Source organism: Arthrobacter sp. GAS37 (assembly GCF_044908325.1).
Classification (GTDB): Bacteria; Actinomycetota; Actinomycetes; order Actinomycetales; family Micrococcaceae; genus Arthrobacter; species Arthrobacter ramosus.
Map to the genome: position 1 here is coordinate 1 of NZ_JBIYDB010000039.1, position 40,855 is coordinate 40,855.

The 40,855-nt window shown below is 64.1% G+C and carries 44 protein-coding genes; 29 read left to right on the forward strand and 15 right to left on the reverse strand.

The window, feature by feature from the left end; genetic code table 11:
- Positions 1-98 precede the first annotated feature (98 nt).
- From ABH924_RS20670 to ABH924_RS20695, 6 genes are all read left to right on the forward strand, one after another.
- Positions 99-1,130, forward strand: a complete 1,032-nt coding sequence (locus tag ABH924_RS20670; protein WP_404501901.1) for an amidohydrolase family protein — start codon at positions 99-101, stop codon at positions 1,128-1,130.
- Positions 1,131-1,196: 66 nt separating this feature from the next.
- Positions 1,197-1,814, forward strand: coding sequence for an alpha/beta hydrolase (locus ABH924_RS20675; RefSeq protein WP_404501841.1), 618 nt, complete (start codon positions 1,197-1,199; stop codon positions 1,812-1,814).
- A 154-nt stretch (positions 1,815-1,968) separates the two neighbouring features.
- On the forward strand, positions 1,969-2,979 hold the full coding sequence (locus tag ABH924_RS20680; RefSeq protein ID WP_234754036.1) for a LacI family DNA-binding transcriptional regulator: 1,011 nt from the start codon (positions 1,969-1,971) through the stop codon (positions 2,977-2,979).
- Between the two features lie 17 nt (positions 2,980-2,996).
- Positions 2,997-3,734: an HAD family phosphatase gene (locus ABH924_RS20685; RefSeq protein WP_234754035.1), complete on the forward strand. Its 738-nt coding sequence runs from the start codon at positions 2,997-2,999 to the stop codon at positions 3,732-3,734.
- A gap of 39 nt (positions 3,735-3,773) precedes the next feature.
- Positions 3,774-6,164, forward strand: a complete 2,391-nt coding sequence (locus ABH924_RS20690) for a glycoside hydrolase family 65 protein (protein WP_404501844.1) — start codon at positions 3,774-3,776, stop codon at positions 6,162-6,164.
- A gap of 184 nt (positions 6,165-6,348) precedes the next feature.
- Positions 6,349-7,122, forward strand: coding sequence for a hypothetical protein (locus tag ABH924_RS20695; protein WP_404501846.1), 774 nt, complete (start codon positions 6,349-6,351; stop codon positions 7,120-7,122).
- Between the two features lie 39 nt (positions 7,123-7,161).
- Here ABH924_RS20695 and ABH924_RS20700 read toward each other — a convergent pair whose 3' ends face one another.
- Positions 7,162-8,385, reverse strand: coding sequence for an FAD-dependent oxidoreductase (locus ABH924_RS20700; protein ID WP_404501848.1), 1,224 nt, complete (start codon positions 8,383-8,385; stop codon positions 7,162-7,164).
- A gap of 108 nt (positions 8,386-8,493) precedes the next feature.
- Here ABH924_RS20700 and ABH924_RS20705 point away from each other — a divergent pair, with 108 nt between their 5' ends.
- The gene (locus tag ABH924_RS20705) at positions 8,494-9,027 is read left to right on the forward strand and encodes a MarR family winged helix-turn-helix transcriptional regulator (protein ID WP_404501850.1); all 534 of its coding nucleotides are present in this window, start codon (positions 8,494-8,496) and stop codon (positions 9,025-9,027) included.
- A gap of 8 nt (positions 9,028-9,035) precedes the next feature.
- Here ABH924_RS20705 and ABH924_RS20710 read toward each other — a convergent pair whose 3' ends face one another.
- From ABH924_RS20710 to ABH924_RS20730, 5 genes are all read right to left on the reverse strand, one after another.
- Positions 9,036-9,446 carry a DUF6855 family protein gene (locus tag ABH924_RS20710; protein WP_404501852.1) on the reverse strand — a complete coding sequence of 137 codons (411 nt, stop codon included), beginning with the start codon at positions 9,444-9,446 and terminating at the stop codon, positions 9,036-9,038.
- An 88-nt stretch (positions 9,447-9,534) separates the two neighbouring features.
- Positions 9,535-10,173, reverse strand: coding sequence for a hypothetical protein (locus ABH924_RS20715; RefSeq protein WP_404501854.1), 639 nt, complete (start codon positions 10,171-10,173; stop codon positions 9,535-9,537).
- Between the two features lie 31 nt (positions 10,174-10,204).
- Positions 10,205-11,488, reverse strand: a complete 1,284-nt coding sequence (locus ABH924_RS20720) for a macrolide family glycosyltransferase (protein WP_404501856.1) — start codon at positions 11,486-11,488, stop codon at positions 10,205-10,207.
- A gap of 150 nt (positions 11,489-11,638) precedes the next feature.
- Positions 11,639-12,352 (reverse strand): DNA alkylation repair protein, encoded by a 714-nt coding sequence (locus ABH924_RS20725; RefSeq protein WP_234754027.1) that lies wholly within the window; start codon positions 12,350-12,352, stop codon positions 11,639-11,641.
- Positions 12,353-12,385: 33 nt separating this feature from the next.
- Positions 12,386-12,532 (reverse strand): hypothetical protein, encoded by a 147-nt coding sequence (locus ABH924_RS20730; RefSeq protein ID WP_234754026.1) that lies wholly within the window; start codon positions 12,530-12,532, stop codon positions 12,386-12,388.
- Between the two features lie 133 nt (positions 12,533-12,665).
- On the opposite strand from ABH924_RS20730, the gene ABH924_RS20735 reads away from it, so the two are divergent.
- From ABH924_RS20735 to ABH924_RS20750, 4 genes are read left to right on the forward strand one after another with little or no spacing between them, the layout of a single operon-like run.
- On the forward strand, positions 12,666-13,469 hold the full coding sequence (locus ABH924_RS20735; protein ID WP_404501858.1) for a hypothetical protein: 804 nt from the start codon (positions 12,666-12,668) through the stop codon (positions 13,467-13,469).
- Positions 13,453-14,202: a LamB/YcsF family protein gene (locus ABH924_RS20740; RefSeq protein WP_404501860.1), complete on the forward strand. Its 750-nt coding sequence runs from the start codon at positions 13,453-13,455 to the stop codon at positions 14,200-14,202. The genes ABH924_RS20735 and ABH924_RS20740 overlap by 17 nt, the downstream gene beginning before the upstream one ends.
- Positions 14,186-14,833 carry a 5-oxoprolinase subunit PxpB gene (gene pxpB, locus ABH924_RS20745; protein WP_404501862.1) on the forward strand — a complete coding sequence of 216 codons (648 nt, stop codon included), beginning with the start codon at positions 14,186-14,188 and terminating at the stop codon, positions 14,831-14,833. Before ABH924_RS20740 ends, pxpB begins: the two co-directional genes overlap by 17 nt.
- Positions 14,833-15,780 (forward strand): biotin-dependent carboxyltransferase family protein, encoded by a 948-nt coding sequence (locus ABH924_RS20750; protein ID WP_404501864.1) that lies wholly within the window; start codon positions 14,833-14,835, stop codon positions 15,778-15,780. Before pxpB ends, ABH924_RS20750 begins: the two co-directional genes overlap by 1 nt.
- 258 nt (positions 15,781-16,038) lie before the next feature.
- Here the strand turns inward: ABH924_RS20750 and ABH924_RS20755 are convergent, their stop codons facing one another.
- Positions 16,039-17,319, reverse strand: a complete 1,281-nt coding sequence (locus tag ABH924_RS20755; RefSeq protein WP_404501903.1) for a DUF445 domain-containing protein — start codon at positions 17,317-17,319, stop codon at positions 16,039-16,041.
- A gap of 131 nt (positions 17,320-17,450) precedes the next feature.
- Between ABH924_RS20755 and ABH924_RS20760 the strand changes: the two genes are divergently transcribed.
- The gene (locus tag ABH924_RS20760) at positions 17,451-18,350 is read left to right on the forward strand and encodes a glycerophosphodiester phosphodiesterase family protein (protein ID WP_404501866.1); all 900 of its coding nucleotides are present in this window, start codon (positions 17,451-17,453) and stop codon (positions 18,348-18,350) included.
- A 115-nt stretch (positions 18,351-18,465) separates the two neighbouring features.
- On the opposite strand, the gene ABH924_RS20765 is transcribed toward ABH924_RS20760, so the two are convergent.
- Positions 18,466-19,203, reverse strand: a complete 738-nt coding sequence (locus ABH924_RS20765; RefSeq protein ID WP_404501868.1) for a fumarylacetoacetate hydrolase family protein — start codon at positions 19,201-19,203, stop codon at positions 18,466-18,468.
- A 184-nt stretch (positions 19,204-19,387) separates the two neighbouring features.
- Here ABH924_RS20765 and ABH924_RS20770 point away from each other — a divergent pair, with 184 nt between their 5' ends.
- From ABH924_RS20770 to ABH924_RS20780, 3 genes are read left to right on the forward strand one after another with little or no spacing between them, the layout of a single operon-like run.
- On the forward strand, positions 19,388-19,882 hold the full coding sequence (locus tag ABH924_RS20770) for a hypothetical protein (RefSeq protein ID WP_234754018.1): 495 nt from the start codon (positions 19,388-19,390) through the stop codon (positions 19,880-19,882).
- Entirely contained in the window at positions 19,879-20,631 is a 753-nt protein-coding gene (locus tag ABH924_RS20775) for an AzlC family ABC transporter permease (protein ID WP_404501870.1), read from the forward strand. Before ABH924_RS20770 ends, ABH924_RS20775 begins: the two co-directional genes overlap by 4 nt.
- Positions 20,628-20,939, forward strand: coding sequence for an AzlD domain-containing protein (locus ABH924_RS20780; RefSeq protein WP_366178545.1), 312 nt, complete (start codon positions 20,628-20,630; stop codon positions 20,937-20,939). The genes ABH924_RS20775 and ABH924_RS20780 overlap by 4 nt, the downstream gene beginning before the upstream one ends.
- Positions 20,940-20,994: 55 nt before the next feature.
- On the opposite strand, the gene ABH924_RS20785 is transcribed toward ABH924_RS20780, so the two are convergent.
- Positions 20,995-21,615 (reverse strand): TetR/AcrR family transcriptional regulator, encoded by a 621-nt coding sequence (locus ABH924_RS20785; RefSeq protein WP_234754015.1) that lies wholly within the window; start codon positions 21,613-21,615, stop codon positions 20,995-20,997.
- A gap of 70 nt (positions 21,616-21,685) precedes the next feature.
- Here ABH924_RS20785 and ABH924_RS20790 point away from each other — a divergent pair, with 70 nt between their 5' ends.
- On the forward strand, positions 21,686-22,012 hold the full coding sequence (locus tag ABH924_RS20790) for a thiamine-binding protein (protein ID WP_234754014.1): 327 nt from the start codon (positions 21,686-21,688) through the stop codon (positions 22,010-22,012).
- 120 nt (positions 22,013-22,132) lie between these two features.
- On the opposite strand, the gene ABH924_RS20795 is transcribed toward ABH924_RS20790, so the two are convergent.
- Positions 22,133-23,119, reverse strand: a complete 987-nt coding sequence (locus tag ABH924_RS20795; RefSeq protein WP_404501873.1) for an Abi family protein — start codon at positions 23,117-23,119, stop codon at positions 22,133-22,135.
- Between the two features lie 217 nt (positions 23,120-23,336).
- Here ABH924_RS20795 and ABH924_RS20800 point away from each other — a divergent pair, with 217 nt between their 5' ends.
- Genes ABH924_RS20800 through ABH924_RS20810 form a run of 3 tightly spaced genes read left to right on the forward strand, consistent with a single transcriptional unit; the run spans position 23,337 to position 25,486 of the window.
- Positions 23,337-24,020 (forward strand): O-methyltransferase, encoded by a 684-nt coding sequence (locus tag ABH924_RS20800; RefSeq protein ID WP_404501875.1) that lies wholly within the window; start codon positions 23,337-23,339, stop codon positions 24,018-24,020.
- Positions 24,021-24,035: 15 nt separating this feature from the next.
- Positions 24,036-24,539, forward strand: a complete 504-nt coding sequence (locus tag ABH924_RS20805) for a GNAT family N-acetyltransferase (protein ID WP_404501877.1) — start codon at positions 24,036-24,038, stop codon at positions 24,537-24,539.
- Between the two features lie 56 nt (positions 24,540-24,595).
- Positions 24,596-25,486, forward strand: a complete 891-nt coding sequence (locus ABH924_RS20810; protein ID WP_404501879.1) for a spermidine synthase — start codon at positions 24,596-24,598, stop codon at positions 25,484-25,486.
- A gap of 3 nt (positions 25,487-25,489) precedes the next feature.
- Here the strand turns inward: ABH924_RS20810 and ABH924_RS20815 are convergent, their stop codons facing one another.
- Positions 25,490-26,386 (reverse strand): LysR family transcriptional regulator, encoded by an 897-nt coding sequence (locus ABH924_RS20815; protein WP_234754009.1) that lies wholly within the window; start codon positions 26,384-26,386, stop codon positions 25,490-25,492.
- A gap of 129 nt (positions 26,387-26,515) precedes the next feature.
- Here ABH924_RS20815 and ABH924_RS20820 point away from each other — a divergent pair, with 129 nt between their 5' ends.
- From ABH924_RS20820 to ABH924_RS20855, 8 genes are all read left to right on the forward strand, one after another.
- The gene (locus tag ABH924_RS20820) at positions 26,516-27,895 is read left to right on the forward strand and encodes an MFS transporter (RefSeq protein WP_404501881.1); all 1,380 of its coding nucleotides are present in this window, start codon (positions 26,516-26,518) and stop codon (positions 27,893-27,895) included.
- On the forward strand, positions 27,892-28,635 hold the full coding sequence (locus ABH924_RS20825) for a 3-hydroxybutyrate dehydrogenase (protein WP_404501883.1): 744 nt from the start codon (positions 27,892-27,894) through the stop codon (positions 28,633-28,635). The genes ABH924_RS20820 and ABH924_RS20825 overlap by 4 nt, the downstream gene beginning before the upstream one ends.
- Positions 28,636-29,286: 651 nt before the next feature.
- The gene (locus ABH924_RS20830) at positions 29,287-29,823 is read left to right on the forward strand and encodes a GGDEF domain-containing protein (RefSeq protein WP_376940517.1); all 537 of its coding nucleotides are present in this window, start codon (positions 29,287-29,289) and stop codon (positions 29,821-29,823) included.
- Positions 29,824-29,986: 163 nt separating this feature from the next.
- The gene (locus ABH924_RS20835) at positions 29,987-31,423 is read left to right on the forward strand and encodes a glycoside hydrolase (RefSeq protein WP_404501885.1); all 1,437 of its coding nucleotides are present in this window, start codon (positions 29,987-29,989) and stop codon (positions 31,421-31,423) included.
- A 46-nt stretch (positions 31,424-31,469) separates the two neighbouring features.
- Positions 31,470-32,804, forward strand: coding sequence for an ABC transporter substrate-binding protein (locus ABH924_RS20840; RefSeq protein WP_404501887.1), 1,335 nt, complete (start codon positions 31,470-31,472; stop codon positions 32,802-32,804).
- Positions 32,805-32,850: 46 nt separating this feature from the next.
- Positions 32,851-33,732, forward strand: coding sequence for a carbohydrate ABC transporter permease (locus ABH924_RS20845; protein WP_059388447.1), 882 nt, complete (start codon positions 32,851-32,853; stop codon positions 33,730-33,732).
- On the forward strand, positions 33,729-34,634 hold the full coding sequence (locus ABH924_RS20850; RefSeq protein ID WP_404501889.1) for a carbohydrate ABC transporter permease: 906 nt from the start codon (positions 33,729-33,731) through the stop codon (positions 34,632-34,634). The genes ABH924_RS20845 and ABH924_RS20850 overlap by 4 nt, the downstream gene beginning before the upstream one ends.
- 121 nt (positions 34,635-34,755) lie before the next feature.
- A complete protein-coding gene (locus tag ABH924_RS20855; RefSeq protein WP_404501891.1) occupies positions 34,756-35,766 on the forward strand; it encodes a LacI family DNA-binding transcriptional regulator in 1,011 nt (336 codons plus the stop codon).
- Here the strand turns inward: ABH924_RS20855 and ABH924_RS20860 are convergent.
- On the reverse strand, positions 35,744-35,974 hold the full coding sequence (locus ABH924_RS20860; protein WP_404501905.1) for a helix-turn-helix domain-containing protein: 231 nt from the start codon (positions 35,972-35,974) through the stop codon (positions 35,744-35,746). The two genes, ABH924_RS20855 and ABH924_RS20860, sit on opposite strands and share 23 nt — an antisense overlap.
- A gap of 2 nt (positions 35,975-35,976) precedes the next feature.
- Positions 35,977-36,228 (reverse strand): hypothetical protein, encoded by a 252-nt coding sequence (locus tag ABH924_RS20865; RefSeq protein ID WP_404501893.1) that lies wholly within the window; start codon positions 36,226-36,228, stop codon positions 35,977-35,979.
- Positions 36,229-36,516: 288 nt separating this feature from the next.
- Here ABH924_RS20865 and ABH924_RS20870 point away from each other — a divergent pair, with 288 nt between their 5' ends.
- Positions 36,517-37,146 (forward strand): hypothetical protein, encoded by a 630-nt coding sequence (locus ABH924_RS20870; protein ID WP_404501895.1) that lies wholly within the window; start codon positions 36,517-36,519, stop codon positions 37,144-37,146.
- Positions 37,147-37,174: 28 nt separating this feature from the next.
- On the opposite strand, the gene ABH924_RS20875 is transcribed toward ABH924_RS20870, so the two are convergent.
- On the reverse strand, positions 37,175-37,810 hold the full coding sequence (locus ABH924_RS20875) for a LysE family translocator (RefSeq protein WP_404501897.1): 636 nt from the start codon (positions 37,808-37,810) through the stop codon (positions 37,175-37,177).
- Positions 37,811-37,881: 71 nt separating this feature from the next.
- A complete protein-coding gene (locus tag ABH924_RS20880; protein WP_404501899.1) occupies positions 37,882-39,354 on the reverse strand; it encodes an amino acid permease in 1,473 nt (490 codons plus the stop codon).
- Positions 39,355-39,653: 299 nt separating this feature from the next.
- On the opposite strand from ABH924_RS20880, the gene ABH924_RS20885 reads away from it, so the two are divergent.
- Positions 39,654-40,457 carry an IclR family transcriptional regulator gene (locus ABH924_RS20885; protein ID WP_234753996.1) on the forward strand — a complete coding sequence of 268 codons (804 nt, stop codon included), beginning with the start codon at positions 39,654-39,656 and terminating at the stop codon, positions 40,455-40,457.
- Positions 40,458-40,855: the final 398 nt, after the last annotated feature.

Consider the following 40,855-nt stretch of genomic DNA (forward strand, 5'->3'; position numbering starts at 1 on the left):
CCTGCGACGGGTTGATGACATTCTGGTGATTCCTCATTCCGGTAATCCCCATCGTTTCATGGGGTACCGCTGTCCGAAATCTCCAGGGCAGCCCACTCATCGATGCGCATTTCCATGCCTACGCGCTCAGCTTGGCTGCCGCCAAGAACGAAACAGGGCCATTGAGCTACTCTGCGCTCGCAGGGGCCCGGCGACTTGAGGCGGCCTTGAACCGGGGCTTCACGAGCGTCCGTGACGTGGCCGGGGGAGACATAGGCCTTGCCAATGCCATCGACGAAGGCTTGTACGCAGGTCCGAGGTATTTCTTTACCGGACCGGCGCTGAGCCAGACAGGTGGCCACGGTGACATCCGGGCCGCGGACGACGGCGGTTGCTTCCATGGCGGGCACATGTGCGAAGTGGTGGACGGCGCGGATGAGCTGCTGCAGGCCGTGCGCCGCCGCTTCCGCACTGGGGCCACGGCCATCAAGCTCATGACATCCGGCGGGGTCATTTCGCCCGTCGACCCCATCAGGGTTCCGCAGTACAGCGCGGCTGAAATCCGCGCGGTAACGGAAGAGGCGTCCCGCCGGGGCAGCTATGCCACGGCCCACGCTTACTCGCCCGAGGCCATCCGTCATTCGGTACTCAACGGGGTTCGCTGTATTGAGCACGGCAATCTATTGGACGCCGAAACTGCCCGCTTGATGGCTGACAATGAGGTCTATCTGGTACCAACTTTGGCGACCTACGACGCGATGGCCCGGCGCGGCGAAGAAATCGGTCTCACGGAGGTAGGAGCGGCCAAGAACCGGGAAGTGCTGAATGCCGGCCGGAACGCCGTCGAGTTGGCCCGCGACGCGGGAGTCCGGATTGGATTTGGTACGGACCTCATGGGGGAGTTGGAGGATGAGCAACTGGCCGGGCTCCGCCTGCAATGCGAAGCGCTGGGTGTCTACGATGCCCTCCGCTCGGCAACATCGACCAACGCGGCTCTGTTGCGTCGCGATGACCTTGGGCGCATAGCCGAAGGAGCCTGTGGAGACCTGGTCATCCTGGACGGAAACCCCGTCGAAGAACCGTCGGTGCTCTGGGACGAAAGTCGCATGCGTACAGTCATCAAGGCTGGGCAGGTCATCGCCAATCAGTAGCCGCCCGCGCAGCGGGCTCGAGAGGCCGCCGCCCGCTGCCAAGCCGCCCCCACTAAGCTGTGGCCCATGGAAACAGTCGTCTGGTCCAAGCCGGAAAATGAGCGCGCTGGGACGCCGCTCCTCGTGATGATGCACGGGTACGGCACGGACGAGCAGCGAATGGTGAATCTCTTTCCCCAGATTCCCGGGGAATTCAGTTGCGCCGCGCTCCGCGGACCTATGCCGATCGGGGACCACTACGGTTGGTTCCTGCTTGACTACTTCCTCGCCAACGACTTTGCGGACGTTATCACCGCCACCAACAAGGTTTTCGCCTGGATTGACTCGGTCAAGCGCAACCACAGCAGCGTGAGCCTCCTGGGCTATTCCCAGGGCATGGCCATGGCCAGTACGCTTCTGCGGCTTCGTCCGGAAGGCTTCAAAGCCACCGTGGGCCTCTCCGGATTCGTGCTGGAAAACGACCTTCTGGCGCTCAGCGAATCCTTCGACTCACCGCCGCCGTTCTTCTGGGGGAGGGACAAGGCCGATCCCGTGATCTTCAGTGATGCCATTGAGCACACCGAGGAATGGCTCAACAAGAACATGGCTCTCACCGCGAGAACCTACCCGGGCATGGGCCACCGGATCGAGGCCCGGGAAATGATGGATGTCAACGCGTTTCTGCGGTTTTACGTCCTCCGCTGAGGTGAGGTCCGCGTCACATTCGAGGGTGCTGGAAAACAACTCTTGATTGCCAAAATTGTAAGCGCTTACACTCTTCTTCGGCGGTGCAAGGATGTGGCGCTAAATCCAGAAGATGAAAGGGTTGAGGCCGTGTTGAATGGTTAAGGCTCACCGCGTGACAATCCAGGACGTTGCCGTCCTCTCCGGCTTGTCCATCTGCACCGTTTCACGCGCTCTGCGGAACCTGCCGAACGTGTCCGAAAAAGCGCAAGCCAAAGTGGCCGACGCCGCCGCCAAGCTCGGTTACAAGGCATCCTCCGCGGCAGCCCGGCTGGCCGGCGGAAATACCGGTTCCATCGCCATCATTGCTCCCACCGCCACCGCCTGGTTCTTCGCCCAGGCCGTTGAAGCGGCCGAGGAAGTGTTCGGAGACAGCGGTTTCGACACCGTCCTGATAAGCCTGCGCGGCAAGTCGAGCGTCAAGCGGAAGATCTTCGGCGATCTCCTTGGACTCTCCCAACGCGTGGACGGCGTGCTGCTCCTCAACGTCGATTTGAGCGAATCCGAGGTTGCCCTCCTGGCCGCGTCCGGCCTTGCAGTTGCCAGCGTAGGGATGACTTCCGTACCGTGGGACAACGTAGGGATCGACGACGAACTCGCGGCTTGGCAGGCCACCTCACACCTGTTGGGGCTGGGTCATTGGGATCTGGCGGTGCTTTCCGGCCGCGAAACGCAAGAGAACTCGGTGCTGACGTCGAGCGACCGGCTCAAGGGATTCAGCCGGGCATTGAAAGACCATCACCTGACCGTTCATCCGGACTTGGTCATCAACTCGGATTCCACGATCGACGGCGGACGCAAAGCCATGAATGAACTCATTGCCCACCGAAGCCTTCCAACGGCAGTCTTTGCGGACTGCGACGAGGCGGCTTTCGGAGCCTTGATGGCCATGCGCGAGCATGGCTTGTCCGCGCCGAAGAGTGTCTCCGTCATTGGAATCGACGACCACCCCATGAGTTGGTTCCTTGGCCTGAGCACAGTGGCGCAGCCCGTGGCTGACCAGGGTGCCTTCGCCGCCAACCTGCTGGTGGACCGGCTCCAGAACACCGACGCCCCCAACGAACCCTCCAACCACTTCCTTGACACCAAGCTGATCGAACGCAAAACCACGCGCCGCCAGCGCTGAACGGACCACGCCACACCATGACTGATACCCGAGCCACCCAGAAGACTGCCTGGACGGGCGCTACCGCGCTCCTTTTCGACCTCGACGGCGTGCTCACGCCAACCGCCGTCGTGCATGAGCAGGCCTGGCAGGAGCTCTTCGACGGCTACCTGGCTGAAACAGGCCATCCGGACGGCTACCAGGAGAGCGACTACTTCGACCACATCGACGGCAAGCCGCGCTTCGATGGAGTGCGGGATTTCCTCACCTCCCGTGGAATCACGTTGCCGGAAGGACCCACCGACGACGATCCCGCCAACACCAGCGTGCAGGGCCTGGGCAACCGCAAGAACCGGATCTTCAACGAGATCGTGGATTCGCGTGGCGTCGAGCCGTACGCGGGCTCTGTCCGCTTCATCCACGCAGCCTTGGAGCTGGGACTCAAGCTCGCCGTCGTGTCCTCTTCGCGCAACGCGCCCGCCGTCCTGAAGGCGGCTGGACTGGAAGGCTACTTCCCGGTGGTGGTCGACGGCCAGGTGGCCGCCGCCGTCGGGCTTCCCGGCAAGCCGGATCCCGCCACCTTCCGCTACGCCGCCGAGCTGTTGGACGTTCCCGCCGAGGGCTGCGTCGTCGTCGAGGATGCAGTGTCCGGCGTGCAGGCCGGCAGCGCCGGGAACTTCCGCGCGGTGATCGGGGTGGACCGGGGCGCCGGCCACCAGACCCTGCTCGACGCCGGCGCAACGTTCGTGGTTGACGACCTCGATGATCTCCTCTAATCAAGCCGTTTCACCAGAAACAGAAGGAACCAACAGTCCATGGCACTCATCAGCTCCGACCGGCTGCGATTCCCCTGCGAACCGTGGAAGCTCGTGGAGAGCATCCACGTTCCCGGTGACGCCGGTCCGCTCGAAACCCTCTTCAGCCTCGGCAACGGCCACCTGGGCATCCGCGGCGCCCACTCGGCGGGGGCGGACGCCGAACTTCCCGGCACGTTCATCAACGGTTTCCACGAAACGTGGGACATCAAGCACGCCGAGAACGCCTACGGTTTTGCACGCATAGGACAAAGGATCGTTTACGTCCCGGATGCCAACAACTTCAACATTGTCATCGACGGCGAACAACTGGGCCTCGCCGAGTCAACGGTGCAGAACTACCGCCGCAGCATCGACTTTGCCACGGGCGTGTACGAGTGCGCTGTCACGTGGGAATGCCGTTCAGGCGCCACCGTCACCACGCTGGAGCGCCGCGCCGTGGGAATCGAATCCAGGGGTTCCCTCGGCATCGAGCTGAGCCTCACCGCAGACCGCCAGGTGACTGCGGACATCACGTCCTTGGTGATCAATCGGCAGGACCAGCCTGTGGAGGACCACTCGGCCCACGACCCCCGCCGCTCCGGCCGCCACGCCGGCCGGGTGCTGCTCCCGCTCCACCTCCAGGGTTCCGACGGATCCCTGCGCATGGCCTGGGAAACCGCCGAATCCAGGCAGCGCATCGGCATGGCCGTGGACCACTGGATTTCCGCGGAAGGCCAGCCCTTCGAAACCGTGGTGGGGGAGGACGAGTCCACGGTCCGCTACGTCATGGCCGTGAATGAGGGCGAGACGTTCCGCTTGGAGAAGAGCGTCAGCTACGTCGTGAACAGCGCCGACGGAAGCGCAGCAGAGGCCGGCGAGATCCTGGCGTCCGACGCCGAATTGGGACTCGTGCCGTTCGACGCGCTCCTGGCCGAAGGTGCGGCCCATTACCGCGATTATTGGTCCACAGCGGACATCACCATTGGCGGCCAGCCCGAACAGCAGCAGGCCGTGCGCTGGAGCCTGTTCCAGCTTGCCCAGGCCACCGCGCGTGCCGGAGTCGCGGGCATTCCGGCGAAGGGCGTCAGCGGCTCGGGCTATGAGGGCCACTACTTCTGGGACCAGGAGGTGTACCTGCTGCCGTACCTGACGTACACCAACCCGGCCGCCGCCCGCCAGGTGCTGGAATCGCGCCATGCCATGCTTCCCGACGCCCGGATCCGGGCCAAGGAACTGAGCGTGGATGGTGCCCTGTTCCCGTGGCGCACCATCAACGGGCACGAGGCCAGCGCGTACTACGCTGCCGGCACCGCGCAGTTCCACATTGCCGCCGCGATCTCCTTCGCCGCCAACCGCTACCAATGGGCAAGCGGCGACGCCAGCTTCCGCTCCGAAGTGGGCGCCGATCTGTTGATCGAGACGGCCCGCATGTGGGCTTCGCTGGGCTTCTTCGGCAAGGACGGCTTGTTCCACATCCACGGCGTCACCGGCCCGGATGAATACACGGCCGTGGTCAACGACAACCTCTACACGAACGTCATGGCCCGCTTTAACCTGCGAGCCGCTGCGGCACTGGAACACCCGGACGTCCCGGAAACCGAGCGGATGGTGTGGCAACAGGCCGCCGCGCGCATGTCCCTTCCCTACGATCCGGACATGGAGATCTACAGCCAGGACAACGACTTCATGACCCTGGAGCCGTGGGACTGGTCCACGCCGCGGTCCAAGTACCCGCTGTTGCTCAACTTCCACCCGCTGGTGATCTACCGGCACCAGGTCCTCAAGCAGGCGGACACGGTGCTCGCGATGTTCCTGCAGTGGCAGGACTTCACGGCCGAGGAAAAGCAGCGCGCGTTCGACTTCTACGATCCCATCACCACCGGCGACTCCACCTTGTCCGCGTGCGTCCAGGGCATCATGGCGGCCGAGGTGGGCTACTCCGACGTCGCGCTCAAGCATTTCACCGAGGCCTTGTTCATCGACCTGGACAACACGCACAACAACACGGTTGACGGCGTGCACATCGCGTCCACCGGCGGCATCTGGAGTTCCTTGGTGTGCGGCTTCGCGGGCATGCGGGATCAGGGCGAGGTCCCGCACTTCGATCCGCGGCTGCCGGCCGAGTGGGACAGCCTGTCCTTCCGGCTCAAGATCCGCGGGCGGCTGTTGTCCGTCGAGCTGCACCCGGGGTCCATCAGCCTTGCGCTGGTTCCGGATGCAGGTGCTCCCGGTTCAGCGCCCGACGCCGGTGTCGCACCTTTGGAGGTCAGCGTGCGCGGGCAGCGGGTCGTCGTCGGCATCGAGACGGTCAGTGTGCCCCTCGACGAAGTGCCGGTCCCGGCGCCGTCGGTCTTCCCGAGCCTCTTCCCGACGGCGGGACTTCCGGTGATCGGGAGCGCGCGGGTCTAGCCGGCCCATCGATTGCTGAGTAACTGTCGTTTTGAAACCCGAAAACGGCAGTTACTCAGCAGTGGATTCATCAGGGACGGCCGGTGGGGAGCTGCGGTTTCGGAGTTATTCGGGAACGGTTCATTCCTGATTCATGGGACGCCGATACGGTCTCCGGAGACCTCTCTGGAAAAGGACTCTACCCATGGATCGACGGACATTCGCCTCCGCTGCCTTGCTGACCGCGGCGGCACCGCTGCTCACCACTACTCCGGCCCTCGCGGACTCTTCCGAGCGGGGAAAGGATGCAAAGCTCACACGCACCATGTTGGACGCGTTGGAACGTGAACTTGACGACCATGCCACCGCCTCCGTCGTGGAACCCCACATTGAAGACATCGGATTCAACTGGCATCCGCCAACCAAGCCGGTCGAGAGCATTGATTTCATCATTGCCTATGGTTTCGGCAACCGACGACCGGCAGGAGGCGGAGATCCCAGCCGCGTGCTCTACGAGCCTGGCCCGGTCAACGAAGCCCTCGCCGACACGGTTGCGAAGCTGCGGGCGACGCGCAACGTTCCCGTCTACGCCCAGTGGGAAATCGCCAGGTTCCTCGAGTCCAAGTACCACATGAGCGGAGTGACCTCGATTGAACCGGTCATATCGGCGGACGGCACCATTGTGTATCTGAGCACGGACGGCGTTGCGGCCCAGGTCAAGGAGCTGCGCGGATCTCAGCCTTCGGGGATCGCCGGCATTGTTGGATTCCGGGACCACATCAAGCGCTGTGTCCAGACCACCCAAGACCGCGGGATGGACGCTTTCGCTCCCCAAGGTATCGACCTGCCCGGCACCTATGATCCGCAGTCGGGACAGCCGTGGACCCGGCGTCGTGATCTCTATTTGGTGCACGACATGTATGCCCAGATCGCCGTGCTCCGCGGGAAACTGATCGCACAGGCCTATCCCAACGGCTGATTCCCGGATGGCGCAGGGGACGCTTTACTTGAGCGAACTTCAGCGCGCCGGCACCGTCTCCGGCGCATCCCAGTCGATGTGGTGGCGATAGACCCAATCGAAGTTGTCGGCCGTCTTCCGGGCGAGTGAGCGGAAGACGGCCTTCACCACAAGGTCTTCGAAGACGCGCTTGAATTGGCCGCGGATCTTCGGGGCGGCGTTCCGGCGGCCCCATTCGACCACCGATTCCGCCCGGTTCCGGCGTTCCTTTTCGTAGCGGGACAGGGCGCCGGGGATGTCGGATGACGAGATGCCCCGGAGCGATCGGCCCAGCGTGATGGCGTCTTCGATGGCCATGGAGGCGCCTTGTCCGGACGACGGCGATGCAGCGTGGGCGGCGTCTCCCACCAGCACGAGCCTGCCGCGGTGCCAACTGGGAATGCTCGGAAAATCGGAGGTCGTGTACGGCCGGATGATGCCGCCGGTAGCGGCGATGATCTTGGCCATGGGCGTGCGGTCCCCGGCTACGAGATGCGTCAGCCAGGACTTGCGGGCCCGGTGATCCAGCGCGGCCGGATCCTCCGATGACCGTTGCAGCGGGTTGGCAAACCACCAGATCCTGCCCTCCGGATCCTGCATGTAGCAATAGAAGCAGCGCTTGCCGAAGACCATCTTCATGCGTCCCGGTTCGACGTCCAGCAGCCCGGGCGGGAGCAACCCGGACTCGACGATCCCGCCGGTGTTGAGCAGGGGGATATTGCGGGGTGCCGGCGATGAGGGGTCAATTAGGGGCCGAACGGCCGAGTGGAGCCCATCGGCGCCCACCAGCAGGTCTCCGTGCGCGGAGGTGCCGTCCGCGAAAACGGCCGTGACGCCGTCGGGCGCTTCCTTCACCGTAGCGAGCCGCTTTCCGTACTCGACGCGGATTCCGCGGGCGCCTGCCGCCTCGCGGAACATGCCATACAGCTCGGAACGCGTCATGGTGCGGGCGGTGGTGCCATCGGGGAGGGATCCGCCGTAGTCGAAGTCGATGAGGTGTTTTCCGGTGCTGCCCAGATACATGGACATCTTTGGGGTGCTGAAGCCCAGATTGCCAGCTGCATCCTTGAGTTCGAGGGTTTTCAGGGCATCGAAGCCATTGACGGCGACGGTGAGGAAGCCGCCCACGCCGTCCGAGGGCCCATTGTAGGCCTCGAACACGGTGGCGTGATGGCCGGCTTTCTGAAGTGAGATGGCCGTGGCGAGTCCGGCGATCCCGGATCCGATAACAAGGCAGTTCAACATGGCGGAGTCCTTTGCAAATTTATTTCGTTCGGTTGAAAGAAATATATGACTCGCACCGAGGGTCGTCAATCCTTTCGGTGAGACGAAGTAATTTGCTAGCCTCGGAGGATGGAGAACCAACCGGGCGTCAGTACGCAGCGCCAAGACTTGCTTGAGGCGGTCTTTGCCTCGGGACGGGAGCTTTCGACGGCCGCCGTCATGTTCCACACAAAGCTCTCCGAGCTGCGCGGACTGTCGGCGACGGAGGGCAAGGCGATCGACATCCTACTGCGCTTCGGACCCATGACGGCGGGGGAATTCGGCGAACATTCCGGGCTGGCTCCGGCCTCGGTCACCGGATTGATGCAACGGCTCGAGAACAAGGGTGTGGCACGCAGGGTCCGGCACGAAGGGGACAAACGGAAGGTCCTGATCGAGCTCGTGGGGGACCAGGTGACTGCCGCAATGCCCCATTTCGTCGACTTCATGGGCGGCCTCGCGAGCCTGTTGGAGGGCTACAGCGACGAAGAACTCCGCGTCATCGCGGACTACTCCTCCAAAGCCGCACGGATCCAGCAGGACGCAGCCGGGCGGTTGGGTGCCGCATCCGGCGGTGACGCGCACGACGACGGCGGCCCCGCGCCGTCGTCGAACCCCGCCTGAGTTGCTCCCTACTTCGGCGCGATGCCCCGCATGCTGTTGTTCCGCTTCTCATGGGTGAGTTCGGCGAGCCCAAGTGCTTCCATGAGCGGTGGCATGTACATACCGAAGCGACCGCGGTATCCCTTGCGCAGGCCGTACCAACCGCCCACCGGATTGCCTTCGTCGCGACCCCAGGCCTCAACCGTGCCTTCGGCGGCGGGCTTGTTCTCGTCGGCGGCCCCGAGCGGCACCCAATCGCCTTGCTGGAGTAGCCACGCATGCAGGTCCTCGATGGCGCTCAGATGGTATTTGAGGGTCGTGGAGCCCACCTGGCAAACGATCGCGGGCGGATCACCTGCTTCGTCCCGGTACATCGTGTAGTCGGAGGAGCCGGGCGGGGTGGTGAGCTTCCAGGGGTCTTCCTTGGATCCAGCGGCCATGTCACGGTGTCCTTCCTGGGGGCGTCGCGCGGGTGTTGGCTACACGCTACACAGGGCCTGGCCGAATGTCTGCGGGGCCAGCCCGGGCTTAGCCGCCCTCGGCTAGCCGAACCACCAATGCCCGGCTGTAGCTCGCGGGCTCGTTCCGCGTCACCGCCGAAACAACTAGTTGCCGCCGGCTGATGCGTTTGGCATAGAAGCCGGCGTAGGGGAGAACGATGATTTCTTCCAGGCCGCTCTCCCAGGCCGGAATCAAAGCCTGCAGGCTATCGCGTTCCGCAGTCGGCGGAACGGCAGGGACCAGGGAATTGTGCCAAGCATGGAAAGCCGCCTGGTCCACGCCCTCGTTGCCGTATTCAGAACTCCACAATGGTGGAATGAACGGATGGAGCGGTTGACCCGGGCGGGTGACCTGCCGGATCGCCTCGGGTGTGGGCCTGTTTTCCGCGGTCCGTTCCCTCATCTCGTACCAGTCCCAGGCACGCTTCCAGGCAGTCTGCCACCTTTCCTCCCACTCCGCGACGCTCGCCGAACCAGGGGTCCGTGAGGTCCCCGCATCTGGACGGGGTGAGAGTGCGGGAATGTCGGCGTCGGGGGCCAAGCCCCAAGCGTGCCGGATGAACAGAAGCTCGTTCAGCGGCAGCGAGCGGTCCTCGACGCTGATCACCATGTCGTGCGGCCATGGGTTGTTCCAGGGCGTACCGGCGGGAGCGTTCATCCAGCGCATGAGGCCCTCCCGTCGTGGTGTTGGCTACACGCTACAGAGCATCGGGCGGCACTGGAAGGCGGACGGCGAGGCCGCGCAGGAAGTCCTCGATGGCGTCGGCGGCTGCGGAGGCTCCGCCGGAACCGCGGACGCGCGCGCTCATTGCCTCGAGGTTGCCCCGGATCGCCTCGTCGCCGCTGACTTCAATGACAGTTTCCCGGATCAGCTCAGGGGAGAGCCGCTCCAAGGGGAGACGGCGCCCGAGTCCCAGGTCCTCCACCCGGCGTGCATTGGCTCCCTGTTCGGGCTGCAGCGGGAAAGCTACCAACGGAACCCCGAAATAAAGCGCCTCCATGGTCGAATTCATCCCGGTGTGGGAAAGGAAAGCGTTGGCGTGCGGTAGGACTTCCAGCTGTGGAAAGAAGGGCCGTACCTCAAAGTTTTCCGGGATCTCCCCCAGCTCGGACTCCTCGACGCGCTCTCCGATTGCCATGGCAACCTGCCAGTGGGTGCCCGCAAATCCTTCCAGGCACATCTTGAAGAAATCCGGCCGGTCATTCAACGGTGTGGTGCCAAGCGAGACGAACAACAGCGGCCTGTCCTTCGTCCGGGGCTGCCAGGCCTCCTCGTTGCCCCGCAGGCCGAGGCATGGGCCCACAAAGTGGAACCTGGCATCGAATGTCTCTCCCGAGGGCTGGAATTCCCTCGGGATGAAGGAGATGTTCAGCGATGCAGGAGGGCCTCCCATGAATTGCAGATGACCCACGCCATGCTCTGCCGCGAAATCATTGATCCGCTGGCTGGCCTGTTTCCAGGCCTCGACCATGCCTGGCGGCGGCGGGCCAGGCATGAGATCCCGCATCGAGAAATGTTCATTGGTGGCATAGCTCGGAAGCAACGCAATATCGGGCAAGGCCAACTTCGCGGCAGCCATCTTCCCCGAGAGCGTCATCGCGTCATAGCACACCCCGTCCGGCGGGTCCTCGGCTAGCCGGGCCAGCAGCGCCGGGAATTCCTCCCTTGCGCCCTTGAGAATCCGTTCAAGCAGTCCCGACATCATTCCGGACGCCATTCCGGCGAACATCCCCGCCATCGGTGACGGGCCGCCATCTGCCGGCGCCGGGGCGCCTTCAGCGGAATGTTCGCGCGGGGGAAGGAAGGCCGCCAGGTCCTCTCCACTGGGAAAGAATACGGCGCCGGCAGATTCGATCGCCTTCGAGTACTTCGCCGAGGTCGCATACGTGACCCGGTGGCCCCGGCGAACCAGCTCTGCGACCACTGGCAACGTCGGGTTCACATGGCCCGCTGCAGGCAAACAGATGAAGGCTATGTGCACGGCGCCACTCCCTTCCGGCTCCCAACCTTCGCAAGCTCAGGCCGGGGCCCTCGCCGGAGGGGGCCCACCTTCCGGCTCCCAACCTTCGCAAGCTCAGGCCGGGGCCCTCGCCGGAGGGGGCCCACCCTCCGGTCACAGAACAGTAGATGCTCAGTTCGAAAGGTCAGTGGCATGAACGCTGCGCCGGCGCGATTTCAGCCCGGTCTCCAACTTGGTCCGCACCTCGCGCTTCACGCGGGCGGCAAGCTCCGTCTCATGCATTTCAAGGAAGGTCCGGACCGCTCGCGGATCCCACGGCACCAAGGACCGCAACGCCCAGCTGACTGCCTTGACCACGCTGTCGTCGCGATCATTGATCAAGATGCCGACGACGCCGAGCGTCCGTTGCGTATCGCCGGTTCCCCATCGCGATCTCGTGTTGAGCACGGTAGTGGAGACAAGCGCTATGCGCCGCCACCAATGGTCCGGGTTCCGCGCCCAGCGGTCGACATCGGCGTCCGAGATGAGCCCTTCGCGCCACGCGGGTCCGACTAAGTCGGTCGCGAAGGCATCGGCCTGGCCCCAAGTAGCGATGCCTTCTCCTAAGTGTTCAAGCCGGGCTGGCGTCAGCTCAGCGAAAGCCGCCCGATGGGAATTGATGAATTCCCATCCCTCCCAGTCAAAGCCAGCTGCTACAAGCCCTTCGGCGAGACTGAAGACGACGGCGGCGTCCATCGTGGCGATTTCCGCGGAAACCCTGCGGCGGACGGTGCGGAAGCTCGCGGCGTCGTGCTTCTCCAAAGCGCGCAGTTCGTCGAGGACGCGCGCCAACAGTTGCCCCGGTTGAGTATCCCCCGGAGGGACGAGCACTCCGTGCGAAGCCACTTTCGGGCCCCCGATTTCGCAGGCTGAACGCTACTATGCGGGGGCGTCGTCGGTATCCGGCCCTTCGGCAGGTTCCTGGCTATGAAGGCCGGTATCGTGGGACACCCAGCCCTCGGTTTCCCCTTCAGCAGGGGCGTCACTGTGGTGCCGGACGTCGTTGGACTCTGCTGCTTTTTCCATTCCGGATACTTCCTGTCCTTCGTTGGACTGTTCCCGCGAACGCCTTAAAGTCTACGCCGGGGAGGGTGCGTGTGGCCTAGGCTAGGCCAAGGAACTACCGAACGAATCCAACGGCTGAATGCAGAGGTGAAAAATGGCAAAGCGACCCAACCAGGCAGTAAAGATTGCGCAGGAAACGGCGCACAACGCCATGTTCGACGCCAGCGGCAAAGCCAAGCCCGGTGTCCACAATGTGCTGCTTCGGGCCGTCGAGGTCCAACGTCCCCTCGTCTTGGCAAACCTGCGCCGCCTGCAGCGCAAACACCCGCAGGCCACGGCGGCGCAGCTGGCCGCCAAACTGGAGCGCGACTACCTCGCCGCAGTCACCGGCGGGGGTGCCGCCGTCGGGGCAACCGCCGTCGTGCCCGGTATCGGCACCGCAGCCTCGCTGGGCCTTTCCGCGCTTGCCACCATCGGATTCCTGGAAGGAACCGCGCTTTACGCCGCTTCCCTCGCCGAGCTCCACGGCATCCGCCTGACCGATCCGGACCGTGCTCGAACCATGGTCATGGCCATCATGCTCGGCGAGGAAGGCACCGCCCTGCTGGGTGCGCTGAGCGGACAATCGCTCGGCAAAGGCAAAGGCGTCACGCAGGCCTGGGGCAAGACCCTCACCAAAAAGCTGCCTGGCGGAGGATTCGGGGTCATTCGCGACGCCATCCAGCGCGCCTTCCTCAAGCGCCTCGTCAGGCGCCAAGGCGCCGCTTTCCTCGGCCGTGCCCTGCCTTTCGGCGTGGGGGCCGTGGTGGGCGGAATCGGGAACCGTGTCATGGGGCGTGCCGTAGCGGCCTCGGCGAGGGAAGCATTCGGTCCCATGCCGGACATCATTCCGGGCGAGCTGGTTCCAGCCGCCCGCCAGAACGCGCTGGAAGGCGGAAATAGTGGATCTCAACGCTGATTCGGGGGAGTCGTTCGGCTCCTGGACCATGGGGAACGACGCTTCAATGTTCCGGATTGTCAGCAGTGCCAACGTTGCCTGCGGCTTCCACGCCGGGGACCCGGTAACCATGCTGGACAGCTGCCGTGCCGCCTTCGAGCTCGACGTCCGGGTCGGCGCCCACGTGGGCTACCGGGACCTGCACGGCTTCGGGCGCCGAGCGATGGACATGTCCTTCGATGAGCTCTTCGGCGACGTCCTCTACCAGCTTGGCGCCCTGGACGGCATGGCGCACGCGGTGGGCGCTTCCGTGGACTACGTCAAGCCCCACGGTGCCCTGTACAACAGGATCGTCAACGACGTCGAGCAGGCCGAAGCCGTAGTGGCCGCGATTCACGCGTACGATCCCGGGCTACCTGTCCTTGGCCTGCCGGGCTCGGCGCTGCTGCGCCTCGCCGAGGAATCCGGGCACCCGGTGTTCCGGGAGGCTTTCGTGGACCGCGGCTACATGCCGGACGGAACGTTGGTGCCGCGCTCGCAGGAAGGCGCGGTGGTGCACGACGCCGCCGCGGTAGTTGAGCGGGCCGTGCGCTTTGCCGAGCGGGGCGAGGTGCTGGCCGTGGACGGCACGGTGGTCCGGGTGAAGCCCGATTCCTTGTGCATCCATGGCGACACCCCGGGTGCTGTTGAGCTGGCTGCGGCGGTGCGCGCTGGTCTTGAGGAAGCTGGTGTGGAGATTGAATCGTTCGCCTGACCGGACGCTTCTGCCCTGCGGCGACAGCGCCTTCTTGGTGGAACTGCCCGGACTCGCCGCCGTCGTCGCGTACTACCGCGGGCTGACCGGGGCCGGCACGTCGGCCGGCGTTTCTGCGCCGCCGGGGATCATCGACGTCGTGCCTGCCGCCCGAACCGTCCTCGTCACCTTCGATCCCGAGACGATCCGCCCCTCCGAAGTCCGCGACTGGCTGGAGTCCGCGGAACCGGCAGCGGGGGTCTCCGGCTCGGGCCGCGAAGTGACCATCGAGGTCTCCTACGGCGGCCCCGACCTTGCCGAGACGGCACAGCTCCTCGGCATGAGCGAGGCCGAAATGGTCAAGCTTCACACGAGCTCGGAGTGGACGGCCGCCTTCTCCGGCTTCGCGCCCGGCTTCGTGTACCTGGTCACCACGCATGAGCGGCTCCGCGTACCGCGTCGAAACACTCCGCGCACGGCCGTGCCGGCCGGCTCGGTTGGCCTCGCAGGCGAGTTCAGCGGCGTCTACCCGCGATCCTCTCCGGGCGGTTGGCAATTGATCGGAACCACGACGGCGGCACTTTGGGACGCGTCCAAAGCCGAGCCCGCGCTGATCCGGCCGGGTGACCTGGTCCGGTTCGTGGAGGCCTGATGGGGATCGTAGTGGTGAACCCCGGCCCACTCACCTTGGTGGAGGACCTTGGCCGGCACGGCTGGGCTTCGCTGGGACTGAGCCCTTCCGGCGCCCTCGACCGGCAATCACTCCGGCTTGCCAATCTGCTGGTGGGGAATCCTGCGGAAGCTGCCGGTCTGGAAATATTGCTGGGCGGGCTTCGCCTGAGGTTCGTCACGGCGTCGACGGTCGCCGTGGCAGGCGCGGAAGGAATCGTGATGCTCAACGGCGCCGAGATTCCGCTGAACCAAGTCGTGCGGGTGGCTCCGGGTGCGGTGCTGGATTTCGGTGCTCCGCTGTTCGGACTGCGGTATTACCTTGCAGTGCAGGGCGGCATCGATGTGCCCAAGCTCCTCGGTTCAAGAAGCACGGACATGCTCTCCGGTGAAGGCCCCGCGCCGTTGAAACCGGGCGGGCAGTTGGGAATCGGGCGTGTTTCCGCGGGCAACGGCCTGGTTTCCGGAACGGATTCCGTTCCCCGGCACGGGTCCGGACCTGGGTCCGGACCTGGGGCCGGCGCGGGCATTGGGACCATCAACAGTGCGCATGCTCTCCCTGCCATCCGCCGCGCTCCTGATCCCGGGCGGGCCATCACAGCCCGCGTGGACCGCGGCCCCCGGGCAGACTGGTTCGACGACGACTCCTGGCGCCGCCTTGTCAGTCAGGAATGGATCCTGTCGCCTGATTCCAACAGGATCGGTGCCCGGCTGGTGGGCCGTCCGCTCACCCAGACCCGCCTCGAGGAACTGCCCAGCGAAGGCATGGTGCTCGGCGCACTGCAGGTTCCGCCTTCGGGCCTTCCAACGGTATTCCTGGCAGATCATCCCGTTACGGGTGGCTACCCCGTGATTGCCGTGGTGCGTCGCGCGGATCTGGACTTGTTAGGCCAAGCCCGCCCCGGCCAGCGGATCCGTTTCCTGGGCTGAGGGTTCCCCCCACTGGACATGCGCCTCGCTGGTACGCACGCCGCGTTGGACATGCGCCTTCCTGGGTATGTGGAGTGGACATGATGGGAATATGTCCGTTGGTCAGGGGCAGGGCTGGGCATGTCCCGTGCTGCCTGCCGGGTACCCACATTGGACATGCGCCTTCGTGGGTACGTGGAGTGGACATATTGGGATTATGTCCAATGCTTGCTGCGAGCGGTGGGCATGTCCCCTTGTTGCTGGCGGGCTAAACCCGCGTCAGCCGAACACCAAGTGCGCCACCGTGAAGATCGCGAGCCCGGCCAGCGATCCCACCACGGTGCCGTTGATGCGGATGTACTGCAGGTCCTTGCCGACCTGGAGTTCGATCTTTTGCGAGGTTTCCTCAGCATCCCAGCGCGCGACGGTGTCCGTGATTACCCCCGCGATTTCGGAACGGTACGTTTTGACGAGGTACCCGGCAGCATCACCGATCCAGGCATTGACCTTGCCGGCCAGCTCGTCATCGCTGACCAGCCGCGAACCAAAGTCCCGGACGGCGCTCTTGAAACGCTGCGTCAGTTCGCTGTCGGGATCGTCGACGGCGGTGAGCAGCGCGTCCTTGATGGTGCCCCACGTGCGGGAAGCGAGTTCGCGGACCTCGGGATCACCAAGCACCTGGGTCTTGATCGCCTCGGCCCGCGCAATCATTGCAGGATCATGCTGAAGATCCTGGGCAAGATCGCCGAGGTATGTATCGATCGATTGGCGGACTTGATGATCGGGATCCTGCTGCACCGCCCGGATGAACTTGGCGATTTCGTTGTAGACCCGGTCGCCTACGATGTCGTCCACGAAGGACGGAACCCAGAGGGGCGAACGGTCGGACACAAGCCGGTTTACCGTGGAGTGGTTCGCTTCCACCCAGTCCGCCGCGCGGTCAACCAGCAGATCGACGAGCTTGTGGTGGTGGCCGTCGGCAAAGATCCGTTCGGCCATCCGGCCCACGGGCGGTCCCCACGGCGGAGTGAGCAGGTGCTTGCGGACCATGCCCTCGATCACTGCCTGGACGTCGTCGTCGTTCAGCACGGTGAACGCTCCGCGGATCAGTGCTGAACCTTCCTTTGCGATACGCTCCGGGCCGCCCGGGGAGGCAAGCCACTTGCCGGCTTTCCGGGCGATGTCCACGCTCGCGAGCTTCTCCTGGACCACTTGCTCGGACAGGAAGTTGGTCTCCACGAATTCCCCAAGCGAAGCGCCGATCTGATCCTTGCGTCGCGGAATGATGGCCGTGTGCGGGATTTTCAGGCCCATGGGGTATTTGAACAGGGCCGTGACGGCGAACCAGTCGGCCAACGCTCCCACCATGCCGCCCTCGGCAGCGGCCCGCACATATTCCATCCATGGATATTGCCTCTGCAAGGCGAAAGCAGCAGTGAAAACCACGGCCATCGCAATCAGGAGCGCCAGGGCCACCGACTTCATCCGACGCAGGGCAGCGGCCTTTTCGGCGTCACCGTTTCGTTGCCCGACGCCGGCCGCAACCGTGGAGCTGTTCATGGCACCTGGGCGCCGGGTGGCCTCCCCGGCCGGGTCACTATTGCTGTCCGTCACCGGGATTTGTTCAGAGTTCACCTGCATGTGCCCAGCGTAGCCCCGTCGCTGTCATGGGCGTGGGCTACCGTATCCCCATGATGAATGACGAGCCCGGTCGCCCAGACCAAAGCACGGAGCAAAACACGCGGCCCATGGTCTACGCCCACCGCGGAGCCAGTGCCGCATTTGCGGAGCACACGCGTGCCGCATACCTGAAGGCAATCGCCGAAGGCGCCGACGGCGTCGAGTGCGACGTTCACCTGACCAGGGACCAGCACGTGGTCCTGCTTCACGACGCAAACCTGGACCGTACCTCGGACGGCACCGGTCCTGTGGCCGAGAAGACGCTCGAAGAGTTGCGGCAGTTGGATTTCTCCTCCTGGAAGGGCGCCCGGATTCCGGACCAGTACGGCGCAAAGTCGGACCAGCTCCTGACGCTCCCGGAGTTGCTGGACATCCTGCGCGATGCCGGCAGGACCATCGGCCTGGCCATCGAGCTCAAGCACCCCAGCCCGTACCAGCTCAAGCTTGAAGACCGCGTGCTCGAGCTTCTGGGCAGCGAAGGATGGAACCCAGAGACCTCAATGCTGGACAACATCCAGGTTTCCTTCATGAGTTTCAGCCCGGATTCCGTCAAGCACCTGCTCCAGTTCGTTCCCGCGGAGCACATCTGCCAGCTGGTGGACGATGTCACGGTGGAGGAAATCCGCGATGAACTCGGCCTGGGCGTCATCACCGGGGGAGCGGTGGCCAACGTGATGAAGGCAGCCCAGCAGGAAGGCGAACGGATCCTGGACGACGGTGAGGTCGGACTGGCCGGCCCGGGCATCGACTACGTGCGCAAGCACGCCCGCACCGTCCAGCGCTGGCTTGAATCAGGCCGCCGCTTCCGGGTGTGGACCGTCGATTCGGAGAACGATGTAGCCCTCTGCCAAGGCCTGGGCATCCACGAGATCACCACGAACAAGCCAGCGCAGGTCCTGGCCCAGCTTTAGGGCCCAACTGGTCCCCACCGCCACCCTCGCCTTGCAAGCTCGGCCAGGGAACCCTGGCGGCGTGGGCCCAGCAGTTGTTGTCGTTATCGGGCGTGATAACGACAACAACTGCTGGTCAGATGACCGTGTTGCTGAGGGTTCCGATGCCGCCCAGCGTGATGTCCACCCGGTCGCCGGGCTGAACAGCCACGAAGGTGTTCGGAGCTCCCGTCATGACGATGTCTCCCGGCTCCAGGGTCAGCCATTCGGTGACGTAGACGAGGCAATCCGTGATGGAGGACGGCAGGTTGAAGGAGCCGGACCGGGCCTTGACCTCGCCATTGACTACAACCTCGGTGCTGACGTTGTCCGGGTTCTCGATCTCGGTCTCGATCCACGGTCCCAGTGGCGTGTAGTTGGTGCCGGACTTGCCTTGGAAGAGCTTTTCGTCGACCTGGTTTTGATCCACGTTGGTGACGTCGTTGACCACGGTGTAGCCCAGGAGGTGACTCAAGGCGTTTTCAGCCGTGAGCTTGTCCGCCCGCTTTCCGATGACGGCGGCCAACTCGCCTTCCACGTTTACCGTGCCCGCGTTGCGGGCGGCCACGATGTCGTCACCGGGGCCGGCGATGCTGTGGACCGACTTATGCCAGGCCTGGATGGGCAGCACGTGGTTGTTGTTGCCCAGGTTGTGCCCGATTCCGAGCACCACGGATGGCCGGACCGGGGCGAGGAACTCGGCTTCCTCCGCGGAACTGGATTCTCCGGTGAAAGAAAGAACTTCGGCAAAGGGATCCTCGATGTGGTCCCAGCTTCCATTGCGCAGGACGGCGTGCGTTGGGCCGGAAGGGGTCTGTAGTCGGGCGATGCGCATGGAACTCCTCGTTGAATTTCTTGTTGCGGGGGGACGATGGCTGTGGCGGTGCCAGGCACGGCCTAAAGAAAAAGATACATCATACTGAACTTAGTCCAGTATTTTGAACGGCAAGGAGTTGCCTACGCTCTGCCCAGCAGTACTCCGGTTACCGCGCCGGGCAGGGCTGTGGTTGCATGAATACATGCCTTTTTCATGGTCCGCCCGGACAACCCAGACAATCTCCGCGGCGGCCATGAGTGCACTGTTACTCGTGAGCGCCAGGAAGCACTTTCAGCAGCCGGAATTCTTCGCTCCGGTCGTCCCGGACTATCTGTGCCGCGAGGACTATGCGGTCGGAGACGCCGAACTCGACGTCCGCCAAGACAAGGCCAAGGCAGCCGCACCGCGGAACGGCGCCTTGGCGGTCATGTCCCGGGAGGAATGGATCGCGGTGAGCGGACTGCTTGAGGCGGCTGCCGCCGTCGGGCTCCTCATTCCTGCCACGCGCAAAGCCGCGGCCCGCGGCACCGCGCTGATGTTCACGGCATTCCTGGCCGGACACGTGGATGCGCTCCGCCGCGCATATTCTCCCGCCGGGACTGCATCCGCGCGGCGGATTCATACCGTGCGCCTACCTTTGCAGATCCCCTTGATCCTGTGGGCATGGAGCTTGGCTGGAGCGAAACGGGGCGTATGAAACTCCTCGAATCCCCGGCGGTGAAGGTGGGCCTCTCCATCAGCATCGCAACGGGCCTCTACGGCATCTCATTCGGGGCGTTGGCCTCCGCCTCCGGGTTCAGTTTCTGGCAGACCATGGCGTTCAGCCTGCTCATGTTCAGCGGCGGCTCGCAGTTCGCCTTCATCGGCGTCGTGGCCGGCGGCGGTTCCGGCATTGCGGCCATGACCGCGGCCGCGCTGTTGGGCTTGCGCAATGGCATCTACGGGATGCAGATGAATGCACTATTGCGCCCCAGCGGTTGGCTCAAGTACCCGCAAGCCCACATCACCATCGACGAATCGACGGCCACTGCCTCGGGACAAAGTGATCCCGACGAACAGCGCCGTGGCTTCTGGACCGCCGGACTCGGCATTTTCGTGCTGTGGAACATTTTCACAGCTGTCGGCGCCCTGGCCGGCGACGCCTTGGGCGATCCCAAGCAGTGGGGGCTCGACGGCGCCGCCGTGGCAGCGTTCCTGGGCCTGCTCTGGCCTCGGCTCAAGGGCCGTGAACCCTGGGCGATCGCCGCAGCAGCTGCTCTGGCAACCATCATTGCGGTCCCGTTCGTTCCAGCGGGCGTGCCCATCCTCGTGGCCGCCGTCGTGGCCGGGGCCATCGGCTGGTTCAGCCACGGACGCAGTGACGAAGGCATGGAGCCCGACGTCGATCCCTACCCGCACGGTCATTCAAACGCGGACCGTGCCAGCCGCGAAAGGAACGCCGAATGAACCTCTGGCTCTGGATCCTCATCGCCTGCGGACTGGCGTACCTCACCAAGCTTTCTGGATATTTCGTGCCGGCGAAACTGCTGCGGAGTCCCCGGATGATGCGCGTGGCCGGCACGATGACCATCGGCCTGCTGGCGTCCCTGACCGTCGTCAACGCGGTGGCATCCGGTCAGTCCCTGGCCTTCGACGCCCGGCTCGGTGCGCTGGCAGCGGGGGCCGTCGCGCTGTGGCTCCGAGCCCCGTTCCTTGTGGTGGTCATCGTCGGATCGGCGGCTGCCGCCTGCCTGCGGCTGCTCGGCTGGCGCTGAACCACCACGCGCGGTTCCAACCGTCGCCGCGGCGAGCAACGCCGTCGTGCGCTGGTTACTGGAAAGTCATCCCGGGGATGGGGGTCTGCTGTGGCAGCGGGCGCGACGGTCGTTCGGTGCGGATGGCGTCCTCAAGCAAGGCAACCGGCCGTTCCCAAGCGCGGGACCCCGGCTCCATGGTGTCCACGGCGCCGATCAGCATGGCAACAAGGCGCACCATGTCCTCAATGGAGATGTCCCGCCGCAGCGAACCCTGGCCCTGGCCGCGGGTGAGCAGTTCAGCCATGGAATCGATCAAGCCGCCTGTGATGCCCACCAGGAGTCCGCGGCGTCCGGCGACGGCGCCCAACAGGTTCGCGTCTTCGCTGGCAACCTGCACCACGGCGTCGATCACGTTGATGAGCCCGACGGCGGCATCCATCCCAGCGAGGGCATCTTCCACGACCGGGTCCACATGAAGCCTGAGTTGCCGCGACAGGGCGGCCAAAACGAGTTGTTCCTTGTCAGCGAAGTTCCGGAACAAGGTAGCCGGGCCAACACCTGCGGTGGTGGCGATTGTCTGCAGGGGAACCTCCGGGCCCAGCTCACGGAAGCACTGGCGGGCTGCCGTGATGATCTTGTCTACATTGCGCGCAGCATCAGCTCTAAGTGGCTTGCGTTCCAAGGGCCGGTCCATGCTGCTCACAGTAGCAACGGAGGGGCTCCAATCACTTTTGTGACATTCTTGCCCGTGAAAGACTGGATTCATGTTGCTTGCCTTTTCAGTTGCCCCGTCCGGCCAGCCCGCTGCTGGCGCCGTATCCGTTGATGGCTCGGTGCACGACGCCGTTGCCGAGGCCGTGAAGATCGTCCGCGATTCCGGGCTCCCCAACCAGACGGACTCGATGTTCACCACCATCGAGGGCGAGTGGGATGAGGTGTTCGACGTCGTCAAGCGCGCCACCGAGGCCGTGGGTAAGTACGGGAACCGCGTTTCCTTGGTGATCAAGGCGGATATCCGGCCGGGATACACAGGGGAACTCACAGGTAAAGTCGAGCGGCTGGAGCGTGCGATCGATGAGGCGGGCGAATAGTCCCTGACGTGCTTGGAGATCTGGACGCCACCGCAAACCAAACAGATGCGCGGTAGACATCGTCGCTAGCAAGGTGCAGTCCGTCACGGGTCCACGACGTTCTGCACGTCGGTCTCCGCGTTAGGAAATGTGCCGGGACCAGAAGGCGTCCTGCGCCCAGTTTTCGGGCACGCCCATCCCCGCGAGGTTCATCCGCGGGCGGGCGCTGACGAGACTGTGGAGGCGTCGCGCCCAGCTGCTGCGCGGTGATACCGCGTCGAGCACGGACTGCGGCGAGACGAGGACGGGATAGAGGCGCTTCCTCGACCGCTCCGGCAGGGCGTCCTCACCCCTCAGCCACGAGACTGCGGGCGAGGTCGGGATCGCGGGGTAGACACCGAGGCCGACGTTCCACAGCCGCCCGTGGTGCGCGCAGATGTTCCGGAGGCGGACATAGCTCTGCAGCCAAGACTCCAGCACCGGTGCAGTTAGGCCGATGCTCCTCGCGACTGCGGTCCGATCAGAGCGCAGACCCAGGTTGCGGTACACACTGGTCAGTTGGCCGATGGTCAGCGTCTCCACCATGAGCCAGGAGGGCGGCAGGTCGGGCGAGCCGTAGGTTGTCAGGTAGTGCTCGAGAGCCGAGCGATGGACAAGCGAGTCCTCGCCCGCATCCGGCGATCCGCGCAGCCGCTCCGCGCACGTGTCTCTGACGATCCGCAGCAGCCCCGCGTGCCTGTCGCGGTGCTGGAACCGCGCTGGGTCCACGTACCAGTGCGGATCCCCGTACGCTGTCGACATGTGGTCAGTGAGCGCCGCGCGCACGGCGACCTCGACGCGCTCCAGCGCATCCATGACCAGCAGCCGGAGCGCGCGGTCGAAGACGTAGAGGTCGAGCACGTCGTCGAACGCAGTCTCTTCGCGGAAGAGGTGATCGGGCCGCCCCTGCTGGAAGGGAATCGTGTATGGCGAGAGCCGGTAGTAGCCGATATGCCGCAGGTACCTGGCGGCCCTGCTGGCATCGGGGATCCGCAGCCCCCGCTCGGAGAGTCGGCCGACGAGCTCGTCGAGCGTCATCGGCGGCTTGTTGTAGCTGAACCGGCCGCGTGGACGCGGTGGTCGGGACATCGGCACTCCTCTTGGCCCGTGGCAAAGAAAATCCCCCAAGTGCGCATCGTGGAGAGGCGTGGGGGATGTAGTGCGGCAAGTGTAGCACGGTCACCGAGCCAACAAGATGTACCTCCGTATAACAAATGTTGTTATAGCCCCGGCGCGGAACCAGCGAGTAGCTCTCCCTGTGAGCTGGTCCTTCCCTCCGCCCCGCGCCCGGTGCCAGACTGGGGCCATGTTTGAACACAAGGCCCAGCCTGACTGGGTGGCCGTCGAGGAATACTTGTCCAGCGCCGTCGTCCGCCCGAACGCCGCTCTCAAACACGCGGTGCAGTCCGCCCTCGACGCCGGGATGCCGCCTATCGAAGTTGCACCCAACGCCGGCAAGCTGCTCAAGATGCTCGTGCAGCTGTCCGGTGCGCGGCGCGTGCTGGAAATCGGTACCTTGGCCGGCTTCAGCGCGATCTGGATGGCCCAGGGACTGCCCGACGACGGCCGGCTGGTCACCTGCGAATACCTCCCGAAACACGCTGAAATCGCCCGGGCGAACGTGGACATGGCCGGGATCGGCCACAAAGTAGACATCCGGATCGGCCCGGCATTGGAGACACTTGCGGCGCTGGCCGACGAGCCCATGCGGGACGGCCCGTTCGACTTCGTCTTCATTGACGCCGACAAGGAAAACGATTCCAACTACCTGGACTGGGCCATCCGGCTCGGGAGGCCGGGCACGGTGATCGTGATGGACAACGTCATCTGGGAGGGCGCCATCCTGGATCCTTCCATGGACGAGGTGAACGCTCCGGGCATCGTGGGGGCACTGGAGATGATGGGAAAGGATCCGCGCCTCGACGCGACGGCAATCCAGACAGTTGGATCCAAAGGATGGGACGGCTTCGCGATAGCCCGGGTGGTGTGACGCTAGGCTGTGCGCATGGAATTTACCCTCCGTCCCGCAACGGTGGACGACGTAGAGCCCCTGACACGCATGCACTTGGCTGCCTGGCGGGAAAGCTACGGACACCTCTTGCCCGAGGAGTTCTTCGCCTCCCGCGAGGCCACCATCAACACGCGGATCGAGAGGCAGCGGGAAGGGTTGGCGGGCTCGTACAGGCCGATGCTCGCCCATGATGCTGACGGTGCCTTGGTGGGCATCGCTTCTGCCGGTCAGGCCCGCGATGAGGACCGGCCATGCGAGCTGGAATTGCAGATGATCTACACCTTGCGGCGCGTGCACGGTTTGGGCGTGGGGCAAGCATTGGTCGACGCCGTTATCGGCAACGCTGCCGCCTGCCTGTGGGTGCTTGAAGACAATCCGCGGGCCCAGGCTTTCTATCGCAAGAACGGATTCCGGGCTGACGGTACACGCCAGCTATTGCCGCCGGACTGGTACGAACTGCCGGAGATCCGGATGGTGCGTGCCGCCGTCGGGGGCTGACCGCAAGGCAGCGGCGTCAACTAGGGTTGAAGCATGACCGGAAGAGGGCGGCTGTAGTGGCGAAGCGTGGCAAGGGCAGGGGCGCCGGGCAAGCTGCCGGGGTTATTGAGGTGCCCGCGGGCACGAAGCCGAACGGTCCCGTGGAGGGCGTCTACTACATCGATACCGGCGACTGCGAACTCGTTGCCGACCCGGACAACTCCAACGGCTGGCTCCTGAAGATCAACGGCGTCATGAGCTCGCACATCGATGTGGCAGAGCCGTTGTTCCTGGACTTCGAGTACATGCGCTGGATTGCGGCCCTGGTGGAATCCAAATGGCCGCCCGAGTCCAAGCCGAAGCTTCGTGCCTTGCACCTCGGCGGCGGAGCATGTTCCCTCGCCCGGTACTTCCACTCCGCCTACCCGGATGCACGCCAAGTGGTGGTGGAGCTCGACGGCAAGCTGGCCGAATACGTGCGCGGCTGGTTCGATCTCCCGAAGGCCCCGTTGCTTCGAATCCGTGTGGGAGAAGCCAGGGAAGTCACGGAAGGCCTCACTCCGGACACCCGCGACCTCATCATCCGGGACGTCTTTGCCGGCGCTTTCACTCCGAGGGCGCTCACAACCCGCGAATTCAACGATCACGCGCAAAGGGTGCTGGCTCCGGGCGGGATCTACGTCGTGAATTCCGGAGATGCTCCGGACCTCAAGAACGCCCGCGAAGACGCCGCCACCATCGCAGATACCTTCGCGCACACCATGATCATTGCCGACCCCGCGATGCTCAAGGGTCGGCGATACGGAAACATGATCATGGCCGGCAGCCACGAGCCCTTCGGCGACGATCCCCAACTGGCACGGAAGCTCCTCGGCGGGGCGGTGCCCGCGCATATCTGGAACGACGCCAAGGTCCGGGCATTCGCCGTCGGTGCCCAGATCCGGCACGACCCGCGGCCAGCCGCCTGACGCTCAGCGGCGCGCCAGCAGTAGCTCGCGGTGGGCGGCAGTCTCCTCCTGCAAGGCGTGCACGACGGCGGCAACAGCGGGGCGGCGCATCGAGTCCGGCCGCAGGACCATCCAGTAGGGGAGCAGCTCCGCGAAATCCGACGGCAGCAGCCGCACCAGGTCCGGGTGCCGGTCCGCCATGAAGCACGGCAGGAAGCCGATGCCGGCGCCGGCGCGCGTCGCTTCTACATGGACGAAGACGTTGGTGGAGCTCAAGCCGTCGCGCATGGAGGGGACCAACCGGCGAGGGGCATCGAGGTCGTCCACTTGCAGCATGGAGTCCACGAAATAGACCAACTGATGCCTTGTCAGCTCTTCCACGGTGCCGGGCACGCCGTGAAAAGCCAGGTACTCGCGCGAGGCATACATTCCCAGCATGTACTCGCCCAGCAGCACAGCCTCGGCCCGGTGCACCTGGGGTTCGCCCACCACCACCTCGACGTCCAGGCCGGAACGCTGCTGGAGCGCCCGCCGGGTCACGGTGATGATCTCCACGGTGAGGCCGGGATGCGATCGCCGCAAGCGCGCCACTGCCGGTGCCGCGATGTAAGCGCTGAAACCGTCAGTTGCGGTCATGCGCACGACGCCGGCAATCGGGTCCGGCGCGCGGTCTTCCGGTCCCAGCGCGCCCACCGCCGCTTCGATCCGTTCCGCCACTGCCACGGCCTCGGCTCCCAGCTCCGTGACTTCCCAGCCGCCTGCCGCCCGCGCGAGGACCCGGCCGCCGAGCGCCTTCTCGAGTGCGGCGATCCTGCGGGAAACGGTGGTGTGGTTCAGCCCCAAGGCTTGGGCCGCCGTCGTGAACTTACCTGAGCGTGACACCGCGAGGAGGACCAGGAGGTCATCGGGATTCGGATTCATATCTGCAATTCTGCACACACTTGGTGCCTTTTTGGTTATTGAAGCAGAAGTAATGTGCAGCAATACTCATTGGAGCATTTCGTGTTGTGGATCACAGCACGTGTCAGTGTGGACACTAAGGAGATGGACATGAGCGTAGGACAACGCTCCGCAGCAGGGGCCGCCGCGACCGGTAAAGGCACGGGACTCAAGAAAATCGTCGCAGCCTCGATGGTGGGCACCGTGGTGGAATGGTACGAATTCTTCCTCTACGCCACCGCCGCAACGCTGGTTTTCGGCAAGTACTTCTTCCCGCCCACCGGCAACGACCTTGACGGCATCATCCAGGCATTCCTGACCTACGCGGTAGGCTTTGTGGCCCGGCCCCTGGGCGGCATCGTCTTCGGCCAGATCGGTGACAGGCTCGGCCGTAAACCCACGCTGCAGCTCACCATCGTGATTGTCGGCGTATCCACCTTCCTCATGGGCTGCCTCCCCGGCTTCGCCGACCTCGGTTACTGGGCGCCGGCCATGCTCGTGGCGCTCCGCTTTGTCCAGGGCTTCGCGCTGGGTGGCGAATGGGGTGGCGCGGTGCTGCTGGTGGCGGAACACAGCCCCAAGGAGTCCCGCGGATTCTGGTCAAGCTGGCCGCAGGCGGCGGTTCCCGTCGGCAACCTCCTGGCCACGCTCGTCCTGTTCATCATGTCCACCACCCTCAGCAGCGCAGCATTCCTCGGCTGGGGATGGCGCGTGGCCTTCTGGCTCTCCGCAGTGATCGTCTTCGTGGGCTACTACATCCGCACCCACGTGACCGAGTCCCCGATCTTCCTCGAGGCGAAGGCCCAGGTGGAGAAGGAACAAACCATCAGCTACGGCGTCGGCGAGGTCATCCGCAAGTACCCCAAGGGCATCCTCCAGGCCATGGGACTGAGGTTGGCCGAGAACATCATGTACTACCTCGTGGTGAGCTTCTCCATCGTGTACCTCAAGAGCGTGGACAAGTACGACACCTCCTCCTTGCTGCTCGCCCTGCTGATCGCACACGTTGTCCACTTCATCGTCATACCGCAGATCGGCCGGCTGGCAGACACCTGGGGGCGCAAGCCGGTTTACCTGATCGGTGCCATCAGCGGTGCCACCTGGCCGTTCTTCGCCTTCCCCATGTTCGACACCAAGAACCCCGTGGTGATCGTCGCCGCCGTGACCATCGGCCTCTGCCTGCACGCCTTCATGTACGCAGGGCAGCCGGCCATCATGACCGAGCTCTTCCCCACCCGCATGCGCTACTCGGGCGTCTCCCTTGGCTCGCAGGTCACCTCAATCTTCGCCGGTTCGCTGGCCCCGCTGCTGGCGACCCAGTGGCTCAAGGACACCGGATCCTGGATGCCCACCGCCAACTACCTGGTGATCGCTTGCGCCATCACCGCCGTCGTCGTCCTGACGCTCAAGGAGACCCGCGGGGTGGCGCTGGAAGACGTTGACAACGCCGACGCCGTTCGCCACGGCCTCCCCATGGGTGCCCGCGCATGACCCTCGAGGGCCGCAAGGCCCTGGTCACCGGCGGGGCGAGCGGCATCGGGGCAGCATGTGCCACGGCCCTCGCCGCGCGGGGCGCGAAAGTTGTGGTGGCCGACGTCGATGCTGCCGGAGCTGCGGCACTCGCCGACAAGCTGGGCGGCACCGCCTGGGCCGTCGACCTGCTCGACACGGAGGCGCTCGCCGGACTCAGCCTGGATTGCGACATCCTCGTCAACAATGCCGGCATCCAGAAGGTTGCCCCCATCGAGGAGTTCGAACCGGCAGACTTCCGCCGCATCCTGACCCTCATGCTCGAGGGCCCTTTCCTGCTCATCCGGGCCGCACTCCCGCACATGTACGCCAACGGATTCGGCCGGATCATCAACATTTCCTCGGTCCACGGGCTGCGGGCGTCGGCATTCAAGAGCGCGTATGTCTCGGCCAAGCATGGGCTCGAGGGGCTCAGCAAAGTGACGGCCCTCGAGGGCGGCCAGCACGGGGTCACCTCCAACTGCATCAATCCGGGGTACGTGCGTACGCCCCTCGTCGAGAAGCAGATCGCGGACCAGGCACTGCTGCACGGCATCCCCGAATCGGAGGTCCTGGCGAAGGTCATGCTGACGGAGTCCGCGGTGAAACGCCTCGTGGAGCCGGAGGAAGTCGCGTCGCTGGCCGCGTGGATAGCGTCCGACGACGCCGGTATGGTCACCGGGGCCAGCTACACGATGGACGGGGGCTGGTCCGCCCGCTAATTACCCCCTCGATGTCGTAGGCTGGTGCGCACGAGGGGAGCGAATATGGGTCTCGATCCGGCCAGCTTGAAGATAGCTTTGGGCATCGTCGCGTTTACGCTCTGCCTGCTGTTTTTCGGATCGTTCCGCCGGACCCGCTCCGCGTACAGCGGGTGGTGGTGTCTCGCCCTCGTTTTCCTGCTCTCGGGGAACATGGCGTACCTGCTCACGGGGACTTCCCAGCAAGTCTGGGCGGGTCCCCTCGGCAACGCTTTGCTGGTGGCCGGGGCGTTCAGCGTGTGGGCGGGCTCGCGTTCTCTGCGCTTGCTTCCGACACCGCGATGGCAGCTCCTCGCCGGACCCGTCGCCACAGCTGTGGCCGCCTCGCTGGAGAGTCCGGCCACCAACGCATGGTCCGGTGGCCTGGTGTATTTGGCCATGATGTCCTTGGGCATGGGGTTGGCAACAGTTGAACTCTGGCGGTTGAAGCCCAGCGTTTCACAGGCCCACCGCTCCTTGGCGCTCGCCGCAGGAGTGCTGGCGTCGTTCTTCTTCTGCCGGGGGATCGCCTACGTCGTGGAGGGACCCGACGGTCCGGATTTCGGTACCTATCTCAGCTCGGCAACCACCAGTGTGGTCACTATCGTGCTTCTCGTCACCGTGTCCTTCAGCATGACTGCGCTGAGCAACGAGCAGCTCATCAACGGGCTCAACGAACGCGCCACCCGGGACGGTCTGACGGGGCTCCTCAACCGCACCGCCTTCATGGAGCTGGCCACCCAGGAAATGAGCAGGCTGCACTCTGCGGGATCGATCTGCACCTTGATCCTCGCCGACCTCGACCATTTCAAGGCCCTCAATGACAGTCATGGCCACGCCGCGGGCGACACGGCCATCCAGGCCTTCGCCGCCGCGTGTCAGGCCTCGGTCCGCCACACAGACCTCGTCGGGAGGTACGGCGGAGAGGAATTCACCATCCTGCTTCCAGGGGCCGACCTGGAGAGTGCAGAAATCATTGCCAACGAAATCAGCCGCCGTTTGGCCTCGGCAGAACCACCGGACGGCGTCACCTTCCCCACGGTGAGCTATGGCATCGCCCCCAGCACCCTCGCCAACGCCGAGGTGGCCCACATGATCGTGGCCGCCGACAAAGCCCTGTACCAGGCCAAGTCCCTTGGACGGAACCGCGCGGTCTGCGCAACTGCCTAGCTGCGTACCCAGTCGTCGTGCGTTAACTCCCGCACCGCTGAGCCGATTCCGCAGCGTTCGGATCAGTCCGTTAAAACAATCTGCTTAAACGCTTGATCAAAAGTGTGACCTCGGTTACGCTTGCAGTGATCAAACGCTTTAGCAGAAATGGACATCAACGCCGATGACTTACTCAGTCTTCTTCCAACCCGCCGATGGCTGGGTCGGAGACGTGATCCCGTTCCAGAAAGACGGGGAGTTTTGGCTTTTCTATCTGCACGAGGTGCGGAGCGACCCGAAGCCGGGAACGTCCTGGAACCTCGTGACCACCAAGGATCTCACCCGGTTCGAGGACCATGGAGTCTCGCTGCGTCATGGCGGGGAGGGCGAGGCGGACTTCAATGCATACACGGGAAGCGTTGTGCGCGACGCGTCCGGAATACACCACCTGTTCTACACGGGACAGAATCCTCGGCACCTCGGCTCCGACGGGACCCCGCTGCAACTCGTCATGCATGCCACGAGCACGGACGGAATGCTGAGCTGGGTGAAACATCCGGAGCTGACCTTCGGCGCCCCGGCCGGCTACGAATCCGGCGACTGGCGAGATCCGTTCGTCTTCAAGGACGAGGCAAGCGGTTTGTGGCGGATGCTGCTCGCAGCTCGGCACGCGGACGGTCCGGAGCGCCGGCGCGGAGTGATCGCCCAATGCGTCTCCCCGAACTTGATGGATTGGGAGCATGCCGAGCCGTTCTGGGATCCCCGCCGGTACATCACGCACGAATGCCCGGACGTTTTCGCCTGGGGTGACTGGTGGTACCTGGTCTATTCGGAATTCTCCGAGTCCTTCACCACCCGCTACCGCATGGCGAAAAGTCCCGATGGGCCATGGATCGTGCCGACTCGGGACACCGTTGACGGCCGCGCCTTCTATGCCTCGAAGACGGCCGAGCGGGATGGCCGCCGGTTCTTCTTCGGCTGGATCGCCAGCAAGGAGGACAACCGCGACGACGGCGCCTGGCAGTGGGCGGGTACGATGTCCGTCCTCGAGGCCCGCCAGAACGACGACGGCACCCTCGCGTTTTCCTTCGCCGACGAGCTTGTCGAGAGCTTCTGGGACGACATCCCGGTAACCTTCGGCAGCGCCCTTCCGGTGGCGCTGCATGCTCCCGACGGGTACACGGCCATGGTGTCCGATGAGGTCCTCCCGCGGCAGTTCTACGCCCGGGCGGTGCTGCAGATAGAACCCGATACCACCGAATGCGGCTTGCTGCTCCGCTCAAGCGCGGACGGAGACGATTCCTACATCATCCGCCTGGAACCGAAGCGCGGCCGCCTGGTGTTTGACCGATGGCCCCGCGAAATCAACGGCGACGCGCAATGGCACGTCTCAGGGGACGTCCCCTTCGAGATCGAACTGGAACGCCCCTGCGAGCTCGTCCCCGGAGAACACACCCTCGAACTTGTCGTGGACGGGGACCTCTGTGTCGCCGTCGTCGACCGGCAGGTCGCCTTGAGCACCCGGATCTACGGGCTACCGGACGGCCGGATCGGCGTTTTCGCCGGTGAAGGCACCATCGCTCTCACGGACCTTGAGATACGTAAGCGCACAGACAACTAAATACCCAGCGCCAGACCTCCGTTCAAATCAAAGGAGATTTTCCCCCATGAAGAAACTCATGCGAACAGCCGCCGTAGCAGCGGCCGTCACCCTCGCCCTCGCCGCATGTGGCAGCGGCGGCGGAAATCCCGCAGCCAACGTCAACCCCACCGGAGACATCAAACCGCGGCAAATCTCGTGGCTTCTGTCCCGGCCGGCTGACGGTGCAGTCATCAACGTCATGAAAAAGGTGGCCGACGAGTACGCCCAGACACATCCTGGCTTTTCCCTCAACCTGATTACGACACCTGACCGGCCCTCGTACATCCAGAAGTACGAAACCCTCGCCGCCGCGAACAAGCTTCCGGAGTTGTTCGACACGGACGCCACACCCTTCGCCCAACAACTCGCCAAGCAGGGCAAGATGGTCGATGCCGAGAAGCTGCTCAAAGACCTCGGTGTCTACGACACGTACCGGACGAACGCACTGAATTACCAACGCTTCGACGACGGATCCCTCTACATGATCCCGTTCCAGTTCGAGCTCGAGTACTTTTGGTACAACAAGGCTCTCTTCCAGCAGGCTGGAGTATCAGTGCCGAAGTCACTCGACGATATCCCCGCGATGTGCACGGCCCTCCGCAAGGCCGGCATTACGCCCCTCGCTCTTGACGGCCAGGACCAGTGGCCGCTTGAGCGCTACGTCTCGTACCAGCCCTTCCGCGACGCCGGACCCGACTTCGTGCAGAAGCTCAAGAAGGGTGACGCGAAGTTCAGCGACGCCACCGGCCAAAAGACAGTCAACTGGATAAGCCAGCTCGGAGGGGCCGGTTGCTTCCAGGACGGATTCTCGTCGCAGGGCTACTCTGACGCCCAGAACCTCTTCACCTCCGGCAAGGCCGCCATGTACAACATCGGCACCTGGGAACTGCCCAGCCTTGCGACCGACAAGCTGAATCCGGCGGTGCGTAACGACGTCGACTACTTCACGCTTCCGGCCACGCCAAGTTCCGCGACGGCCGCCAACGAGTACGTCGCAACCTCCGGGATCGGCATGGCGGTCAACTCAAAGACCTTTGACCCGCTCGTGAGCGACTTCCTGAAGTTCGCCCTCGCCAAGTACCCCTCGGAGTACGCGGCCACAGGCGCGCTCTCGCCGACGACGAACGTCCAGACGACGATTCCAGCCAACGCCACGCCACTGTACAAGAAGGCGATCGACCAGGCGAAGGATCTCGGATCGAAGCTCGCGATGCCGTGGGACACGCAGCTTGATCCGACCACCAACAGCAGGCTGCAACAAGAGCTCGTGCTTTTGGCCCAGGGCAATGTCAAGCCTGCCGAGTTCACCAGCACGATGGATAGCACCATCGCGCAGAACGCTCCCAAGTTCTTCAAATAACACGCAGCGGTGGGGGGCCCAGGCCCCCCACCCGAAAGGCACTCCCATGCTTCCCAATCGATCACGACTCTCGGTCTTGGTCTTCCTGCTCCCGCCGCTGCTTCTCTACGGCGTCGCGGTGCTGTTCCCGATATTGCAATCGCTGTTCCTCAGCTTCTTCTCTTGGAACGGCATCAGTGACATGGAGTTCGTGGGCTTCGCGAATTACGTGCACATGCTCACTGGTGACGGCGTGTTCTGGCGTTCCTTCTTCAACGCCCTCGGCTACCTCGCCATCTGCCTCGTCCTCCAATTGGGCGGCGCATTGTTCGTCGCCAGCCTCCTGACCTCGCTGCGAAGAGGCCGCGAGCTCGTCAAAACCCTGTATCTCCTGCCTGCGGTGATCTCGACGGTGGCCATCGCCTTCCTCTTCGTACGCATCTACTCGATCGATCCGGTGGGGCTCCTCAACCAAGTCCTCGGCTGGATCGGTCTAGGCAGCCTTGAGCGCCCCTGGCTTTCGGACGTCAATACTGTCCTCGCGGCAGTATCGGCACCCGAAGGTTGGCGGTTCACGGGGCTCTACATGCTCATCATCTACGCCGCGCTGCTTGCCGTACCGCAGGAACTTGAAGAGGCCGCACGCCTGGACGGCGCCAACCGATGGCAGCTGTTCACCAAGATCAGGTTCCCCCACATCCGGCCCGTGTGGATCACCACCACCATCATGGCCACAACCTACGGCCTGCGCGGATTCGATATCCCCTACCTCATGACGAACGGCGGCCCTGGCCAGTCCTCGGAGCTCCTGACGACCTACATGTACAAAACCGCGTTCACCAGCACCGACTTTGGCTACGCCAGCACCATCTCGGTGTTCATCGTGGTCGAGTGCCTCGTCGCCGTCGGATTCATCTTGCTCATGCTCAAGCGAAAGGCTGACGCATGACCGCGCAAACAGCCCCGGTTACCCGGCCGATCCCTGCCCCGCCAAGCAGCCCGGATCCCCGACGTCGGCGGCGCAAGCCAAACGTCTTCCGAAGCTTGTCCAGGGTGCTGATCGTCCTCATCGTCGTCGTGCAGGTCTACCCCCTGGCCTGGCTGTTCCTCACGAGCCTGCGCAACGAGCACGACTTCGCCACGGGTGATCCCTTCGCATTGCCGAGTTCCATCAGCTTCGACAACTACGCCCGCGCGTTCCAGACCGGCAACCTCGGCCAGAACATCTTGAACAGTTTCATCGTCACGATGGGTGCCAACCTCCTGATCGTCCTGCTGGGGATGATGGCGGCGTATGCGTTGCAGGTCCTCGGATTCCGGTTCAGCAAATTCGTCCGTGGCCTCTTCCTGATCGGCATCATCGTGCCGGTGCAGATCGCGCTTGTGCCGCTGTTCATCGACTACTCGTCCGTGAACCTGCTGGACACCTACCAATCGATGATCATCCCCTTGGCGGGGTTCGCCCTTCCCATGTCGATCTACCTCTTCTCGTCATTCTTTGAATACATTCCCCGCGAGACCTATGAGGCAGCTTCCCTGGACGGCGCCGGCCCGTACCGGATCTTCGGGCTGATCACCCTTCCGCTCTCGACCAATACGGTAGTGACAGTGGTCCTGGTGAACAGCATCTTCATCTGGAACGACTTCATCTTCGCGAACACGTTCGTACTTTCCGAAGGGCTCAAGACCATCCCCTTGGGGCTGCAGAACTATATCGGAGCAATGGGCAAGGTCGACTGGACTGCAACGTTCGCCGCTGTCTGCATCACCATCACTCCTTTGCTGCTCGTGTTCCTTGTCCTCAACAAGGCGATGATCCAAGGCCTCGAGAGCGGGGCCACGAAGGGATGAGGACGCGGCCACTGGATAGACTGTGGGGGGAGGGCCAATGACGTCTGAAAAAAGCTTGAGAGAACCCGAGGTTAACCCCTCGCATCCACCGGCGACTCCGAGGACGAGTCATCCGGTCACGATGCGGGAGGTGGCGGAAGGGGCTGGAGTCTCCGTTGCTACGGTTTCCCTCGTCGTCAACAACAAGAAAGACGCCAGGATCGGCGCCGGGACCCGCAAACGCGTCCTGGACACCATCCGCGAACTGGGGTACCGCCCGAACGCCCTCGCGAAGAACCTCGTGAGCGGCAGTTCACGGTTCATTGGCCTCGTCGCTGACGCGATCGCCACGACCCCCTTTGCGGGGCAAATCATCCACGGCGCCCAGGACGAAGCTTGGAAACACGGATTCGTGCTCCTGGTCGCCAACACCGAGGGCGACGCGCCCGTGGAAAAAGACGCTATCTCAATGATGCTCGAACACAAGGTTCGCGGCATCTTGTACTCCACCTGGTTCCACCGCCCAACTGAGATCCCCGCTGCCTTGCAAGAGACAGACTTCGTGCTGGTGAACTGCTTCTCTCCGGACTCCGACGCCTTGGCCGTGGTGCCGGATGAAGTCCACGGCGGACGGGAAGCCACCGAAATACTTTTGCGCAAGGGTCACCGGCGGATCGCCTTCATCAACGCAACGATTCCTGCCCCGGCGAAGGACGGACGCCTCCAGGGCTATCGGGAAGCGCTCGAATCTGCAGGAATCGCATTCGATCCGCACCTCGTGTTCGACGCATATCCTGACCAGGAAGGCGGCTACGGCGCAGTCGAGGAACTCCTCAAACGGGACGTCACGGCAGTCTTCTGCTACAACGACCGTATGGCCATGGGTCTCTACGACGGGCTGAAGCAACAGGGGCTGTCCATTCCCGATGACATGGCCGTGGTGGGTTTCGACAACCAGGAAGTCATCGCCGCCCACATGCGGCCGCCGCTGTCCACGGTCGCGCTGCCGCACTACGAGCTCGGCGCCGCGGGTGTGCGCTTGCTCCTCGGCGTCGACGAACCGGCGGGAAGTCCGGTGGTAAAGCTTGAATGCCCGCCGGTGGAACGCGACTCCGTTGGACCGAATACCCTCACTGGTTCCCGGCTGCCTTAGGGGGATTCTGCTCAGCCTCGTCCACGGCGGAATGCTCAATGTAGGACTCCACCGCCGACTCCGGAACGCGGTATGACCGCCCGAACCGCACCGCATGGATGGCGTGCGAGTTGACGAGGCGGTAGACGGTCATTCTGGATACCCGCAGGGCCTCGGCAACCTCGGCGATTGTCATGAAGCGGTTGGCTGGAATGCCGGCAGCGGACATATTCACCACGGCCTCCTCAATTGGCGGTAATCGTAGTAGACCACGTCGCCACCCTTTGGCACGACGGTCCGCAAGCCAATCGATGAGCCTTTGATGACCGTCACCACGCCTTCCTGGGACCCGTTGAAGGGATCGTCTCCAGCCACGTAGTCGCCCACTTTGAAAGGTGAAGCAGTCGTTGTGGCCTGCTTGGCTGCCCGCGAAAATACCTGGCAAAGTCGCGAAGCCAGCGCGTGGCGGCGCTGCTTGCGCATCCGAGCAGCGTGCCTCGAATAAGGATCGAACATCGGAATCACTCCTTTGCAGTCGCGATCTTCCAACGGTAGACGCCGACCTCACAAGACACATGAGTGACTTTTACCCGTTATGCCACATGGGCCACTCAAGTCCCATGGCCCACTACTCGGACAAAGACCTCAGGGCAAGCAAGTGGTCACCCGAGTAGTCCGCGCAAAAGACGGGTAGGGGCTACGCACGCCAGGCCGGGTTAACAGTCCCTACGCTCAAAGCAAATGTTCCGTCAGGTCTGGGAGGGGGGAACAATGCGACGAGCGGCAAAAGCAGGAATCGTCGTTGCGGGCGTGGTGGCGGTCGGACTGGCGGGGGCGATCACCCTCAACGCCACGCAGACATCATCAAACTCCATTGCCGGCGCCGCGCCTTCGGCCACCGTCAGCGCGGCGGCTTCGGCGCCTGGTGCCACCAAGACGCCGGGTGCCACCGCTTCAGCGCAAGCCGCCAGCGCTTCCGCCAGCGCTGCTTCTGCCAGCGCTGCGCCTTCAAATCAGGCCCCGGTCCCTGCCCCGGCGAGCACTGCCAAGCCCGATGCCCCGGTGTCGGCGCCAGCTGCGCCAGCTCCGGCCCCCGCGGCGCCTGCTCCTGAAGCACAGGGCCTCGACGCGGCCGGGATCCAACGCATCAAGGACAGCTGCACCGCCCGGCTGCAAAGCGATGCCGCCCACTCCTCAATTGTGACCGGAACGGTGGTGCCCCGGCCATTCACTGTGGTCTCCATCGCCTTCTCCGGGAACCCCGTGCAGTCAACGGCGGCGTCGCACGACATCCTCATGAAGATCACCACCAAGCTTGTTGATGGTCCTGCCCAGGACAGCGTGCGGGTTTGCCGGGTCTACGACTCGGACTCGCACGTGGATTGGCTTCCTGCCGGCTGAGTCCGCGGTTGCCTCCGGTTCTAAGGCGCTAAGACTTGGTGCCTGTAAGCGCCAGGGTCCCGCCGAGCCCGATCATCATGACCCCGCCCGTGGCGCCCAAGGTGGAGATCCGCCGCGGGGAGCGGGCAAACCAGTGGCGTGCCGTGCCCGCTGCGAGGGCCCAGATACTGTCCGAGATCAGGGCGATCACCAGGAAAACAGCTCCGAGTTCGGCGAGCTGCAACGGAATGCTGCCATTGGAGTATTCAACGAACTGGGGCAGCACAGCCACGAAGAACACGATCGACTTCGGGTTGCTCGCACCCACGATGAAGCCTTCGCGGATGAGCCGCCACATAGACCGCGACGGCGCCGGTCCGGCCGCCGTCGAACGCCCGCCGCGGTGACGGATCGCCTGCACCCCGAGGTAGACCAGATAAGCTGCGCCGCCGAACTTAATGATGGTGAACAGCACGATCGACTGCGCCAGGACCGCACCAAGCCCCAACGCCACTGCGGTGATCTGCGGAACCATCCCCAAGGCGTCTCCGAGCACGCTGAGGAGTCCGCCTTTGCGGCCGAGGGCGAGCGAACGTCCAATCACGAACAGGACGCTGGGACCGGGGACTGCGATGAGGACCAGCGCGGCCAGCGCAAACGCCAGGAGGTTGGTGAACGGAACCATGACTGATGATAGCGCTGGCCTGCGGTGACGGTCGATGGTTAGTGGCGGGCCGCCGTCGTCGGGGGTGTCCGCTAGTAGCGGTCGGCGACCACGGGGATCGAGGCTGTTTCGTCGACGAGCTCGGCGCGCACCCGGCCGCCACCTCGAACCCACAGCTTGTAGGCCAGCACCAGCAGTCCGAGCCACACGGCGCCTACGTACAAAGCCACGCGGGTGTCCTCGAAGACGCCAAGGATGACGATCACCAAGGCCATGAAGGCGATGGTCAACACGGACGCTGCCGGCCACCACGGCGACGCGAATTCCGACGCCGGGAGCCCCTTGCGCTTGATCTCGCGCTTCATGGCGACGTGCGAGGCGAGGATCATGACCCACACCCACACTGTCGCGAAGGTGGCGATGGAAGCGATCACGAGGAACACGTCCTCGGGGATTACCGCGTTGAGCACAACGCCCACAAGCAGGATGCCGCCCATGAGGACCACGGTCATCCAGGGAACACCGTGCCTTGAGATCTTGCCGAAGCTCTTCGGAGCATGTCCTTGCTGGGAAAGCCCGAAGAGGATGCGTCCGGCGCCGAAAATGTCGCTGTTGATGGCTGACAGTGCAGAGGTGATGACCACGGCGTTGAGGATGTGGGGCGCCGCGGGGATGCCGAGGCCGCTGAAGATCTGCACAAACGGGCTGCCGTTGTTCCCGATTTCATTCCAGGGGAACAAGCTCATAAGCACGCCGAGCGTCAGGACGTAGAACAGAAGTACGCGCACCGGGACAGTGTTGACGGCCTGGGGAATGACTTTCTTGGGGTCGGCGGCTTCGCCTGCAGTGATGCCGATCGTTTCGATCCCGCCGAAGGCGAACATGACGACGGCGAACGAGGCCAAGAGCCCGCCGAAACCGTTCGGGAACAGGCCGCCGTGGTCAACGAGGTTCCCCAGCCCCGGTGCCGCGCCGCCATTGCCGGAGTGGAAACCGAACACGATGATCGCAGCACCGCCCGCAATCATGGCGATGATCGCCACCACCTTGATGAGCGAGAACCAAAACTCAAGCTCCCCGAAGACCTTCACGCTGAGGAGGTTCATGGCGCCAAGGACGAGGATGATCGCCAGGACCCAGATCCATCGGTCCACCTGTGGGAACCAGAAGCCCATGTAGATACTGAACGCCGTCACGTCCGCGATCGCCACGATGGCCATTTCGAAGACGTAGGTCCACCCGGTGATGAACCCTGCCAGTGGTCCGAGGTAGCGGCTGGCGTACTGGCCGAACGAGCCGGAGACGGGGTGGCGGACGGCCATTTCGCCGAGGACGCGCATCACCATGAAGACGGCGGCGCCACCGATCATGTATGCGAAGAGAACCGACGGGCCGGCCTTTTGGATCGCAGACGCGGAACCGTAGAAGAGGCCTGTCCCGATGGCCGAACCGAGGGCCATGAAGCGGATGTGGCGGACATTGAGGCCACGGCTGAGAACGGTGGTTACCGCGCCTTCGACGACTTTGGCGGCTGGCGTCCTGACGGCTGTTGGGGCTTGCTGCATACGAATACCTTCTCGTCATTGGGAGGGGGGACTGTTAACCAGCAGACCATTCCGGAGCGGGCTGTGATGGGTCTCACGGCACATCGTTGTCTCGGTTCTCAGACGCTGTGCCACCAGGCGGTTGATCACTCGGCGTCTTATTCGCAAATGTCTGGTATTCCAGACAGCTTAATGTTCTGATTGGCTTTCCGATCCACTCCAGGGGGCGCACGCTTAAGTACGGGATCCCGGACACCGGCCCAGCCGCCTTTGTGGCAGAAGGGGCCAGCCGGGCATTATCGTGCACTCGAAGAGGAGCCATGACCATACAGCCGTCCACTCAAGGCCGGGCCGCTTCCAAGGTCCCGGCCGCCGAGAACACCCTACGCATCCTGAAGTTGCTTGCTTCCCGGCGTGGCCCGATGGCAGCGTCCAACATCGCCACGGCGCTGGGCCTGCCACGGTCCAGTGTCTATCACCTGCTTGGCGTCATGGAGGCCAACGGCTTCGTCCTGCACCTTCATGAGGAGCAGCGCTACGGGCTGGGCATCAGTGCCTTTGAACTCAGTTCGGCGTACTCGCGGCAAGAGCCTTTGTCGCGGCTCGGCCGCCCCATGCTTGCAGCCCTTGTGGACGCGATCGGCGAGAGCGCGCACTTGGCCGTCCTGCACGGCCGCGATGTTCTCTACATTGTGGAGGAGAGGGCCAAGAACCGCCCGTCCCTCGTGACCGACGTCGGGGTCCGGCTTCCCAGCCACCTCACCGCCAGCGGGCGCGCGATCCTTGCCGCACTGCCGAAATCGCAGGTCAGGGCCCTGTACCCGAATGCTGCCGCCTTTACGGCCCGGCACGAGATGGAATCGCCCATCATGAAGTACTCGGCCCTGTCCTCGCATTTGGACCAGGTCCGGCAACGCGGCTACGCCACCGAACACGGCGAAGTCACGCCAGGCTTCGGCTCGGTGGCCGCCGCCGTCACCGACCATTTGGGATGGCCGACGGCGGCAGTCGCCGTGACATTCCTCGAGGACAAGGTGCCGGTTGAGGAATGGCCCGCACTGGCCGCCCGAATCCAGAAAACAGCGGACGAATTGTCGATCCGCATCCACGGCCGCCCCTCCTAACCCGCTCCCGCCCAAGTAACTCGCAGTTGTTGTCGTTTTGGACGCTCATAACGACAATAACTGCGCGGGCCCACGCCGCCAGGGTTCCCTGGCCGAGGGGCCCCGCCGGCGAGGGTCCCTGCCTGAGCTTGCGAAGGCTGGGAGCCGGTGGGGACTTGCGAGGCGAGGGTGGCGGTGGGGATCAGTTGAGTCTGGTATTCCGGACAGCACCCTCCATAAAGCCATTCCAAGAGGGTTGCGGAGGGGCTCTACTGGATACAGAAGGACTTCCACCTAGCAACCTCCAGAGACGAAGGAGTCACCATGGCACCCGCCGATTTCACTACCGGAGCCCGTCCTGTCCGGGCCGCCCGCGGCACCGAGCTGACCGCCAAGAGCTGGCAGACCGAAGCGCCGTT

Excerpts from the sequence above, each read along its gene's own strand:
- ABH924_RS20675 (WP_404501841.1), top strand. The coding sequence starts at position 1,197 with ATGGAAACAGTCGTCTGGTCCAAGCCGGAAAATGAGCGCGCTGGGACG.
- ABH924_RS20685 (WP_234754035.1), top strand. The coding sequence starts at position 2,997 with ATGACTGATACCCGAGCCACCCAGAAGACTGCCTGGACGGGCGCTACC.
- ABH924_RS20690 (WP_404501844.1), top strand. The coding sequence starts at position 3,774 with ATGGCACTCATCAGCTCCGACCGGCTGCGATTCCCCTGCGAACCGTGG.
- ABH924_RS20695 (WP_404501846.1), top strand. The coding sequence starts at position 6,349 with ATGGATCGACGGACATTCGCCTCCGCTGCCTTGCTGACCGCGGCGGCA.
- ABH924_RS20700 (WP_404501848.1), bottom strand. The coding sequence starts at position 8,385 with ATGTTGAACTGCCTTGTTATCGGATCCGGGATCGCCGGACTCGCCACG.
- ABH924_RS20705 (WP_404501850.1), top strand. The coding sequence starts at position 8,494 with ATGGAGAACCAACCGGGCGTCAGTACGCAGCGCCAAGACTTGCTTGAG.
- ABH924_RS20710 (WP_404501852.1), bottom strand. The coding sequence starts at position 9,446 with ATGGCCGCTGGATCCAAGGAAGACCCCTGGAAGCTCACCACCCCGCCC.
- ABH924_RS20715 (WP_404501854.1), bottom strand. The coding sequence starts at position 10,173 with ATGCGCTGGATGAACGCTCCCGCCGGTACGCCCTGGAACAACCCATGG.
- ABH924_RS20730 (WP_234754026.1), bottom strand. The coding sequence starts at position 12,532 with ATGGAAAAAGCAGCAGAGTCCAACGACGTCCGGCACCACAGTGACGCC.
- ABH924_RS20735 (WP_404501858.1), top strand. The coding sequence starts at position 12,666 with ATGGCAAAGCGACCCAACCAGGCAGTAAAGATTGCGCAGGAAACGGCG.
- ABH924_RS20750 (WP_404501864.1), top strand. The coding sequence starts at position 14,833 with ATGGGGATCGTAGTGGTGAACCCCGGCCCACTCACCTTGGTGGAGGAC.
- ABH924_RS20755 (WP_404501903.1), bottom strand. The coding sequence starts at position 17,319 with ATGAACAGCTCCACGGTTGCGGCCGGCGTCGGGCAACGAAACGGTGAC.
- ABH924_RS20760 (WP_404501866.1), top strand. The coding sequence starts at position 17,451 with ATGATGAATGACGAGCCCGGTCGCCCAGACCAAAGCACGGAGCAAAAC.
- ABH924_RS20765 (WP_404501868.1), bottom strand. The coding sequence starts at position 19,203 with ATGCGCATCGCCCGACTACAGACCCCTTCCGGCCCAACGCACGCCGTC.
- ABH924_RS20770 (WP_234754018.1), top strand. The coding sequence starts at position 19,388 with ATGCCTTTTTCATGGTCCGCCCGGACAACCCAGACAATCTCCGCGGCG.
- ABH924_RS20775 (WP_404501870.1), top strand. The coding sequence starts at position 19,879 with ATGAAACTCCTCGAATCCCCGGCGGTGAAGGTGGGCCTCTCCATCAGC.
- ABH924_RS20780 (WP_366178545.1), top strand. The coding sequence starts at position 20,628 with ATGAACCTCTGGCTCTGGATCCTCATCGCCTGCGGACTGGCGTACCTC.
- ABH924_RS20785 (WP_234754015.1), bottom strand. The coding sequence starts at position 21,615 with ATGGACCGGCCCTTGGAACGCAAGCCACTTAGAGCTGATGCTGCGCGC.
- ABH924_RS20790 (WP_234754014.1), top strand. The coding sequence starts at position 21,686 with ATGTTGCTTGCCTTTTCAGTTGCCCCGTCCGGCCAGCCCGCTGCTGGC.
- ABH924_RS20795 (WP_404501873.1), bottom strand. The coding sequence starts at position 23,119 with ATGTCCCGACCACCGCGTCCACGCGGCCGGTTCAGCTACAACAAGCCG.
- ABH924_RS20800 (WP_404501875.1), top strand. The coding sequence starts at position 23,337 with ATGTTTGAACACAAGGCCCAGCCTGACTGGGTGGCCGTCGAGGAATAC.
- ABH924_RS20805 (WP_404501877.1), top strand. The coding sequence starts at position 24,036 with ATGGAATTTACCCTCCGTCCCGCAACGGTGGACGACGTAGAGCCCCTG.
- ABH924_RS20815 (WP_234754009.1), bottom strand. The coding sequence starts at position 26,386 with ATGAATCCGAATCCCGATGACCTCCTGGTCCTCCTCGCGGTGTCACGC.
- ABH924_RS20820 (WP_404501881.1), top strand. The coding sequence starts at position 26,516 with ATGAGCGTAGGACAACGCTCCGCAGCAGGGGCCGCCGCGACCGGTAAA.
- ABH924_RS20825 (WP_404501883.1), top strand. The coding sequence starts at position 27,892 with ATGACCCTCGAGGGCCGCAAGGCCCTGGTCACCGGCGGGGCGAGCGGC.
- ABH924_RS20830 (WP_376940517.1), top strand. The coding sequence starts at position 29,287 with ATGACTGCGCTGAGCAACGAGCAGCTCATCAACGGGCTCAACGAACGC.
- ABH924_RS20835 (WP_404501885.1), top strand. The coding sequence starts at position 29,987 with ATGACTTACTCAGTCTTCTTCCAACCCGCCGATGGCTGGGTCGGAGAC.
- ABH924_RS20840 (WP_404501887.1), top strand. The coding sequence starts at position 31,470 with ATGAAGAAACTCATGCGAACAGCCGCCGTAGCAGCGGCCGTCACCCTC.
- ABH924_RS20845 (WP_059388447.1), top strand. The coding sequence starts at position 32,851 with ATGCTTCCCAATCGATCACGACTCTCGGTCTTGGTCTTCCTGCTCCCG.
- ABH924_RS20850 (WP_404501889.1), top strand. The coding sequence starts at position 33,729 with ATGACCGCGCAAACAGCCCCGGTTACCCGGCCGATCCCTGCCCCGCCA.
- ABH924_RS20855 (WP_404501891.1), top strand. The coding sequence starts at position 34,756 with ATGCGGGAGGTGGCGGAAGGGGCTGGAGTCTCCGTTGCTACGGTTTCC.
- ABH924_RS20860 (WP_404501905.1), bottom strand. The coding sequence starts at position 35,974 with ATGTCCGCTGCCGGCATTCCAGCCAACCGCTTCATGACAATCGCCGAG.
- ABH924_RS20865 (WP_404501893.1), bottom strand. The coding sequence starts at position 36,228 with ATGCGCAAGCAGCGCCGCCACGCGCTGGCTTCGCGACTTTGCCAGGTA.
- ABH924_RS20870 (WP_404501895.1), top strand. The coding sequence starts at position 36,517 with ATGCGACGAGCGGCAAAAGCAGGAATCGTCGTTGCGGGCGTGGTGGCG.
- ABH924_RS20875 (WP_404501897.1), bottom strand. The coding sequence starts at position 37,810 with ATGGTTCCGTTCACCAACCTCCTGGCGTTTGCGCTGGCCGCGCTGGTC.
- ABH924_RS20880 (WP_404501899.1), bottom strand. The coding sequence starts at position 39,354 with ATGCAGCAAGCCCCAACAGCCGTCAGGACGCCAGCCGCCAAAGTCGTC.
- ABH924_RS20885 (WP_234753996.1), top strand. The coding sequence starts at position 39,654 with ATGACCATACAGCCGTCCACTCAAGGCCGGGCCGCTTCCAAGGTCCCG.